This is a genomic window from Pseudomonas sp. GW822-FHT07A10 (assembly GCF_058798795.1).
On the sequence record NZ_JBXAKV010000012.1, the window covers coordinates 115,344 to 172,793 of the forward strand.

General features: G+C 60.9%; 49 protein-coding genes and 3 pseudogenes (2 of these 52 running past the window's edge). 31 read left to right on the top strand and 21 right to left on the bottom strand.

The window, feature by feature from the left end; translation table 11 throughout:
- Positions 1–1,143 carry the 3' portion of a trifunctional transcriptional regulator/proline dehydrogenase/L-glutamate gamma-semialdehyde dehydrogenase gene (gene putA / locus AC1RL4_RS20475; protein ID WP_028939631.1) on the top strand. Its footprint begins 2,811 nt before the window's first position, so the window shows 1,143 of its 3,954 coding nt (coding positions 2,812–3,954); its start codon lies off the left edge, out of view; its stop codon occupies positions 1,141–1,143.
- A gap of 143 nt (positions 1,144–1,286) precedes the next feature.
- On the top strand, positions 1,287–3,089 hold the full coding sequence (locus AC1RL4_RS20480; RefSeq protein ID WP_204123925.1) for an acyl-CoA dehydrogenase: 1,803 nt from the start codon (positions 1,287–1,289) through the stop codon (positions 3,087–3,089).
- A gap of 119 nt (positions 3,090–3,208) precedes the next feature.
- Here AC1RL4_RS20480 and AC1RL4_RS20485 read toward each other — a convergent pair whose 3' ends face one another.
- The 4 genes and pseudogenes from AC1RL4_RS20485 to AC1RL4_RS20500 form a co-directional block, all read right to left on the bottom strand.
- On the bottom strand, positions 3,209–4,054 hold the full coding sequence (locus AC1RL4_RS20485; RefSeq protein ID WP_409258632.1) for a methyl-accepting chemotaxis protein: 846 nt from the start codon (positions 4,052–4,054) through the stop codon (positions 3,209–3,211).
- An 18-nt stretch (positions 4,055–4,072) separates the two neighbouring features.
- A pseudogene (locus AC1RL4_RS20490) lies at positions 4,073–5,191 on the bottom strand (HAMP domain-containing protein); the annotation flags it as partial.
- Positions 5,192–5,246: 55 nt separating this feature from the next.
- Positions 5,247–5,549, bottom strand: a complete 303-nt coding sequence (locus AC1RL4_RS20495; RefSeq protein ID WP_019581893.1) for a cell division protein ZapA — start codon at positions 5,547–5,549, stop codon at positions 5,247–5,249.
- A complete protein-coding gene (locus tag AC1RL4_RS20500) occupies positions 5,546–5,776 on the bottom strand; it encodes a hypothetical protein (RefSeq protein ID WP_019581892.1) in 231 nt (76 codons plus the stop codon). The genes AC1RL4_RS20495 and AC1RL4_RS20500 overlap by 4 nt, the downstream gene beginning before the upstream one ends.
- Positions 5,777–6,066: 290 nt before the next feature.
- On the opposite strand from AC1RL4_RS20500, the pseudogene AC1RL4_RS20505 reads away from it, so the two are divergent.
- The 5 genes and pseudogenes from AC1RL4_RS20505 to selO all read left to right on the top strand — a co-directional run.
- Positions 6,067–6,822, top strand: a pseudogene (locus AC1RL4_RS20505) (MCP four helix bundle domain-containing protein); the annotation flags it as partial.
- Positions 6,814–7,677, top strand: coding sequence for a methyl-accepting chemotaxis protein (locus AC1RL4_RS20510; protein WP_370741086.1), 864 nt, complete (start codon positions 6,814–6,816; stop codon positions 7,675–7,677). The pseudogene AC1RL4_RS20505 and the gene AC1RL4_RS20510, both read left to right, overlap by 9 nt.
- 257 nt (positions 7,678–7,934) lie before the next feature.
- Positions 7,935–9,677: a potassium/proton antiporter gene (locus tag AC1RL4_RS20515; RefSeq protein WP_019581890.1), complete on the top strand. Its 1,743-nt coding sequence runs from the start codon at positions 7,935–7,937 to the stop codon at positions 9,675–9,677.
- A 34-nt stretch (positions 9,678–9,711) separates the two neighbouring features.
- Positions 9,712–13,062, top strand: coding sequence for a mechanosensitive channel MscK (gene mscK, locus AC1RL4_RS20520; protein WP_019581889.1), 3,351 nt, complete (start codon positions 9,712–9,714; stop codon positions 13,060–13,062).
- A 48-nt stretch (positions 13,063–13,110) separates the two neighbouring features.
- Positions 13,111–14,574, top strand: coding sequence for a protein adenylyltransferase SelO (selO, locus tag AC1RL4_RS20525; RefSeq protein WP_028939627.1), 1,464 nt, complete (start codon positions 13,111–13,113; stop codon positions 14,572–14,574).
- Positions 14,575–14,580: 6 nt separating this feature from the next.
- On the opposite strand, the gene mazF is transcribed toward selO, so the two are convergent.
- Positions 14,581–14,943, bottom strand: coding sequence for a type II toxin-antitoxin system toxin MazF (gene mazF / locus AC1RL4_RS20530; RefSeq protein WP_019581887.1), 363 nt, complete (start codon positions 14,941–14,943; stop codon positions 14,581–14,583).
- Complete coding sequence (mazE, locus tag AC1RL4_RS20535; protein WP_019581886.1) at positions 14,943–15,212, bottom strand: type II toxin-antitoxin system antitoxin MazE; 270 nt, start codon at positions 15,210–15,212, stop codon at positions 14,943–14,945. Before mazE ends, mazF begins: the two co-directional genes overlap by 1 nt.
- 269 nt (positions 15,213–15,481) lie before the next feature.
- Between mazE and trxC the strand changes: the two genes are divergently transcribed.
- Complete coding sequence (trxC, locus tag AC1RL4_RS20540) at positions 15,482–15,916, top strand: thioredoxin TrxC (protein ID WP_019581885.1); 435 nt, start codon at positions 15,482–15,484, stop codon at positions 15,914–15,916.
- Positions 15,917–15,923: 7 nt separating this feature from the next.
- Here the strand turns inward: trxC and AC1RL4_RS20545 are convergent, their stop codons facing one another.
- A complete protein-coding gene (locus AC1RL4_RS20545; protein WP_019581884.1) occupies positions 15,924–16,694 on the bottom strand; it encodes a ParA family protein in 771 nt (256 codons plus the stop codon).
- Positions 16,695–17,050: 356 nt separating this feature from the next.
- Here AC1RL4_RS20545 and AC1RL4_RS20550 point away from each other — a divergent pair, with 356 nt between their 5' ends.
- From AC1RL4_RS20550 to AC1RL4_RS20650, 21 genes and pseudogenes are all read left to right on the top strand, one after another.
- A complete protein-coding gene (locus tag AC1RL4_RS20550) occupies positions 17,051–17,776 on the top strand; it encodes a beta-ketoacyl synthase chain length factor (protein ID WP_019581883.1) in 726 nt (241 codons plus the stop codon).
- Positions 17,752–18,564, top strand: a complete 813-nt coding sequence (locus AC1RL4_RS20555; RefSeq protein WP_018928587.1) for a lysophospholipid acyltransferase family protein — start codon at positions 17,752–17,754, stop codon at positions 18,562–18,564. The genes AC1RL4_RS20550 and AC1RL4_RS20555 overlap by 25 nt, the downstream gene beginning before the upstream one ends.
- On the top strand, positions 18,542–18,817 hold the full coding sequence (locus AC1RL4_RS20560; protein WP_018928588.1) for a phosphopantetheine-binding protein: 276 nt from the start codon (positions 18,542–18,544) through the stop codon (positions 18,815–18,817). Before AC1RL4_RS20555 ends, AC1RL4_RS20560 begins: the two co-directional genes overlap by 23 nt.
- 9 nt (positions 18,818–18,826) lie before the next feature.
- Positions 18,827–19,081 (top strand): acyl carrier protein, encoded by a 255-nt coding sequence (locus AC1RL4_RS20565; RefSeq protein ID WP_007936741.1) that lies wholly within the window; start codon positions 18,827–18,829, stop codon positions 19,079–19,081.
- On the top strand, positions 19,078–19,623 hold the full coding sequence (locus tag AC1RL4_RS20570) for a COG4648 family protein (protein WP_204123931.1): 546 nt from the start codon (positions 19,078–19,080) through the stop codon (positions 19,621–19,623). Before AC1RL4_RS20565 ends, AC1RL4_RS20570 begins: the two co-directional genes overlap by 4 nt.
- Entirely contained in the window at positions 19,620–21,302 is a 1,683-nt protein-coding gene (locus AC1RL4_RS20575) for an acyl-CoA synthetase family protein (protein ID WP_230175607.1), read from the top strand. Before AC1RL4_RS20570 ends, AC1RL4_RS20575 begins: the two co-directional genes overlap by 4 nt.
- Complete coding sequence (locus tag AC1RL4_RS20580) at positions 21,295–22,029, top strand: glycosyltransferase family 2 protein (protein ID WP_019581880.1); 735 nt, start codon at positions 21,295–21,297, stop codon at positions 22,027–22,029. Before AC1RL4_RS20575 ends, AC1RL4_RS20580 begins: the two co-directional genes overlap by 8 nt.
- Positions 22,026–22,973: a lysophospholipid acyltransferase family protein gene (locus tag AC1RL4_RS20585; RefSeq protein ID WP_019581879.1), complete on the top strand. Its 948-nt coding sequence runs from the start codon at positions 22,026–22,028 to the stop codon at positions 22,971–22,973. The genes AC1RL4_RS20580 and AC1RL4_RS20585 overlap by 4 nt, the downstream gene beginning before the upstream one ends.
- Positions 22,954–24,498, top strand: a complete 1,545-nt coding sequence (locus AC1RL4_RS20590; protein WP_019581878.1) for an HAL/PAL/TAL family ammonia-lyase — start codon at positions 22,954–22,956, stop codon at positions 24,496–24,498. The genes AC1RL4_RS20585 and AC1RL4_RS20590 overlap by 20 nt, the downstream gene beginning before the upstream one ends.
- On the top strand, positions 24,491–24,916 hold the full coding sequence (locus tag AC1RL4_RS20595; protein ID WP_018928594.1) for an acyl-CoA thioesterase: 426 nt from the start codon (positions 24,491–24,493) through the stop codon (positions 24,914–24,916). The genes AC1RL4_RS20590 and AC1RL4_RS20595 overlap by 8 nt, the downstream gene beginning before the upstream one ends.
- Positions 24,913–25,515 (top strand): outer membrane lipoprotein carrier protein LolA, encoded by a 603-nt coding sequence (locus AC1RL4_RS20600; RefSeq protein ID WP_019581877.1) that lies wholly within the window; start codon positions 24,913–24,915, stop codon positions 25,513–25,515. Before AC1RL4_RS20595 ends, AC1RL4_RS20600 begins: the two co-directional genes overlap by 4 nt.
- Complete coding sequence (locus AC1RL4_RS20605) at positions 25,499–27,838, top strand: MMPL family transporter (protein ID WP_230175606.1); 2,340 nt, start codon at positions 25,499–25,501, stop codon at positions 27,836–27,838. The genes AC1RL4_RS20600 and AC1RL4_RS20605 overlap by 17 nt, the downstream gene beginning before the upstream one ends.
- The gene (locus AC1RL4_RS20610) at positions 27,838–28,995 is read left to right on the top strand and encodes a sodium:proton antiporter (protein WP_230175610.1); all 1,158 of its coding nucleotides are present in this window, start codon (positions 27,838–27,840) and stop codon (positions 28,993–28,995) included. The genes AC1RL4_RS20605 and AC1RL4_RS20610 overlap by 1 nt, the downstream gene beginning before the upstream one ends.
- Entirely contained in the window at positions 28,982–30,229 is a 1,248-nt protein-coding gene (locus tag AC1RL4_RS20615) for an NAD(P)/FAD-dependent oxidoreductase (protein ID WP_019581874.1), read from the top strand. Before AC1RL4_RS20610 ends, AC1RL4_RS20615 begins: the two co-directional genes overlap by 14 nt.
- Entirely contained in the window at positions 30,226–30,951 is a 726-nt protein-coding gene (locus AC1RL4_RS20620; protein WP_096481357.1) for a class I SAM-dependent methyltransferase, read from the top strand. The genes AC1RL4_RS20615 and AC1RL4_RS20620 overlap by 4 nt, the downstream gene beginning before the upstream one ends.
- Positions 30,951–31,448: a DUF3261 domain-containing protein gene (locus AC1RL4_RS20625; protein ID WP_019581872.1), complete on the top strand. Its 498-nt coding sequence runs from the start codon at positions 30,951–30,953 to the stop codon at positions 31,446–31,448. The genes AC1RL4_RS20620 and AC1RL4_RS20625 overlap by 1 nt, the downstream gene beginning before the upstream one ends.
- Entirely contained in the window at positions 31,445–32,641 is a 1,197-nt protein-coding gene (locus tag AC1RL4_RS20630; protein WP_230175605.1) for a beta-ketoacyl-[acyl-carrier-protein] synthase family protein, read from the top strand. Before AC1RL4_RS20625 ends, AC1RL4_RS20630 begins: the two co-directional genes overlap by 4 nt.
- On the top strand, positions 32,638–33,096 hold the full coding sequence (locus tag AC1RL4_RS20635) for a hotdog family protein (protein WP_018928602.1): 459 nt from the start codon (positions 32,638–32,640) through the stop codon (positions 33,094–33,096). Before AC1RL4_RS20630 ends, AC1RL4_RS20635 begins: the two co-directional genes overlap by 4 nt.
- Positions 33,096–33,824, top strand: a complete 729-nt coding sequence (gene fabG / locus AC1RL4_RS20640; RefSeq protein WP_028939623.1) for a 3-oxoacyl-ACP reductase FabG — start codon at positions 33,096–33,098, stop codon at positions 33,822–33,824. Before AC1RL4_RS20635 ends, fabG begins: the two co-directional genes overlap by 1 nt.
- A complete protein-coding gene (locus AC1RL4_RS20645) occupies positions 33,824–35,050 on the top strand; it encodes a beta-ketoacyl-ACP synthase (protein ID WP_019581869.1) in 1,227 nt (408 codons plus the stop codon). Before fabG ends, AC1RL4_RS20645 begins: the two co-directional genes overlap by 1 nt.
- Before the next feature lie 15 nt (positions 35,051–35,065).
- Positions 35,066–35,216, top strand: a pseudogene (locus AC1RL4_RS20650) (excinuclease); the annotation flags it as partial.
- Between the two features lie 342 nt (positions 35,217–35,558).
- Here AC1RL4_RS20650 and AC1RL4_RS20655 read toward each other — a convergent pair.
- Both AC1RL4_RS20655 and AC1RL4_RS20660 read right to left on the bottom strand, forming a co-directional pair.
- Positions 35,559–35,942 carry a type II toxin-antitoxin system PemK/MazF family toxin gene (locus AC1RL4_RS20655; RefSeq protein ID WP_290371318.1) on the bottom strand — a complete coding sequence of 128 codons (384 nt, stop codon included), beginning with the start codon at positions 35,940–35,942 and terminating at the stop codon, positions 35,559–35,561.
- Between the two features lie 104 nt (positions 35,943–36,046).
- Complete coding sequence (locus AC1RL4_RS20660; RefSeq protein WP_019650776.1) at positions 36,047–36,943, bottom strand: LysR family transcriptional regulator; 897 nt, start codon at positions 36,941–36,943, stop codon at positions 36,047–36,049.
- Between the two features lie 118 nt (positions 36,944–37,061).
- Between AC1RL4_RS20660 and AC1RL4_RS20665 the strand changes: the two genes are divergently transcribed.
- Positions 37,062–38,336, top strand: coding sequence for an MFS transporter (locus tag AC1RL4_RS20665; protein WP_230175604.1), 1,275 nt, complete (start codon positions 37,062–37,064; stop codon positions 38,334–38,336).
- Positions 38,337–38,404: 68 nt separating this feature from the next.
- Here the strand turns inward: AC1RL4_RS20665 and hemE are convergent, their stop codons facing one another.
- The 11 genes from hemE to AC1RL4_RS20720 form a co-directional block, all read right to left on the bottom strand.
- On the bottom strand, positions 38,405–39,472 hold the full coding sequence (gene hemE / locus AC1RL4_RS20670; RefSeq protein WP_018928609.1) for a uroporphyrinogen decarboxylase: 1,068 nt from the start codon (positions 39,470–39,472) through the stop codon (positions 38,405–38,407).
- Positions 39,473–39,705: 233 nt separating this feature from the next.
- Complete coding sequence (locus AC1RL4_RS20675) at positions 39,706–41,124, bottom strand: FAD-dependent oxidoreductase (RefSeq protein WP_019581864.1); 1,419 nt, start codon at positions 41,122–41,124, stop codon at positions 39,706–39,708.
- Positions 41,125–41,157: 33 nt separating this feature from the next.
- On the bottom strand, positions 41,158–45,603 hold the full coding sequence (gltB, locus tag AC1RL4_RS20680) for a glutamate synthase large subunit (RefSeq protein ID WP_230175603.1): 4,446 nt from the start codon (positions 45,601–45,603) through the stop codon (positions 41,158–41,160).
- A 356-nt stretch (positions 45,604–45,959) separates the two neighbouring features.
- The gene (locus AC1RL4_RS20685) at positions 45,960–47,573 is read right to left on the bottom strand and encodes an AAA family ATPase (protein ID WP_230175602.1); all 1,614 of its coding nucleotides are present in this window, start codon (positions 47,571–47,573) and stop codon (positions 45,960–45,962) included.
- Between the two features lie 10 nt (positions 47,574–47,583).
- Positions 47,584–48,684, bottom strand: a complete 1,101-nt coding sequence (gene aroB / locus AC1RL4_RS20690) for a 3-dehydroquinate synthase (RefSeq protein WP_019581861.1) — start codon at positions 48,682–48,684, stop codon at positions 47,584–47,586.
- Positions 48,685–48,834: 150 nt separating this feature from the next.
- Positions 48,835–49,353, bottom strand: coding sequence for a shikimate kinase AroK (aroK, locus tag AC1RL4_RS20695; protein ID WP_019581860.1), 519 nt, complete (start codon positions 49,351–49,353; stop codon positions 48,835–48,837).
- Positions 49,354–49,357: 4 nt separating this feature from the next.
- A complete protein-coding gene (locus AC1RL4_RS20700) occupies positions 49,358–51,433 on the bottom strand; it encodes a type IV pilus secretin PilQ (protein ID WP_019581859.1) in 2,076 nt (691 codons plus the stop codon).
- A gap of 13 nt (positions 51,434–51,446) precedes the next feature.
- A complete protein-coding gene (locus AC1RL4_RS20705; RefSeq protein ID WP_019581858.1) occupies positions 51,447–51,974 on the bottom strand; it encodes a pilus assembly protein PilP in 528 nt (175 codons plus the stop codon).
- Positions 51,971–52,594 carry a type 4a pilus biogenesis protein PilO gene (gene pilO, locus AC1RL4_RS20710; RefSeq protein ID WP_019581857.1) on the bottom strand — a complete coding sequence of 208 codons (624 nt, stop codon included), beginning with the start codon at positions 52,592–52,594 and terminating at the stop codon, positions 51,971–51,973. Before pilO ends, AC1RL4_RS20705 begins: the two co-directional genes overlap by 4 nt.
- Positions 52,591–53,157: a PilN domain-containing protein gene (locus AC1RL4_RS20715; RefSeq protein ID WP_230175601.1), complete on the bottom strand. Its 567-nt coding sequence runs from the start codon at positions 53,155–53,157 to the stop codon at positions 52,591–52,593. Before AC1RL4_RS20715 ends, pilO begins: the two co-directional genes overlap by 4 nt.
- Complete coding sequence (locus AC1RL4_RS20720) at positions 53,157–54,221, bottom strand: pilus assembly protein PilM (RefSeq protein ID WP_019581855.1); 1,065 nt, start codon at positions 54,219–54,221, stop codon at positions 53,157–53,159. Before AC1RL4_RS20720 ends, AC1RL4_RS20715 begins: the two co-directional genes overlap by 1 nt.
- Before the next feature lie 217 nt (positions 54,222–54,438).
- Here AC1RL4_RS20720 and AC1RL4_RS20725 point away from each other — a divergent pair, with 217 nt between their 5' ends.
- On the top strand, positions 54,439–56,877 hold the full coding sequence (locus tag AC1RL4_RS20725; RefSeq protein WP_371929199.1) for a penicillin-binding protein 1A: 2,439 nt from the start codon (positions 54,439–54,441) through the stop codon (positions 56,875–56,877).
- A 133-nt stretch (positions 56,878–57,010) separates the two neighbouring features.
- Here the strand turns inward: AC1RL4_RS20725 and AC1RL4_RS20730 are convergent, their stop codons facing one another.
- Positions 57,011–57,450: the 3' end of a malic enzyme-like NAD(P)-binding protein gene (locus AC1RL4_RS20730; protein WP_019581853.1), read on the bottom strand. 829 nt of this gene lie beyond the right edge of the window; the window shows 440 of its 1,269 coding nt (coding positions 830–1,269); the start codon falls outside the window, past its right edge — the gene reads right to left on this strand; its stop codon occupies positions 57,011–57,013.

Consider the following 57,450-nt stretch of genomic DNA (forward strand, 5'->3'; position numbering starts at 1 on the left):
GCCATGGCGGAATGCCGTCTTGGCAATCCAGAGCGCCTGTCCGTGGACATCGGCCCGGTGATCGACGCCGAAGCCAAGGCCGGCATCGAGAAGCACATCCAGGCCATGCGCGACAAAGGTCGCAACGTGTACCAGGTGGCGATCGCCAACAGCGAAGAAGTCAAACGCGGCACCTTCGTCATGCCGACCCTGATCGAGCTGGAAAGCTTCGACGAGCTGCAACGGGAGATCTTTGGCCCGGTGCTGCACGTGGTGCGCTACAAGCGCAAAGACATCGACCAACTGATCGGCCAGATCAATGCATCCGGCTACGGCCTGACTCTCGGCGTGCACACTCGCATCGACGAAACCATCGCCAAGGTGATCGACAACGTCAACGCCGGTAACGTCTACGTCAACCGCAACATCGTTGGTGCCGTGGTCGGCGTGCAACCGTTCGGCGGCGAAGGCCTGTCGGGCACCGGTCCGAAGGCTGGCGGTCCGCTGTACCTGTACCGCCTGCTGTCGACGCGTCCTACCGACGCGATCGAACAATCCTTCGCTCGCGGCGATGCTATCGCTGCACCGGATGTGCGTCTGCGTGACGCCATGAGCAAACCGCTGACCGCGCTGCAAGCCTGGGCCGACAGCAACAAACTCACGGATTTGAGCGCCCTGTGCGTGCAGTTCGCGGCGCAATCGCAAAGCGGGATCACCCGCGTGCTGGCCGGCCCGACCGGCGAGCGCAACAGCTACGCCATCCTGCCGCGCGAACACGTGCTGTGTCTGGCGGATGTAGAAGGCGATCTGCTGACTCAACTGGCCGCGGTATTGGCCGTCGGCGGCTCGGCGGTGTGGCCGGACGCGGAACCGGGCAAGGCCTTGTTCGCACGTCTGCCGAAAGAAGTGCAGGCACGGATCAAGCGGGTAGCCGACTGGACCAAGGACGAAGTGGTGATTGATGCCGTTCTGCATCATGGCCATTCCGATCAGCTGCGTGCGGTGTGCCAGCAAGTGGCCAAGCGGGCGGGGGCGATTGTCGGGGTTCATGGTTTGTCCCAGGGTGAAACCAACATTGCGCTGGAGCGTCTGGTAATCGAGCGGGCGTTGAGCGTAAACACCGCTGCGGCGGGTGGTAATGCCAGCTTGATGACTATCGGTTAAACCGTAATAAAGCCGGGCGCCTGCAATGGGCGTCCGGTTTTTCAAGCAAGATCTTTTGCTTCTCCATCACCAAGATCAATCATCCTGTTCAGCCTCTATTCCCACGCCTAGACTCGGACCATCCCAAATAAAGGTAGGCCGCCATGTCCGAGACGTTGCTCAGTTCCCGCAATCTGGCTTTCGAGCTGTATGAAGTCCTTGATGCCGAGGGCCTGACCCAACGTGAGCGTTTCGCCGAGCACAATCGCGAGACCTTCGATGCCGCCATCGGCACCGCCCGCAACATCGCCGAGAAGTTCTTCGCCCCGCACAACCGCAAGGGCGATGAGAACGAGCCGCGCTATGAGGACGGTCAGGCGATTCTGATTCCAGAAGTGAAACCGGCAGTGGATGCCTTCCTCGAAGCCGGTTTCCTCAACGCCGCGCGCAGTTTCGATGCCGGCGGCATGCAACTTCCTACGCTGCTGTCCCAGGCTTGCTTCGCGCACTTTCAATCGGCCAACGCGGCGTCGACCTCCTACCCGTTCTTGACTATGGGCGCGGCCAACCTGATTGAAAGCTTCGGCACCGATGAGCAGAAGCAGCGTTTTCTGCAACCGATGATCGACGGTCGCTTCTTCGGCACCATGGCACTGACCGAGCCCCACGCTGGCTCATCACTGTCGGATATTCGTACCCGCGCCGAGCCGGCGTCCGACGGCACCTATCGACTCAAGGGCAACAAGATCTTCATCTCCGGCGGTGACCACCCGCTGTCGGAAAACATCGTGCACATGGTGTTGGCCAAGTTGCCGGACGCGCCGGCCGGGGTGAAGGGGATCTCGCTGTTTATCGTGCCCAAGTTTTTGGTCAACGATGACGGCAGTCTCGGCAAGCGCAACGATGTGCTGCTGGCCGGGCTGTTCCACAAGATGGGCTGGCGTGGCACCACCTCCACTGCGCTGAACTTTGGCGATAACGGCGAGTGTGTCGGCTATCTGGTGGGCAAGCCACACCATGGCTTGAGCTACATGTTCCAGATGATGAACGAGGCGCGGATCGGTGTCGGCATGGGCGCGGTGATGCTGGGTTACGCCGGGTATCTGTATTCCCTGGAATACGCCCGCGAGCGTCCGCAAGGTCGGGTGCCGGACAGCAAGGATCCGACCACCGCACCGGTGGCAATCATTCAGCACGCCGACGTCAAACGCATGTTGCTGACCCAGAAAGCCTACGTCGAAGGCGCGTTCGACCTCGGGTTGTACGCCGCGCGGCTGTTCGACGACACCACGACGCTTGAAGGCGAAGCCGAGCGCAAACAGGCCCACGAGCTATTGGATCTGCTGACGCCGATCGTCAAATCCTGGCCGTCGGAGTTTTGCCTGAAGGCCAACGAACTGGCGATCCAGATTCTCGGCGGTCACGGCTACACCCGCGAGTATCCGGTGGAGCAGTATTACCGCGACAACCGCCTGAACCCGATCCATGAAGGCACCCACGGCATTCAGTCGCTGGACTTGCTGGGGCGCAAACTGGCGCAAAACGGTGGCGCGGGGCTCAAGCAATTGATCCGTCTGATCGCCGACACCGCCGAGCGGGCACAAGCCCATGAATCGTTGACCGCGTTGCGTGAGCCTCTGGAGAAACTGGTGGCACGCCTGCAAACCGTGACCATCGGTCTGTTGACCGATCTGGCTCAGGGCAAGGTCAACAGCAGCCTGGCGAACTCGGCGCTGTACCTGAAAGTGTTCGGTCATACGGTGATCGGCTGGCGCTGGCTGGAACAGGCGATTCGTGCCGAGGAAGGGTTGGCCAAGGCTAATGCGGCGGATGTGAGCTTCTATAAAGGCAAGTTACAGGCGGCGCGGTATTTCCTGACGTGGGAAGTGCCGGGTTGCCACCATGAACTGGCGATTCTTGAGGCGCGGGATGATGTGTGCCTGAGCATGCAGGATGAGTGGTTCTGACCCCCTCACACTGATCGTTCCCACGCTCCGCGTGGGAATGCCTCAGGGGACGCTCCGCGTTCCAATGGGACGCGGAGCGTCCCGGGCTGCATTCCCACGCGGAGCGTGGGAACGATCGGTTAGGTGAGTTTGAAACTGCCCATCTGCCGTGCCAAATCATCGGCCAGGCGCTGCAACGTCTGACAGTCTTCACGACAAGCCCTGACCTCCCCCGCCGTCGCCCGCGCCAAATCGGAAATCCCCTGCACGTTGCGGTTGATCTCTTCCGTCACCGCCGATTGCTCTTCCGTCGCTGTGGCCACCTGATGGTTCATGTCGCTGATGTGCTCGACCTGCCCGGTAATCGCCGTCAACGACGCCCCGGTGCGCTGGCTTGACTCAACCCCCGTGCCGGTCGCCGCTTGCCCGGCGTGCATTGAAGACACTGCATGCTCCGCGCCCTGCTTGAGGCTGCCGATCATCTGCTGGATCTCGTCGGTGGACGACTGCGTCCGTCGCGCCAGGGTCCGCACTTCATCGGCCACCACCGCAAAGCCGCGCCCCATATCCCCGGCCCGCGCCGCTTCGATGGCGGCGTTGAGCGCGAGCAAATTGGTCTGCTCGGAAATCCCGCGAATCACCGCCAGCACTTGATCGATGGACGCCACCTGCAGGGCCAACTCACCCACCGCTCCGGCGGCGACGCCAATTTCGTCAGACATACTTTCTATATGCCGAATCGACCCACCCACCACTTCCCGCGCCTGCAGCGCTTCATCCCGCGCGGTTTGCGAAGCGACCGCCGCGTTGCCAGCGTTCTGGGCGATTTCCTGCACGGTCAGCCCCATCTCATGGACGGCGGTGGCAACCATGTCGGTCATTTCCTGCTGACGTCCAGAACGCTCAGCAGTGTTGTCCACCACCCGCGCCACCTGGCCGACCGCCGTGCGTAAACGCTCACTGGTGGCCAGCACTTCGCCGATCATCTCGCGCTGACTTTCCAGGAACCGATTAAAGCCGCGAGCCAGGTCACCCAACTCATCGGCGCGGCTGGAATCTAACCTGTGGGTCAAATCTCCACCACCGCTACCGATGGCAACCAACGCCGCTGTTACCTGACGAATCGGTCGCACCAATCCACGAGCCAGCAACACCACCAATAAAAGACAAACCAACGCCACCGCCAGACCAATGCCGCCGCTCATCCACATCGCCCGGCGAGCTTCAGCGTAGATCTGCGACTGCGGCACTTCGGCCACCAGGGTCCAGCCCAGATCACGCAGCGGCAGGCTCAAGGCCAGAAACTCTTCGTCATCGCGGGCAAAACTGCTGCTGCCAGACGCGGTGGAGGTCATCACCGCTTGCGCCGCCGAAGCGCCGATCTGTTCGACCAGCGTACGTTTGCCGCTGAACTGCGCCTCGGGATGAACCTGGATCAAACCGTCGGAGCGCACGAGATAGACCTTGCCGCGCTCACCGAAGTTGAAGTTGTGGATCAGCTCCGACAGCTCTTTCATGCTCAGGCCCAGCCCGGCCACGCCCACGACTTTACCGGCCTGCTCGACCTTGAGGTCGATGAACAGCGCCAACTCGCCGGTGGCGGTGTCATTGTCGATATTGAGGGTGCGCGGTTGATTGCTGTCGAGGAACGAATAGAACCAGGCGTCATTGGGATTGGAGCGGCTGAGTGTGCGGTCCAGGCCCTTTTCGGTGAAGTAATGGTTTGAAGCGGCACCGATGATCAGCGCGGTAAAGGCTTTGTGCTCAGCGCGGATGCCTTCCAGGTAACTGACGAAGGTCGCGGTCTGGGCAGTGTTTTCGCCTCCGGCCAACCAGTCGCGCACCATGCTGTTACTGGCGATGTCCTTGGCGGCGGTGAGGGGTTGAACGAGGATGCGCTCGATGTCGTTGCGCATCGCTTCGATGCTCGACGGCAACGCCTGCTCGACCAGATAGCGCTGGGCGAGGCGGTTGACCACGAGGGTATAAATGCCAACCACGATCAGAATACTGACCAGCAGGGCGGTGCCCATGCTCAGGATCAACTGCCATTGAATACTGCGTCGCCAGAACTGCATGGAGCACCCCCAAAGAATAAGAGGCTGAAACACTGCAACAGCCATGCCGATTGTATACAACACAAACGACAATTTATTCTTTGGTTGTGCGCAAAGCCGCTCAGGCCTGTTTGATCGTCTTGGCGATCACTTCAACCGTGGCGCTGACTTGCTCTTGGTAACGGTCGAGTTCCTGCTGGTGACGCTTTTGCATTTCGATCTGCTGCGAGCACAGATTCATCGCCGCCAGCACCAGCAAGCGGTCACCGATCAGCGCCGGGTATTTCTTTTTGGTCTCGGCCAGAGCGGCCTTCAACATTAAGGCGGCGTCCAGCAGGGTCTGCTCTTCCCCGGCCGGCGCCTTGATTGAATAGTCTTCACCCAGAATCGAGACGACTTTTACCCCTGCGGCGCCGTAACTCATGCGCTGACAGGGCCGGCGCTGACGCGCTCAACCAAGGCCTGAATGCGTGCAACGGTGGCGCCTTGTTTCTCTTCCTGCTCCATCAGGCTCAGTTGCAAGCTTTCGTTTTCATCCTTGACCTGGGCCAGCTCCGCACTCAGGGATTGATTGGTGCCGAGCAGAACCTGGTTCTGTTGCACCAGGTCGCTGACCAGTTGTTCCAATTGGCTTAGGGATGCTTCTAACATTTTGATTTTCCGGGCATTTTCAAAGGGCGCGTACGATAAAGAAAAGTCACTGTGGAAGCCAGGGTTATGCAGGCGCAAGGCCTTGATTTTCCTGGCAGTCGACCTTCCTCGCGAACTTTAAAGACTGTGATTGGCGGTTCTGGTTCCTGCACTTCGTCGTCGCGGCCCTTCTGCGACAAATGCGCGCAGCGACTCAAGACTTTAGTCGTATGACCGATAAGTCATCCATACAACAGTCTCAGCCTCGCACGGAGGCGCTTTTTTCGGTGAACACCATGTCCCTAAGAAATATGAATATCGCACCGCGGGCGTTCCTCGGTTTCACCCTGATTGGCGCCATGATGCTGATCCTGGGTGTGTTCGCCCTGAACCAGATGAGCAAGATTCGCGGCGCCGCCGAGGAGATCACCTCAAACAGCGTACCGAGCATTAAAAGCCTCGACGAATTCACTCAGCTGACACTGCGCCTGCGTGTGCTGGCCTATCGTCTGCTCGTGAATCGTGAGCCGGACGTCCAGCAGAAAACCATCGAGCTGCTGGAAACCCGAAACCAGCAGATCCGAGCGGCTCAGGCATCCTACGAAAAGTTGATCGCCAGCCCACAGGAACGTGCAGCCTATGATCAGTATGTGCAGTTACTGGGGCAGTACCGCCAGATCGAAGACCGGATGAAGAGCCTGTCGCGCAACAATCAGATCGACGAACAGCGCACACTGGTCAATACCGATTTGCTGAACAACTCTGAAGCCATGAACACCGTGCTCAATCGCTTGCTAGAGATCAACACCCAGCAGACCATCGACACCAACCAGCAAGCCGCCGACCAGTATTCTTCGGCCTTCAACCTGGTGGTGACCCTGCTGGTCATCGCCACCGGCCTGACCCTGCTGTTCGCCTGGCTGCTGACCAACAGCATCACCAAACCGATCGCCAACGCCCTGAGCGCCGCCGAAGAAATCGCCGAAGGCAACCTGACGCGCCCGATCACGGTCGATGGCGAAGATGAAGCCGGTCGTCTATTGGCCGCCATGGCGAAGATGCAGGACAAACTGCGCGACACCCTGCAACGGATTTCCGGTTCGGCCACCCAACTGGCGTCTGCTGCGGAAGAACTGAACAGTGTCACCGACGAAAGCGCCCGTGGCCTGACCCAGCAGAACAACGAAATCGAACAGGCCGCCACCGCCGTCAACGAAATGACCAGCGCGGTGGAAGAAGTCGCGCGCAATGCCGTGAGCACTTCCGAAGCCTCGAAAAACGCCACCACTTCGGCGGGCGACGGTCGTGACCTGGTACAGGAGACCGTCAGCGCCATCGAACGCATGAGCGCCGACGTGCAGAGCACCGCCACTCTGATCGGCGATCTGGCCAACGAGTCGCGAGACATCGGCAAAGTGCTGGACGTGATTCGCGGCCTGGCTGACCAGACCAACCTGTTGGCGTTGAACGCCGCCATCGAAGCGGCCCGTGCCGGTGAAGCCGGTCGTGGCTTTGCGGTGGTTGCCGACGAAGTGCGCGCCCTGGCTCATCGCACCCAGCAGTCGACCAGCGAAATCGAACGCATGATCGGCAGCATTCAGAGTGGCACCGAACACGCCGTGGACTCGATGCGCAACAGCACCGAGCGCGCCGAGTCGACCTTGAACATCGCGCGCGGTGCCGGCCTGTCGCTGGACACCATCAACAGCGCCATCGTCGAAATCAACGAGCGCAACCTGGTGATCGCCAGCGCGGCCGAAGAGCAGGCGCAAGTGGCCCGTGAAGTGGACCGCAATCTGGTGAACATTCGTGACCTGTCGGTGCAATCGGCCACCGGTGCCAACCAGACGAGTGCGGCCAGCAACGAACTGTCGCGCCTGGCGCTGGACCTGAACAACATGGTTGGGCGGTTTAGCCTGTAACGGCTGCGCCCTGTGGCGAGGGAGCTTGCTCCCGCTCGGCTGCGAAGCAGTCGCATTGACCCACGCGTTGAACCTGGCGCACCGCAGCGCCGGTTTGGGGGTCGCTACGCGGCCCAGCGGGAGCAAGCCCCCTCGCCACAGGGGATGATCGCCGTCAAAAGCTTTTTGACAGCATCACATTTCAACAGGTTAGAATCGCTGGCACGCGGACTGCATGGTCAGTTTGCGCCCGCCTTTATGCTTCCGGAGTACTGCCTTTGAATGCGACGACCATCAACAGCCTGTTCTTGATCGGCGCGTTGCTGGTAGGTGCGAGCATTCTGGTGAGCTCACTTTCATCGCGCCTCGGGATCCCGATTCTGGTGATCATCCTTGCGGTGGGCATGTCGGCCGGTGTCGACGGCGCCGGCATTATTTTCGATAACTACCCCACGGCTTATCTGGTCGGCAACCTCGCCCTGGCAGTGATCTTGCTCGACGGCGGCTTACGCACCCGGGTGGCGAGTTTTCGCGTGGCGTTATGGCCGGCGCTGTCGCTGGCCACGGTCGGGGTGTTGATCACCACCGGGCTGACCGGGATGGCGGCGGCGTGGTTGTTCGACCTGAACCTGATTCAGGGCCTGCTGATCGGCGCCATCGTCGGTTCCACCGATGCCGCGGCCGTGTTCTCGCTGCTCGGCGGCAAAGGCCTGAACGAGCGGGTGACCGCCAGCCTGGAGATCGAATCCGGCAGCAACGACCCGATGGCAGTGTTTCTCACCGTCACCCTGATCGACATGCTCGCCAGCGGCCAGACCGGCCTGCACTGGAGCCTGCTCGGGCACTTGCTGCGTGAGTTCGGTATTGGCGGCGTCATCGGCCTCGCCGGTGGCTGGCTGATGCTGCAACTGGTCAACCGCATCCACCTGGCCACTGGCCTTTATCCAATTCTGGTAATTGCCGGCGGCCTGGTGGTGTTCGCCCTGACCAACGCCCTGCACGGCAGCGGCTTTTTGGCGGTGTACCTGTGCGGCCTGGTGATCGGCAACCGCCCGGTACGCAGCCGTCACGGCATTTTGCATATGCTCGACGGCATGGCCTGGCTGGCCCAGATCGGCATGTTCCTGGTGCTGGGGCTGCTGGTCACGCCCCATGACCTGCTGCCGATCGCTTTGCCGGCGCTGGGCCTGGCGCTGTGGATGATTCTGTTTGCCCGCCCGCTGTCGGTGCTGGCTGGACTGCTGCCGTTCAAGGCGTTCCATGGACGCGAGAAGGCATTCATTTCCTGGGTTGGCCTGCGCGGTGCCGTACCGATCATTCTGGCGGTGTTCCCACTGATGGCGGGACTGCCCAATGCTCAACTGTATTTCAATCTGGCGTTCTTTATCGTGCTGGTGTCGCTGTTGGTGCAGGGCACAAGCCTGCCGTGGGTCGCCAAGCTTTTGAAAGTGACCGTCCCGCCGGAGCCCCTGCCGATCTCCCGATCGGCGCTGGAAGTGCATGTCACCAGCGAGTGGGAACTGTTCGTGTATCGCCTCGGTGCCGAGAAATGGTGCATCGGTTCACCCCTTCGCGAGCTGAAAATGCCCGAAGGCACACGTATCGCGGCCCTGTTTCGTGGCCAGCAACTGCTCCATCCGTCGGGTAGTACGGTGCTCGAAGTCGATGATTTGCTCTGCGTGATCGGCCATGAACACAACCTTCCGGCCCTCGGAAAACTCTTCAGCCAGGCACCGCAACGGGGGCTGGATTTGCGCTTCTTCGGCGACTTCGTACTCGAAGGAGACGCCCAGCTGGGCGCGGTTGCTGCCCTGTATGGATTGAAAGTCGAGGGCATCGATCCGAACATGTCCCTGGGCCACTTCATTGCCCAGAAAGTGGGCGGCGCTCCAGTCGTCGGTGACCAGGTGGAGTGGAACAACACCCTCTGGACCGTCGCGGTCATGGAAGGGAACAAGATTGGGAAAGTGGGCGTCAGATTTCCCGAAGGAAGTCGCCCCGGCCCCGGCCTGTTCCTCTAAACTCCTTACTTCGTCTCGTTTTCGATCGGTCTCTATGTCAACTCTGCGTACCTTTTTCATCATGGCCCTGCTGGGCTTGAGTCTTTCCATCAACACGCTGCAAGCCGCCGAGCCGCCGTCCAGCGAAGCCGTGCAAGCGAGTCTGGACAAGATCGCTGACCGCAAACTGCCGGAGGCCGATCAGAAAGCCCTGCAAGCGGTCCTGCAGAGCACGCTCACCCAGCTCAACAACCGGCGTGATTACGACCAGAAGCTGATCGATCTCAAGCAGCAGTTGACCAACGCTCCAAGGCAGAACATCGAGAACCAGCGCGAGCTGACCCGCCTCAAGGCCACCAAAGTGGTGCCGGTGGGGCAGCGCTATACCAAAGAGACGATTCAGCAGCTTGAGCAACTGCTGACCGAACGTTCCACTCAACAAAGCGACCTGCAGAAAGCCCTGGCCGAAGCGAACAGCCTGATCATTACCGCCCAGACCCGCCCCGAGCGCGCCCAGGCCGAGATCTCTGCCAGCCAGACGCGCATCCAGCAGATCAACAACATCCTCAAACTTGGCAAGGACAGCGGCAAGACCCTGACCGCCGAGCAACGCGATCAGCTCAACGCCGAGCTTGCGGCACTGAACGCCTTGATTCCGTTGCGTCGCCAGGAACTGGCCGGCAACAGCCTGTTGCAGGACCTGGGCAACAGCCAGCACGACTTGCTGTCGGAAAAATCCGATCGCCTGGATCAGGAGATCCAGGACCTGCAAACCCTGATCAACCAGAAACGCCTGGCCCAGTCGCAAGAGACCGTGACCCAGCAGTCCATCGAGGCGCAGAAGGCCGGTGGCAGTAGCCTGCTGGCCACCGAAAGCGCGGCCAACCTGAAGCTCTCCGACTACCTGCTCAAAAGCACCGACCGCCTCAACGAAGTCACTCAACAGAACCTGCAGACCAAGCAGCAACTGGACAGCGTGACCCAGAGCGACTCGGCGCTGGACGAACAGATCAACGTGCTCAAGGGCAGCCTGCTGCTCTCCAAGATTCTCTACAAACAGAAACAGGCCCTGCCGCGTCTAAGGCTCGACCGCGACTTGGCCGACCAGATTGCCGACATTCGCCTGTATCAGTTCGAAGTCAGCCAGCAACGGGAACTGCTCAGCAACCCGATCACCTACGTCGATAACCTGCTGGCGACTCAACCACCCGAGCAAGTCACCCCGCAACTGCGCAAGAGCCTGCTGGACCTGGCCAACACCCGCGCAGACCTGTTGGAGCGCTTGAATCGCGAACTGAGCGCGGTGCTCAACGAATCCATCACGCTGCAACTCAATCAGAAACAACTGCTCAGCACCGCGCAAAGTCTGCGGGCTACGCTGGACGAGCAGATGTTCTGGATTCCCAGCAACAAGCCGCTGGATCTTGAGTGGATACATAACGTACCGGAACGCCTGCAACGCCAGGTCACGACCCTGCCATGGGCCTCGAGCCTGAGCGAATTGACCGATGGCCTGACGCAACGACCGCTGCTGTTCCTGCCGCTGGCCTTGCTGATCGGCGCGCTGCTGTGGCGCCGCAAAAATCTCTATGCCCGCCTGAACAAAGTTCACCAGGACATCGGCCATTTCAAACGCGACAGTCAGTGGCATACCCCGCAAGCGATTCTGATCAACATCCTGCTGGCGATGCCGGTTTCACTGGGCCTGGCGTTGTGCGGCCTGGCCTTGCAGATCGACGCCCGCGGGCAGAACGCCAATATGGGCGCGGCGCTGTTGCAGATGGCCCAAGCCTGGTTGGTGTTCTACACCGCCTACCGCATCCTCGCACCGGGCGGCGTGGCCGAACTGCATTTCCGCTGGGAAAAACCCCAGGTCGAATTCCTTCAAGGCTGGATTCGCCGGCTCGGGCTGGTGGTGATGGCTCTGGTGACCGTGGTGGCGGTCGCCGAACTGCAACCGGCGACGCTGGCTGATGACGTGCTCGGCATGCCGGTGGTGCTGACCTGCTACGCCTTGATGGCCTGGCTGCTCAGCCGGCTATTGGTCAGCAGCCCGACCCACGAAAACGCCTCGCTGTTCCGCAAGGCCGTGGGAGTCATGTTCACCGTCCTGCCGATCGCGTTGTTCGTCGCGGTGTGCTTCGGCTACTACTACACCGCGCTGAAACTCAGCGACCGGTTGATCAACACCCTGTACCTCTTGATGTTCTGGCTGGTGATCGAAGCCACCTTCGTGCGCGGCCTCAGCGTTGCGGCACGCCGCCTGGCCTATCAGCGCGCCCTGGCCAAACGCCAGGCCGCGAAAGAGGCTGGCGACGGCGAAGCGGTGATCGAAGAGCCGACCCTGGACATCGAGAAGGTCAACGAGCAGTCCCTGCGACTGATCCGCCTGGCCCTGCTCGGCGGTTTCATCGCGGCGCTGTACTGGGTCTGGTCAGACCTGATTTCGGTGTTCTCGTACCTGGACAACATCACCCTCTACGAATACACCAGCGGCACCGGCGCCAACATGAGCATGGTGCCGATCAGCATCGGCGACATGCTTGGCGCGCTGATCATCATCGGCATCACCTTCGCGCTGGCGCGCAACTTGCCGGGTCTGCTGGAAGTGTTTGTGCTGTCCAAGCTCAACCTGGCCCAGGGCAGTTCCTACGCCACGACCACGTTGCTGTCCTATGTGATCGCCGGTGTCGGTTTCGTCTCGACCCTGTCCACGCTCGGCGTGAGCTGGGACAAGTTGCAATGGCTGGTGGCGGCGCTGTCGGTGGGTCTCGGTTTCGGGATGCAGGAAATCTTCGCCAACTTCATCTCCGGCATCATGATCCTGTTCGAACGCCCGGTGCGGATCGGCGACACCATCACCATCGGCAACCTGTCGGGCACCGTGAGCAAGATCCGCATCCGTGCCACGACCATCACCGACTTCGATCGCAAGGACATCATCGTCCCGAACAAGACGTTCATCACCGGGCAACTGATCAACTGGTCGTTGACCGACACCATCACCCGGGTGACCCTCAAGCTCGGCGTCGACTACGGCTCGGATCTGGACCTGGTGAAAGAACTGTTGCTCAAGGCCGCCCGCGATAACCCGCGTGTGCTGAAGGACCCGGAACCCCACGTGTACTTCCTGAACTTCGGCGAAAGCACCCTCGACCACGAGTTGCGCATGCATGTGCGTGACCTCGGTGACCGCAACCCGGTGCTCGATGAGGTCAACCGCTTCATCAATCGCGAGTTCAAGAAGCAGCACATCAACATCTCGTTCCGGCAGATGGAGGTCTATCTCAAGAACCTTCAGGGCCAGGAGTACAAGATGGTGCCGATCGAACCGGAAGCCAAAACCGTTGTTCCGGCACCCACCAGCAAACCGCGGCAAGAGCCGCCGCCTGTCGAACTCGACTAAGCGCGCTATCCCTAGCAGAATGCTCGGACATTCTGCTGGAGATGGCCGTTGAAAGCCCTCGACGAACTGACCTTCGACAATCGCTTCGCCCGCCTGGGCGATGCGTTCTCAACCCACGTCCTGCCCGAGCCCATTGCGGCTCCGCGACTGGTGGTCGCCAGCCCCGCCGCCATGGCGCTGCTGGACCTGGACCCGGCCGAGGCCGAAACGCCAGTGTTCGCCGAGCTGTTCGGCGGCCACAAGCTGTGGGCTGAAGCCGAGCCGCGGGCGATGGTCTATTCCGGGCATCAATTCGGCTCCTACAACCCGCAGTTGGGCGACGGGCGCGGCCTGTTGCTGGGCGAGGTCTATAACGAAGCCGGCGAGCATTGGGACCTGCACCTCAAGGGTGCCGGTCAGACGCCTTACTCACGCATGGGCGATGGACGGGCGGTGCTGCGCTCCTCGATCCGCGAGTTCCTTGCCTCCGAAGCCCTGCATGCCCTGAACATTCCCACCACGCGCGCACTGTGCGTGATCGGCTCTGACACGCCGGTCTGGCGCGAGAAACAGGAACGCGCGGCCATGGTCCTGCGCCTGTCGCCGAGCCATGTACGCTTCGGGCACTTCGAATTTTTCTACTACACCAAGCGCCCCGAGCAGCAGAAAGAACTCGGCGAGCACGTGCTGGCCATGCACTTCCCACACTGCCTGGAACAGCCGGAACCGTATCTGGCGATGTTCCGCGAAATCGTCGAGCGTAATGCCGAACTGATCGCCAAATGGCAGGCCTATGGGTTCTGCCACGGCGTGATGAACACCGACAACATGTCGATCCTCGGCATCACCTTCGACTTCGGCCCGTTCGCCTTCCTCGACGACTTCGACGCCCACTTCATCTGCAACCACTCCGATGACCAGGGCCGCTACTCCTTCAGCAACCAGGTACCGATTGGCCAGTGGAACCTCAGCGCCCTCGCCCAGGCCCTGACACCGTTCATCAGCGTCGAAGCCCTGCGCGAGACCCTCGGCCTGTACCTGCCACTGTTCCAGGCTCACTACCTGGACCTGATGCGCCGCCGCCTCGGCCTTACTACCGCTGAAGACGACGACCAGAAACTGCTGGAGCAGCTGCTGCAACTGATGCAGAACAGCGGTGTCGATTACAGCCTGTTCTTCCGCCGCCTGGGCGATGAATCACCCGAACTGGCCGTCGCCCGCCTGCGTGATGATTTCGTCGACATCAAGGGCTTCGATGCCTGGGGTGAGCGCTACATCGCCCGGGTTGCCCGTGAAGGTGAAGCTGATCAGGCGCTGCGCCGCGAACGGATGCATGCGGTGAATCCGCTGTACATCCTGCGCAATTACCTGGCGCAGAAAGCCATCGATGCGGCGGAAAGCGGCGACTATTCAGAAGTTCGTCGACTGCACGCGGTACTGAGCAATCCGTTCGAGGAGCAGCCGGGGATGGAGAGCTACGCCGAGCGGCCACCGGAATGGGGCAAGCATCTGGAGATCAGTTGTTCGTCGTAAAGCCGGCTAATCCAGAGGATCTATGGCGCTGACGACTCGAGCGACGATGTCTGCCATCGTGACGTCATCAAGTCGTTCGATAAACTTGGCCGAACCATCGCGAACACGTTGCTCAATGTCAAAACTGCGTACCTGATTACACACTGCAACGCCGTTTGTTTCGTGGCCGGACACGATAACCGCCAGACCTGAATTTCGACTGAAACTCCCGCCACTGGTCACGGGTACAGTCATGCTGACACCCAGTGCGTTGATTTCCCTTGGCGTTATCACGACGAAGCGATGACGATTCATCATCTCTCGTCCTGCGACCGGATTCGGATCAATCCAATAGACATCGCCCCGCTGCGGGGCTTGTCGACGCACCATTAACCGAGCTCCCGGCCGACTGGATCGCCTTCACGCGCAAAGGCTGTCTGTGCGTTCAATTCGGCCATTGCTTCGGAGCCCTCAAGCAACTCTTCAAGGCTGTAACGCTTGCGAGGCGGCTGGATAACCGGACGAGCTATCAACTCGCCATCCACCACATTCAATTCCAATTGTGCCCCCACCTCCAGGTGCAGGAGCTTCAATAAGGTAGGCGGAAGAGTAATCACCGCTGCGCCGCCTTGTCGGCGGATTTTGGAGGTCACGGACATGGGATAACTCCGATCCGAAAATTGAAAGGTATCGATTTCTCGATAAGTGCAACAAAAGTAGCACGCAGATAACGGCAAAGCGAACTCTCCATAGACGATTCGGGATTCTGAAGCCTTCTTCCAGCGTAGCTACCGATCACAGACCGAATGCCCGATTAAATGTGAGCATTTGCGACACTCACTCCACAAACATCTCCCTTCAAAGACTTGATATATCCCGCTCCCGACTCCAAATCAGCTTCATACGCTCACCCGCTCGGAGGCCGCCCATGCCCGCCCCACTCCTCATCCCCTGCCCCCACTGCAACGGCCTGAACCGCATCCCCGCCGAGCGCCTCAACGATCATCCAAAGTGCGGCCGCTGCAAGGCTGATGTCCTGCTGAACAAGCCGTTCGAATTGAAGCAAGGCGATTACGCCAGTCAGATCAAGGGTGACCTGCCGTTGCTGGTGGATGTGTGGGCGGATTGGTGCGGGCCGTGCAAGTCGTTTGCGCCGGTGTTCGAGCAGGCGGCGGGGCAATTGGCGGGCAAGTGTCGGCTGGCCAAGCTGGACAGCGAAGCGAATCAACAGTTGTCGGCGCAGCTGGGGATTCGCTCGATCCCGAGCCTGATTCTGTTCAAGAACGGCCGGGAAGTGGCTCGCCAAAGCGGGGCCTTCCCGTTACCGCAGTTGATGAGCTGGTTGCGCAGTCAGGGGATCTGATTGCCTTTCAGGGATTTTCCAACAGGTTGTGCAGTTCGACGAATTGCTGGGTCAGCTTGTGCCGCGGGTCGAGGTGGATCAGCGGCGTGTTGGCCTGATGGGATTCGCGCATGCGCACCGAACTCGCCAGGTACACCGGCAGTACCGGCAGCCCTTCGGCGATCAGCTCGTCGAGGATTTGCTGGGGCAGGCTGGCGCGAGCCTGGAACTGGTTGACGACAATGCCTTCGACTTCCAGCCCTTCATTGTGGTCGTCCTTCAACTCTTCGATTTCCGCCAACAGCCCATACAGCGCCTGGCGCGAGAAGCTGTCGCAGTCGAAGGGGATCAGCACACGATCAGCGGCGATCAAGGCCGAGACGGCATAGAAATTCAGCGCTGGCGGGGTGTCGAGATAGATCCGGTCGTAATCACCGTCCAGCTCCTCGAGCAATTTACGCAGCTTGTTGATCTTGTGTTTGGCCTCAAGCTTGGGCTGCAAGTCTGCCAGCTCGGCGGTGGCAGTGATGACGTGAAGGTTGTCGAACGGAGTTTCGTAGATGTCGACCTGACCTTTCTTCGAGAACGGCCCGGAGGACAGGGTCTGCTTGAAGAAGTCGGCGATACCCATCGGGATATCCTCACCGGTGAGCCCCGTCAGGTATTGAGTGGAGTTGGCCTGGGCATCGAGATCCACCAATAACGTGCGATAGCCTTCGCTGGCGCTGACCGCCGCCAGATTGCAGGCAATGCTTGATTTGCCCACGCCACCTTTCTGATTGAACACCACGCGCCGCATGTCTAAACCTCCGTGTATCAAAGAATGACCGAGTGTAGTAGTCCACATCGCTGCTTAGCTACCTCGCCAGCATCTAGACTACACAGTCATAGGCAAATCTCTGGCCGGAAAAGCTGCCAACTCGTCCATTGATAGCCGACAGTGCCGACAGACATGTCCGCCGCATTGTGGGTAATGGCAAAACGACAGCTTTTCGCGAACCAGACGGTACATTTCGTTGCGCAAAATGTAACCAGCATTTGCTACACGCCCGCAGCACCGGGATAATGCGCGCCACTCGGCGTTAAGCGCCACGTCAGGTCAGCCGCGGTTCTTGCGACTCACCGCGTTAAAGGAAGCCCGCAGGGGCGGGATGAATGTCTGTGATCAACTTCAACATCGCCCAATGGCGCGCTTGGGCCCCTGGGCTTGAAAGCGTGGATGATTGGCAGGCCTGGAGCCGACAACCGGTCGTGCTCGAGCCCAGCGATGCCGCCCCGGATGTGTCGTTTCTGCCGGCCATGCAGCGTCGGCGACTCAGCCGTCTGGCGCGGATGGCGTTCAGTGTCGGCTGGCCCTTGGCCGATGGTCATCCGGATTTACCATTGGTCTTTATTTCTCGCCACGGCGAAACCCCGCGCACCTTCGAAATTCTCAGCGATCTGGCGACCGACCAACCGTTGTCGCCCACCCAGTTCAGCCTGTCGGTGCACAACGCGGTCATCGGTCTGTGGTCGATCATGCGTGGCGAAACCAGCGAAATGACCGCCCTCGCCGCCGCCGGCGATGGCCTTGAACACGGCATGCTAGAGGCCGCGGCGCTGCTTGAGGAAGGTGCGCCCGCGGTACTGCTGATCGTCACCGAAGAGCAACCGCCCGCCGCCTACTCGGCCTGGATCGATGATGTGCCTTTCCCTTATGCGGTCGGTCTGTTGATCACCCCCGGCAATCAGTGGCAACTGTCGCTGAACAGCGCCCCGCACACGTTGTCCAAAGCCCGCTGGCCCCATGCCCTGAATCTGTTGCGTACGCTGCTCGGCCAGCAAACAACCTGCCAACATGCCTGGAAAAATCGTGTATGGACCTGGCAACGCAACCCGTAACCGATAAGAACCGCGACGCCTACTACTGGCGCCTGCTGGCCACCGCCGCAAGCTTCACCCTGTTCGGGTTGAGCAGCCTGTGCCTGCGACTGGTGGTGTTCCCGTTGTTGAACTGCCTGCCGGGAGACGCTCAGGTCCATCGTCAGCGCGCGCGACATACGGTCAGTCGGTGTTTCTGGTTTTTCATTCGGTTCATGGCGCGCAGTGGCGTGCTGACCTATGACATACAGGGGGCGGAAAAGCTCGGGCGTCCAGGCCAAATGATCGTCGCCAACCACCCCTCGTTGATCGATGTGGTGTTTTTGATCGGCCTGGTGCGCCACGCCAACTGCGTGGTCAAGAAAAGCCTCTGGGAAAACCCGTTCACTCGCGGTCCGCTACGCTGTACCGAATACATCAGCAACGATGGCAGCATGGACATGCTCGACGCCGCTGCCGACGCGCTGAAAAGCGGTCAGACCCTGATCATTTTTCCCGAGGGCACCCGGACCCGACCCGGCCAACCGCCGGCCTTTCATCGGGGGGGCGCGGCAATCGCGCTGCGCGGTGCGAGAATCCTCACCCCGGTGATTATCAAGGTCAACCCGACCACATTGACCAAGGCCGAACCCTGGTATCGGATCCCCAAACGCCGCGTGCACTTCAGTTTTCGCGTCGGGGCCGATATAGACCCACAGGCCTTCGCTACGCAAGGCCCTGCACCCCAGGCCTCGCGCAAGCTCAACGACTATTTGCACTCTTACTTTATCAAGGAGCTCGCCGAAGATGAGCGATCAGAACACCGTTAGCCTGATGCAGGAAATCAAAGAGCTGATCATCGAAGCCCTGGGCCTCGAAGACATCAGCGTCGACGACATCGGCGACAACCAGACGCTGTTCGGCGAAGGCCTGGGCCTGGACTCGGTAGACGCGCTGGAACTCGGCCTGGCGATCCAGAAAAAGTACGGTATCAAAATCGATGCCGACGCCAAGGACACCCGTAATCACTTCAGCAACGTGGCGAGCCTTGCGGCGTTCGTCACTGCAAAACAGGCAGCTTGAGACCGGACCATGCAAACTCGTGACGATATTTTCAACACCCTGCGCGATGCTCTGGTCGAACTCTTCGAGCTGGACCCCGAGCGCATCAGCCTGGAATCCAACCTGTACCAGGATCTGGAAATCGACAGCATCGATGCGGTCGACCTGATCGATCACATCAAACGCCAGACCGGCAAGAAAATCGCCGCCGAAGAATTCAAATCGGTGCGTACCGTCAGCGACGTGGTCGAGGCGGTCTACCGTCTGGTTCAGCCCGCCGCATGAGCCGACTGATCGGCCTTGGCCTGCTGCTCGCAGGCCTGCTGTACCCCTTTGCGGTGTATTTCGGCATGGAGCATTTTGCCCCGTGGCAGTTCGGTCTGCTGCTGGGCAGCCTGTGGCTGGCGCGAGCACTGACCGGCGAACGGCGCCCCGGCAGCCTGTGGATGTCCACGGCCGCCATCGCGTTCTGCTTGCTGCTGGCAGCGTTCGACAGCCCGGTGCTGCTGCGTTGGTACCCGGTGCTGATCAGCGCGTTCATGCTGGCGCTGTTCGGTCTTAGCCTGAAATACGGCCCGCCGATGGTCGAACGCCTGGCCCGCCTGCGAGAACCTGAATTACCGCCCAGGGCCATTCGCTACACCCGCCAGGTGACCATTGCCTGGAGCGTGTTTTTTCTCTGCAACGGTTTGTGCGCCGCCGCCCTGACCCTTTGGGCGCCGCTGAGCTGGTGGATGTTGTACACCGGCCTGATCTCCTATGGATTGATCGGCCTGATGTTTGCCATTGAATGGCTGATACGACAACGGGTACGAGGCCACCCATGAATTGGATAAAACTTGAGCAACTGCTGCTCAAGGCTCAGCCGGAGCGTGCCGTGACGGCCGAGCCGGCGTTGAATCACGCGCAATTGTGCGACCGGGCCCTGAGCCTGGCTGCCGGCCTGCAAACCCAGGGTGTGCAGCGCATCGCCGTGCACCTTGAAGACGCCGCCGACCTGGCCATTGCCCTGCTCGGCGCCTGGCGTGCCGGGGTCAGCGTACTGCTGCCCGCCGACCTGCAAGCGCAGACGCGCCAGCGCTGGTCGACCGAGGTCGATCTGTGGCTGACCGATCAGGCCGACGATGCACACCTGAGCGATTATCGGCATCCGCCGCTGCCGGCCCACCCGCTGGACCTGGATCGTTGTCAGCTGAGCCTGTGCACCTCCGGCTCCAGTGGCGAACCCAAGCGCATCGACAAAACCCTGCGCCAACTGGCCAATGAAGTCGAAGCGCTGGAGCACTTGTGGGGCGCAGATCTGGGCGAAGCCTGCATCATCGGCAGCGTCGCCACCCAGCACATCTACGGGCTGCTGTTTCGGGTGTTGTGGCCGCTGTGTGCCGGGCGTTCGTTCGTGCGCAAGCAACTGGCTTTCCCCGAAGACTTGCAACGCGCCAGCCGCGAACACCCGGCCTTCGCCTGGGTTGCCAGCCCGGCGCTGCTCAAGCGCATGGGCGACAACCTCGACTGGCCAGCGCTGAGTGCAGTGCGCCGAGTGTTCTCCTCCGGTGGTGCGTTGCCCGCCGAAGCGGCGCAGAGCCTGCACGAACGCCTGCAACAATGGCCGACCGAGATCCTCGGCAGCTCGGAAACCGGCGGCATCGCCTGGCGTCAGGGTCAGAACCTCTGGCAGCCCTTCGCCGGCGTGGAGCTGAGCCAGGACAGCGATGGCGCCCTGCTTATCGCATCGCCATACCTGCCGGAAGGTCATATCGAACACACCGCCGATGCCGCGCGCATCACCGCCGACGGCCGTTTCGAGCTGTTGGGGCGGCTGGACCGGATCGTCAAACTGGAAGAAAAACGTATCTCGCTACCAATGCTCGAACACGCGCTGATGGCGCACGCCTGGGTCGCCGAAGCGCGCCTGGGAGTGGTTCAGGAAAACCGCGCCTCATTGGGGGCGCTGCTGGTGCTCAGCGAGCGAGGTATGCACGCGTTACGCAATCAGGGACGACGCAGCCTCACGCAGGCGTTGCGTCAGCATCTGAGCCAGCACTGTGAAACGCTGGCCCTGCCACGACGCTGGCGCCTGTTGCGGCAGTTGCCGCTGAACGCGCAGGGCAAACTGCCCCAGGCTGAGGTTGAAGCCTTGCTGCTGGCGCCCCGCCCAAAGGCGCCGCAAGTGCTGGAGCAGGTCGAAGCCGATGGTGAGTGGAGCCTGCAACTGGCCGTCCCGCCGGACCTGGCGTATTTCAGCGGACACTTTCCCCGGGCCCCGGTATTGCCCGGCGTGGTGCAAGTGGAGTGGGCAATGAGCCTGGGCCAACAATTGATGGACCTGCCGGCAAAGTTCGCCGGCATGGAAGTGCTGAAATTCCAGCAACTGGTGCGCCCTGGCGATGAAATCCAGTTGCACCTGCGCTTCGACCCGGTGCGCGGCAAATTGTATTTCGCCTATCGCAACGAAACCGCCACCTGCTCCAGCGGGCGGATTTTGCTGGAGGCTGCCAGCGATGCATAACCCCTGCGCCGTAATCCCGGTCTACAACCACGAAACCGCAATCACTGCCGTGGTCGATGCGCTGCTTGCCTGTGACCTGCCCTGCATTCTGGTGGACGATGCCAGCAGCCCCGCCTGCGCCAAGGTACTCGACCAACTGGCGCAGCGCGACAGGGTTTATCTGATCCGGCTCACCATCAATCAGGGCAAGGGCGGCGCAGTGATGACCGGCCTGCGGGAGGCTTCGCGCCTGGGCTTCAGCCATGCCTTGCAGGTGGACGCCGACGGCCAGCACGACCTGCAAGACGTCAAAGTCTTCATCGAATACTCACGCAACCATCCCGAGGCGGTGATCTGTGGCTATCCGCAATACGACGCCAGCGTGCCGAAGGGTCGTTTGTACGCGCGCTACCTGACTCACGTCATGGTCTGGATCAACACCCTGTCACTGCAGATTCGCGACTCGATGTGCGGCTTCCGTGTCTATCCATTACCGCCAACCCTGGCACTGATCGACTCGGCCAGGATCGGCAAGCGCATGGACTTCGACTCCGACATTCTGGTGCGCCTGGCCTGGCGCAATCAACCGATGCAATGGCTGAAAACCAGAGTTCATTACCCGCTGGACGGCGTTTCGCATTTCCGGCTGTTCTACGACAACGTACTGATTACGAGCATGCATACCCGGCTGTTCTTCGGCATGTTGCTGCGAGCACCGGTGATCCTCTGGCAACGGTGGCGGGCATGAACGGCAATGTAGACAAACAGCACTGGGCCGACCGCCAGGAGCGTGGCAGTTTCTGGCTGATGAAGTTCACCGCATTCTGCGCAAAGGTCTTGGGCCGACGCCTGCTGAGCCCGCTGCTCTACGGCATCGTGCTGTATTTTTTCCTGTTCGGACGCAGCGCCCGCCAAAGCGCCTGGCAATACCAGCAGCGGCTCGCCGACTGGAGCGGGCGCAGCGAATTGCGTCCGACTCATTGGCGGGTGTTCGGCCAGTTCATGGCCTTCGCCGACTCCATGCTCGACAAACTCGACGTGTGGAACGGCAAGCTGAGCATCGAACAGATCGAAATCATCGACCCGGCGCTGCTGCGCAACAAACTGCGTGGCACCCGCGGGCAGATGCTGGTGGGCGCGCACCTGGGCAATCTCGAGGTCTGCCGGGCACTGGCCGAGATCGGCGAGAAAGTCACCATGAACGTGCTGGTGCACACCAAGCACGCCGAGCAATTCAACCGCCTGCTGGGCGAAGCCGGGGCAACCAATCTGCGGCTGATCCAGGTCAGCGAACTCGACCCGGTGATCATGCTGCAACTGCATGAACGCCTGGAGCGCGGCGAGTGGCTGGCAATTGCCGGCGACCGTGTGCCGCTGCATGGCGGGCGCAGCGTGACGGTGGACTTTCTCGGTCATCAGGCAGCCTTCCCTCAGGGCCCTTGGCTATTGGCCGGTCTGCTGAAATGCCCGGTCAATCTGCTGCTGTGCCTGAAGAAACCCACGGGCGACTATCGACTGACCCTCGAACCGTTCACCGAGGCGGTGGTGTGGAAACGTAGCGAGCGCGAACAGGTCATTCATCAGTGGGCTTCGCGCTATGCCGAACGCCTGGGTCACTATTGCCTCGAAGCGCCCCAACAATGGTTCAACTTTTACCCTTTCTGGAAGACCGATGACGACGCCAACGCTTGAGCCGGTAACCTTCGGCGAACTCCCTTTGTGCATCGAAGACGTGCTGGCCCTGGCCAACCGTCAGGTGCCGACGCAGTTGCAGGGCGACCCCGAGTTTCGCCAGCGCATTGCCAAGGGTCCGCAGTTCCTTGACTCCCTGCTGGACAAGGAAGGCGTGATCTATGGCGTGACCACTGGTTATGGCGATTCCTGTGTGGTGGCGGTGCCGCTGCACCACGTCGAAGCCCTGCCTCGTCATCTGTACACATTCCACGGCTGCGGCCTGGGCAAACTGCTTGATGCCCAGGCCACCCGTGCGGTGCTGGCGGCACGTTTGCAGTCGCTGTGCCAGGGCGTGTCCGGGGTGCGCGTGGAGTTGCTGGAGCGCCTGCAAGCGTTCCTCGAACACGACATCCTGCCGCTGATTCCGGAAGAAGGTTCCGTGGGCGCCAGCGGTGATCTGACGCCGCTGTCCTACGTCGCCGCGACCTTGTCCGGCGAGCGCGAAGTGATGTTCCGCGGCGAACGCCGGCAAGCGGCTGATGTGCACAAGGAACTGGGTTGGCAACCGCTGGTATTGCGCCCCAAGGAAGCCCTGGCGCTGATGAACGGCACCGCCGTGATGACCGGCCTTGCGTGCCTGGCTTACGCCCGTGCCGATTACCTGCTGCAACTGGCCACGCGCATCACCGCGCTGAACGTGGTCGCTTTGCAGGGCAACCCGGAGCACTTCGACGAGCGCCTGTTCGCCGCCAAACCCCATCCAGGGCAGATGCAAGTCGCCGCGTGGTTGCGCAAGGATCTGGCGATCGACGCGCCGACCGCGCCGCTGCATCGCCTGCAAGACCGTTACTCCCTGCGTTGCGCGCCACACGTGCTCGGTGTACTGGCCGACAGCCTGAACTGGCTGCGCTCGTTCATCGAGATCGAACTCAACAGCGCCAACGACAACCCGATCATCGACGCCGAAGCCGAACGCGTGCTGCACGGCGGGCACTTCTACGGCGGCCACATTGCGTTCGCCATGGACAGCCTGAAAAACCTGGTGGCCAACGTCGCCGACTTGCTCGACCGTCAACTCGCGCTGCTGGTGGACGAACGCTACAACCATGGCTTGCCGAGCAACCTGTCCGGCGCCACCGCCGACCGTGCGATGCTCAACCACGGCTTCAAGGCCGTGCAGATCGGCACCAGCGCCTGGACCGCCGAAGCCCTGAAAAACACCATGCCGGCCAGCGTCTTCTCGCGCTCCACCGAGTGCCACAACCAGGACAAAGTCAGCATGGGCACCATCGCCGCTCGCGACGCCATCCGCGTGCTGGAGCTGACCGAACAGGTCGCCGCTGCCACCCTGCTGGCGGCCAATCAAGGCGTGTGGCTGCGTGGCCAGGCTGAAGACGCGCGCCCACTGCCACCGGCCCTGGCCGCGATGCACGAAGAATTGGCCAAGGACTTCCCGCCGGTCATCGAAGACCGCGCCCTGGAAGGCGAATTGCGCCTGTGCCTGCAACGCATCGCCGAGCAACACTGGAGGCTGCATGCGTAGCAAGGGAGTGCTTCACACCGATACGGAAATCCTCGTCCCGTTCTTTGACGTCGACACCATGAACGTGGTCTGGCACGGCCATTACGTCAAATACCTGGAAGTCGCCCGCTGTGCGCTGCTGGACAGGATCGGCCACAACTACGACGCCATGGTTGCGTCGGGTTACGCATGGCCGGTGATCGACTTGCAGTTGCGCTATGTGCGCGGCGCCGTGTTCGGCCAGAAGCTGAATGTGCGCGCCAGCCTGGTGGAATGGGAGAACCGACTGAAGATCAATTACCTGATCAGCGATCTCGCAACCGGCGAACGTCTGACCCGCGCTGTTTCAGTGCAGGTTGCCGTCGACATGAGCAGCCGCGAAATGCAGTTGGCTTCGCCCAAGGTGTTTACCGACGCGGTTGAAAGGGTGCTGCCATGAATTCGCTTTTCAAATGCCTTGGCGCTTTAGCGTTGCTCGGGCTTTCATCGTTGGCCCAGGCCTTCGATCTGCAGCAACTGAGCGATCAACTGGCCAAACCCGATGTGATCCACGGCAACTTCATCCAGGAAAAACACCTGCGTGCCCTGCCCCAGCCGCTGACCAGCAAGGGCACCTTCGTTCTGGCGAAGAGTCACGGCTTGCTCTGGCTGCTGAAAACACCGCTGCAACAGGACTACCGCATCAGCGACAAGGGCATTGCCCGGCGGGATGCCAGCGGCTGGCAAATGCTGCCGAACAAGAGTGCCGGCGCCGAACAGAACCGTTTGTTCCTCGCCGTGCTGCAAGGCGACAGCAGTGGCCTGCAACGGGATTTCGAGCTGTCGCTGAGCGGCGATGCGCAGAACTGGAAACTGACCCTGACCCCGCGTTCGATGCTGCTCAAGCAGGTGTTCAATCAGATCAACATTGACGGCGGCGAACTGGTGCACAACATCGAGCTGCTCGAAACCCAGGGTGACCGAACCCTGTTGCGCATGCAGGACAGCACCAGCGCCCAACCTTTGAGCGATGCGGAGCAACATGACTTTGCCGAGTGAACGGACGCTGCCACGGCTGTTTCTGATCCTGCTGCTGGCGGTGCTCGCGCTTGCCGGTTGGCAGTGGCGCGATGGCGCTCCACTGTCCGCCAACCTGATGGAACTGGTGCCAGGTACCGCGCCGGACGCGCTGGAACTGCGCGCCGAACAACGCATGCAAGAACCGCTGAACCGGGAAATGCTGGTGCTGGTCGGCCATAAAAACCGTCAGCAAGCCATCGCCATGGCGCAAAAAATCGGTGAGCAGTGGCAGGCCAGCGGCGTGTTCGAAAAGGTCCAGTGGAACCTGCAAGCCGACTTGCCGGCGCTGCGCACGCAATTGCTGCAAGGCCGACTGGCGATGCTGTCCGCGGCCGACCGCCAGCAACTCATCGAGCACCCCGACGCCTTTATCCAGCAACGGGTGCAAGCCCTGTTCGATCCCTTCACCGGGTTCAGCCTGGTGCCGAGCCAGGATGACTGGCTCGGCCTGACCGGGCGCATCCAGAACAGCCAGCCACAGCGCGGCTCGGTGCAGTTGGACATCGGCAGCGGCGTGCTGGCCGCCGATGCCGACGGCAAGAGCTGGGTGATGCTGCGGGCGCGAACCGTCGGCAACGCATTCGACATGAACCTGCCGCTGCAAGTGGCCGACCTGCTCCAGCACAGTCGCGAAGAAGCCGCCCAGGCGGATGTACAACTGCTCGCCGCCAGCGGCCTGCTGTATGCCGCCAGCGGTCAACGGCAAGCCGCGCGCGAGATCACCTGGGTCGGTGGCGGCGCCACCGTGGGGATTCTGTTGCTGCTGTTGCTGGCCTTCCGGCGTTGGCGGGTGGTGCTGGCGTTCGTCCCGGTGCTGGTGGGCATGCTGTTCGGCGCGGTGGCCTGCGTGGCGCTGTTTGGTCAGATGCATGTGATGACGCTGGTGCTGGGCTCAAGCCTGATCGGCGTGGCGGTGGATTACCCACTGCATTACCTGTCGAAAAGCTGGAGCCTGAAACCCTGGCACAGTTGGCCGGCGTTGCGCCTGACTCTGCCAGGGCTGACGCTGAGCCTGATCACCAGTTGCATCGGCTACCTGGCCCTGGCCTGGACGCCGTTCCCCGCCCTGACCCAGATTGCCGTGTTCTCCGCCGCTGGCCTGCTCGGCGCTTATCTGTCGGCGGTGTGCCTGCTGCCGGCGCTGCTCAAGGGCGCGCAACTGCGTCCGGCGCAATGGCCGATGCGCATTGCCGAGTCTTTGCTGGCACTGCGTGAATCGCTGCTCAAATACGTACGCACGCCGGTGTTGCTGGCGCTGTTGATCGCCTTCTGTGTTGGCGGTCTGTTGCAGTTGCAAACAAAAAACGACATTCGCCAATGGGTCGGCGCACCGCAGCAACTGACGGACGAAGCCCAGACCATTGCGCGCATCACCGGCTATCAACCCACCAGCCAGTTTTTCCTGGTGCGCGCGGCCAATCAGCAGGAGTTGCTCGAACGCCAAACGGCACTGAGCGAGCGCCTGGATCAGTTGGTCAACCTGGAGAAACTCCAGGGCTACCTGTCACTCAACCAACTGGTCAGCCCGCCGAGCGAACAACGCAAAGTGCGTGATGCACTGGGCAAGCTGCCGCAGTTCTGGCAACCGTTGCTCGAGCTTGGCGTGCCTGCTGACGCGCTGCAAGCCGAGTTGGCGAAGCTACAGGCGCTGCCCACCGAAGATATCGATGCGGCGCTGGCCGGCCCATTGGCCGAGCCCTACCGCACCCTGTGGCTGGGGCCGACCGATAACGGCGTGGCCGCGATGGTCAGCCTGCAAGGCTTGAACAATCCCGCGTTGTTGCGGGTCCAGGCGCTGGACTTGCCGGGTGTGCAACTGGTCGACCGCCTCGGCGACCTGAACAAGGTGTTCGCCGCAACTCAAATCAGCGCCGCTGAATTGAAACTCGCCTCCTGCGTGTTGATCGTGCTGGTGCTGATCCTGCCATTCGGTCTCGGTGGCGCACTGCGAATTGTCTCCCTGCCACTACTGGCGGCCCTGTGCAGCCTGGCAAGCCTCGGCTGGCTCGGGCAGCCGCTGACGCTGTTCAGCCTGTTCGGCCTGCTGCTGGTGACAGCCATCAGCGTCGACTACGCGATCCTCATGCGCGAACAGATCGGTGGCGCCGCCGCGAGCCTGTTGGGCACCATGCTGGCAGCCGCAACCACATGGCTATCGTTTGGCCTGCTGGCGGTGTCCAGCACACCGGCGGTGAGCAACTTCGGCCTGTCGGTGAGCCTCGGCCTGGCGTACAGCTTCATCCTGGCGCCGTGGGCCGGACGCCAAGTCCACACCGCCCCGGTTGCGGAGCCAGCAGCGTGATGGTCGCGGCGTTCTGGGTCATGGCCCTGGTGTTGTTCGCCGTGGCCACCCATGTCGGTCGACGTTTCGGTCTGATTCCAATCGTCAGCCAGTTGTTGCTGGCAACCTTCGGCCTGCCGCTGCTGATGTATTTCTGGATCGAACCGGGCTGGCATCTCAGTGGTGCCGACCTGATCTCGCCGGGTTGGCTGAAGAACCTCTACAGCCTGAGCTTTGCCTTGCTGCTGGGGCACATCCTCAGCGACGTGATCGACCTGCGACTGGATCGCCAGAGCCTGAAAATCGCCCTGCCGAGTTTCTGCATTCCGTTTGCCTGCGGGCTGGCGACAGCGGTCTGGCTACTGCCGCCACAGCCGTGGATCAGCTCGCTGGCGGTCGGTCTGTTGTTCGCCATCACAGCGATTCCGGTGTTGTACCTGTACCTGCGACACATCAACTACCCGCCCGCCGCCACCCGACGCCTGGTGCAGACCGCGATATTGATCGACCTGACTTGCTGGACCCTGTTCGCGTTCGCCCAGGGCAGCCTGCACCTGAGCAGCCTGTTGCTGCCGCTGGCCGGCGCCTGCCTGCCGTTGTTGCTGCGACTGCTCGGCTTGCGCCAACCGTTGCTGTACAGCGGCTGCTTCTTTGCACTGCTGGTGGTTGCCGAACACTTCAAGCTCAATGCGCTGATTTTCGGCATTGGTTACCTACTGTGCATGGCCGCGCTCAAGGTGCCGTTGGTGCTGCCATTGCCGACGGCGTGGATGAGTCGTTTGCAGACCTGGATCGCCATCCCGTTGATCCTCACGTTCGGCATCGTGCAGATCAACGTGCACAACGCCCTCGACAGTCTCGGTGGGGTGCAATTGGCCGCGCTTCTTCTGTTGCCGATCGCCAGCAAACTGTTGGGCAACTGGCTGGGCCTCGGCTGGGCCGGCGTCTCGTTTGAAGGTGCCAGCCGCTGGCGGGAAAGCCTTTTGCTGAATATCCGCGGCTTGAGCGAAATCGTTTTTCTCAACCTGCTGCTGCAACAACAACTCATCAGCCCCGAGCTGTATTTCGCGCTGATGTTGATGGGCCTGATCGCAACCCTGCTGCCGGCACTCGCCGGCATGCACCGAATCCCTTTGAACATCGCCGCCCCGGCAAGGAGCACCCGTGCCAACAGTTGAAATGGAACGTCGTCAGGTGGTGGTGATCGGTGCCGGCCCCTCGGGCGCCATCGCCGCCGCGCTGCTCAAGCGCAAAGGCCATGATGTGCTGATGATCGAACGCCAGCATTTCCCACGGTTTTCCATCGGTGAAAGCCTGCTGTCCCACTGCCTGGATTTCGTCGAAGAAGCCGGCATGCTCGACGCGGTCAATGCGGCCGGTTTCCAGTTGAAGAACGGTGCGGCATTCGCCTGGGGCGATCAGTACAGCACCTTCGATTTCGGCGAGACGTTCAGCAACGGCAAGCCGACGACCTTCCAGGTCCAGCGCGCCGACTTTGACAAGCTGCTGGCCGACCAGGCTGAATTGCAGGGAGTCGACGTCCGTTACGGCGAAGCCATCGTCAGCGTTGATTTCAGCTTGGCGAAACCGCAGCTCGATGTGCTTCGCGAAGATGGCAGCCAATACCGCGTCGAGGCCGATTTCGTGCTCGATGCCAGCGGCTACGGTCGCGTACTGCCTCGCTTGCTGGACCTTGAGGCACCGTCGAACTTTCCGGTGCGCCAGGCGGTGTTCACCCACGTCGAAGACTGTATCGACAGCCCGGCTTTCGAACGGGAAAAAATCCTCATTACCACCCATCCGACCCAGCGCGACATCTGGTTCTGGACCATCCCGTTCAGCAACGGTCGCTGCTCGGTGGGCGTCGTGGCAGCCGCCGAACACTTCGCAGGCCGCACCGAGAATCTGGACGATTGCCTGCGCGGTTTCATCGCCGAAACGCCAAGCCTGGCCGGGGTGCTGAACAACTCCGTATGGGATACCCCTGCGCGGACCATCGGCGGCTACTCGGCCAACGTCAAAACCCTGCATGGCCCTGGCTTCGCCTTGTTGGGCAATGCCGCAGAATTTCTCGACCCGGTGTTCTCCTCCGGCGTGACCATCGCCATGCGTTCGGCGAGCATGGCCGCCGGGGTGCTGCACCGCCAACTGCAAGGTGAAAGCGTCGACTGGCAGACCGAATTCGCCGAACCGCTCAAGCGCGGCGTCGACACCTTCCGTTGCTACGTCGAAGGCTGGTACGCCGGGACCTTTCAGGACGTGATTTTTTATCAGGGCGGTACAGAGGATATTCGCCGCATGATCAGCTCGATCCTCGCGGGTTACGCCTGGGATGAACGCAACCCGTTCGTCAGCGAACCTAAACGTCGACTGCGGATGATCTCGGACCTGTGCGCAAAGGATGCGACATGAGTTATTGGAGCGACAACTACGTCGAAGAAACCCGTTTCGGCTTCTGGTTCCTGCGCAGCCACACCTGGCAGCACCATGTATTGCGAGTGGCGATCAACGATTTGCGCAGCCTGTTCAGCGAGCCATTGCCCGACAGCCCAGTCTTGCTCGATGCCGGTTGCGGCCAGGGCAAGTCATTCCAGTACCTGCGCCAGACCTTCGCGCCCAAACGCCTGATCGGGCTGGATGCCGACCCTCACAGCCTGAACCTGAGCGGCGAAGAAGCGGCCCGTCAGGGCATGGAGGTAGAGCTGATCGGCAGTGACTGCGCCAGCATCAACGTGCCGGACGCCAGCGTCGATCTGCTGTTCTGTCACCAGACCTTCCATCATCTTGTCGAGCAGGATCAGGCCCTGGCCGAGTTCTATCGGGTGCTCAAGCCGGGCGGTTATCTGCTGTTCGCCGAGTCCACCGAGGCTTACATTGATACGTGGGTGATTCGCTGGCTGTTCCGCCACCCGATGCACGTGCAAAAGAGCGCCGCCGGCTACCTGGAGATGATTCGTCGGCAGGGTTTTGAATTCGGCCCGAAAAACGTGTCTTACCCTTACTTGTGGTGGAGTCGCGCCAAGGATTTCGGCCTGCTCGAACGCTTCGGCTTGCGTCAGCCAAAACCCTTTGGCCAACGGGAAGAAACCCTGGTCAATGTGGTCGCGCGCAAGCCCCTTGAAGAGAGTGTCTGATGATCCGTTTGCTGCTTCTGGGTTGTGTCCTGCTGCTGAGCGCCTGTGCTAGCCAGACGCCGCTGCCCGAGCGAACCCCGAACCTGGCGTTGCCGCTGCAATTGCACATCGAACGGCAGATGGCCGAGCAACGTCAGGACTGGCTGCTGGTGATCCAGCGTGAAGGCCCGGGCATTCGCTGGTCGATGATGGACCCGTTGGGGATTCCCGTGGCACGACAGAAACTGATCGATGGCCAATGGCAAGCCGACGGCTTGCTACCACCCAATCCGGAAGCCCGGGAGCTGTTCGCCGCCCTGTTGTTTGCATTGACTCCCGAAGGCGAGTTGCACGGCAACTATCCCGCTGCCCGGCAGCATGACGGGCAACGATCATTGTCAGCGCGCTGGAACATCCGCTATTCACAACCAAGTCTTTCGCAACCACCGAGCTTTGAATTGAACGTATCCCAAGGCCCGCACTATCGCGTCACCCCGTTAGGCGAAAACACGCCATGACCGCTTACCTGAATGCCCTCGGGGTAATCTGCGCCCTCGGCCGCGACAAGCAGGAAGTCGCCCGCAACCTGTTTGCCGGCGATTGCTCGGGCATACGCAACGAGGCCGGCTGGGTCGCGGAGCGCTCGTTGCCCGTGGCGGCGGTGCGTGGTGAGCTGGCACCGATTCCGGTTGAGCTGGCTCATCAAAGCAGTCGCAACAATCAATTGCTGCTGGAGGCCGCGCTGCAAATTCGCCAAGACATCGAGCAGGCGATCCAGACCTACGGCCGCGACCGTATCGGCGTCATTCTGGGCACTAGCACCTCAGGCATCGACGAGGCCAGCCGCGGCCTGGCCCATTACATCCGTGAACATCACTTCCCGGCCGATTATGACTATCAGCAGCAAGAGCTCGGCGCTCCGGCGACGTTTCTCGCCGACTGGCTGCAATTGAGCGGCCCGGCCTATGTGATCTCCACCGCCTGCACCTCCAGCGCCCGCGCGCTGATGAGTGCCCAACGGCTGCTCGACCTGGGCATGTGCGATGCTGTGTTGTGCGGTGGTGTCGACAGTTTGTGCAAGCTGACCCTCAATGGCTTCTCAGCCCTGGAAGCGGTGTCCGAGCAGCGCTGCAACCCGTTCTCGGCGAACCGCAACGGCATCAATATCGGCGAAGCCGCGGTGCTGTTCCTGATGAGCAAAACCGCCGGCAGCAGCCAACCGATTGCTTTGCTCGGCAGTGGCGCCAGCTCCGATGCACACCATATTTCCGCGCCGGAACCCACCGGCCGTGGCGCCCGGCAAGCCATGCACAAAGCCTTGAGCCGCGCAGGCCTGCAACCCCAACAGATCAGCTATCTGAACCTGCACGGCACCGCCACCCAACACAATGACGCCATGGAAAGCCTGGCTGTGACGGCGCTGTTTCCACAAGGCGTGCCCTGCTCGTCGACCAAGCCGATGACCGGCCATACCCTCGGCGCCGCTGGAGCCCTGGAAGCGGCGTTCTGCTGGTTGAGCCTGAGCGCGGATAACCACGAGCATGTCCTGCCGCCCCATGTCTGGGACGGGCAGCCCGACCCCAAGTTGCCGGCATTGCATTGGGTGACCCCGACCGACCACCTGACGTCCATTGCACCCCGCTACCTGATGAGTAATTCCTTTGCCTTTGGTGGCAATAACGTCAGCCTGATTATCGGAGACGCCTCATGATTACCTGGCCGCTCGCCGAATTGCTGCCCCATGCCGGCGACATGATCCTCATCGATCAGATCCTGTCGTTCGACGACGAGCAGATCTATACCCGACTCACCGTCAAGCCCGGCGGCCTGTTCAATCGCCCCGACGGCAGCCTGCCGGCCTGGGTCGGCATCGAGTTGATGGCCCAGAGCGTCGCCGCTTATGCCGGCTGCCATGCGCGCCAGAAAGGCAATGCGGTGGAACTGGGCTTCCTGCTTGGCAGCCGCAAATTCGAATGCAACGTGGAACACTTCCCCGCCGGCACCGAACTGACCATCCACGGGATACGCTCGCTGGAAGACGACAACGGCATGGGCGTATTCGAATGCCACATCACCGCCCCCGGCATCCACGCGACCGCCCGGTTGAACGTGTTCCGCCCGCCTCAAGCCGCTCAATATCTGCATGAATCCCAAGGAGTCGAGTGATGACTGAATCCGTACTGGTCACCGGCTCCAGCCGTGGTATTGGCCGCGCCATCGCATTGCGTCTGGCCCGGGCCGGGCATGACATCGTGCTGCACTGCCGCAGCGGCTTGGCGGACGCCGAAGCCGTCAAAGCCGAAGTGGAAGCCTTGGGCCGCAACGCGCGCATCCTGCAATTCGACGTCAGCAGCCGCGCCAGCTGCAAAGCCATTCTTGAAGCCGACGTGGAAGCTCACGGCGCCTATTACGGCGTGGTGCTCAACGCTGGCCTGACCCGCGACGGTGCTTTTCCGGCCCTGAGCGAGGAGGATTGGGATGTGGTGATGCGCACCAACCTCGACGGTTTCTACAACGTGCTGCACCCGGTGATGATGCCGATGATCCGTCGTCGCGCCGCCGGGCGGATTGTTTGCATTACTTCGGTGTCCGGGCTGATCGGCAATCGCGGGCAGGTCAATTACAGCGCCTCCAAGGCCGGGCTGATCGGCGCGGCCAAGGCGTTGGCGATTGAACTGGGCAAGCGCAAAATCACGGTTAACTGTGTCGCACCCGGCCTGATCGACACGGCGATGCTCGATGAAAACGTGCCGGTGGAAGAACTGATGAAAATGATCCCCGCACAACGCATGGGCACCCCGGAAGAGGTGGCCAGTGCAGTGAATTTCCTGATGTCGGCGGAAGCCTCGTACATCACCCGGCAGGTTCTGGCCGTCAACGGAGGCCTGTGCTGATGAAGCGCGTCGTCGTCACCGGCATGGCCGGCATCACCTCACTGGGCAGCGACTGGGACACCATCGCCGCCAACTTCGCCGCCAACCGCAGCGGCATTCGTCGCATGCACGAGTGGGATCGCTTTACCGAACTCAATACCCGCCTGGCCGGGCCGATCGACGACTTCCAGGTGCCCGGCCACTGGACGCGCAAGCAGTTGCGCAGCATGGGCCGGGTATCGCGGCTGGCAGTCGGCGCTGCAGAACAGGCCCTGGCGGACGCCGGGCTGCTGGGTGACGAGTCGATCAAGGACGGGCGCATGGGCGTGTCCTGCGGCTCGTCCACCGGCAGCACCGACGAGATCAAGGCGTTCGGCAAAATGTTGCTCAATTCGGTGGCCGAAGGCCTGAACGCCAACTCCTACGTGCGGATGATGCCGCACACCACGGCAGCGAATATCAGCATCTTCTTCGGCCTCACCGGCCGACTGATCCCGACCTCCAGTGCCTGCACCAGCGGCAGCCAGGGCATCGGTTACGCCTACGAGTCGATCAAGTTCGGCCGCCTGCCGCTGATGCTCGCCGGCGGTGCCGAAGAGCTGTGCCCGACCGAGGCCATGGTGTTCGATGCGCTCTACGCCACCAGCCTGAAAAACGATGCCCCGCAAACCAGCCCGCGCCCTTACGACAGCGGCCGCGATGGCCTGGTCATCGGTGAGGGCGGCGGCATGCTGGTACTCGAAGAACTCGAACACGCCCTGGCGCGTGGCGCCCGCATCCACGCCGAGATCGTCGGTTTCGGCAGCAACGCCGACGGCCAGCATGCCACCCGCCCCGAGCTGATCACCATGCGCCGGGCCATGGAGCTGGCTTTGGAAGACGCCGGGCTCGACCCAAGCGCCATCGGTTATGTAAATGGTCACGGTACGGCGACAGAACAGGGCGACATTGCCGAAACACTGGCGACCAACAGTTTGTTCGGCGAACACATGCCGATCAGCTCGCAGAAGAGCTTCCTCGGCCATACCCTGGGAGCCTGCGGCGCGCTGGAATCCTGGTTCAGCATCGAAATGATGAACCGCGACCTTTACGTGCACACCTTCAACCTCGATGAGGTCGATCCACAGTGCGGCAAGCTCGATTACCTGCGCGGTGAATTCCGGCAGATGAGCAACCAGTACGTGATGAACAACAACTTCGCTTTTGGTGGGGTCAACACCTCGTTGATCTTCCGCCGCTGGTCGTAAACGAAATACCAGGGTCAAGGAGACCAGCATGCCGGCGCCAATGCCGTGACCAACATCGTCAGCTTCTACAAGAGCAATGAGCGCGGATGCCAAGACCTATGAGTGCCACGCTGGGGCGATCATGGCCGGGGTTGCGCTGAAGGGGGATTTGGCGAAGGTTCAGTAAAAGCAGTGATGAGTTGAACGCAATCCTGTGGCGAGCGAGCTTGCTCGCGCCGGTCTGCGCAGCAGCCCCCAAAAACTCTGGAATTCATTGCTGATTTTTGTGAGCGCTGCGCACTCAAGCGGGAGCAAGCTCCCTCGCTACAACGACAAAGGGCGCCTTTCGGCGCCCTTTCACAAACAGGTCGGCTTGTCATCGCCCAGTACCTGCCTGGCTCTGCGATGGCTGGTTACCCAGGATCCTCAGAGTCTCACAAGCCCCTTTCGGGAACGCGGTCAGTATTGCTTGAAACTGAATGGGAGACAACGGGTGGCGACTTGCCCAACTGCGCCATATCTGATGACATCACAGACCAAGAGCGCTACGTACCGCGGCTTTGATTGCGTAAAACTCATCTGTTGCAAGTTGTGAAATGAGGTACACACGCTTTCCATGACGGTCTCGACTTTTTATCCGGTCAAGTCTGGACAGACTCACTGTCGCAACCATATCGCATTTTGCCCAGCAGGTTGGGCTGGCTCCCTGCAGATGACTCTGAAGCTCCAGGTGATGTTGAAGCACACAATTCGGCGCAGTGGTACTCAACGGGACAACAGTCACTAATAGGCTGTTGGTTCTGTGCTTGCGTATGACAACAACGGGTCTGACCTTGATCATTTCAGGAGCTTCGTAACCCCTGAAATCACAAATCAGCACGCTGCCTTCCTTGGGCTGGTATCGAAGTGGCATCCATGGCACTCGTTTTAAAGAAATCAATTCTGCGCAAGAATTGGCTAAATCACTAAGACGGATCCATTACTTGAAGTGTCCTGAGTGCGGTGATTTGCTCGCTTTCACTTCCCTTCAACCTTACGCGTCAACAACTCCACAAACGCCTTGGCCATCGGCGACTTCTGATCCTTGCGCTGCACCAGCCACACCGCCGAAATCGCCTCTGGATCGAGCAATGGCCGATAGACCACGCCATCAATGCGCATCCGCTGATAAGACGCCGGCAACACCGATACCCCCAAACCCGCCGCCACCAACCCGATGATGGTCATCGCCTCGCCAGCCTCCTGGGCAAAGTGCGGGCTGAAGCCGGCGTCTCGCGCCAGGCTGAGCAGTTGTGCGTACAGACCGCTGCCATAGCTGCGCGGAAAAAATACGAACGGCTCGAGGGCCAGGGCGGACAGGAACAGACCTTCTTCGCTGCCATCCACCAGCGGATGCTTGGAGCTGAGCACCGCCACCAATGGCTCACGCATCAGCTCCACCACGCTGAGGGAGTCCGGCAAGCCCAACGGTCGCATGATGCCGACTTCGATCGACTCGTCCACCAGCGCATCGGCCACTTGGGTGCTGCTCATTTCCCGCAGGTTCAGGTGCACCGCCGGGAAGCGCTGGCGAAATGAGAAAATCGCCTGGGGAATGGTCGAGTTGAACGGCGCCGACGAGGTGAAGCCGATCTTCAGTTCACCCAATTCACCAAGTTGTGCCCGCCGAGCCACATCCGCCGCTTTGTCGACCTGCGCCAGCGCCAGCCGCGCCTCTTCCAGAAACAGCCGACCGGCCTCACTCAGCTCGACCCGACGATTGGTCCGTTCGAACAGACGCGCCCCCACTTCCTGCTCCAGCGCCTGAATCTGCTGGCTCAGCGGCGGCTGCGAGATGCCCAGCACTTGGGCGGCGCGGCCGAAATGCAGTTCTTCGGCAACGGCAATGAAGTAGCGCAGGTGACGCAATTCCATGAAAACTCCATTAGGTCGCTAAACCTATCAAACAGGTCGAACAATATATTGGATAGAAACATTAGCCAGCTATATGATTTTTTCATTGCCTGACCGGCTGCGTCCTCCGAGGTCCGAAGTGAAAACTGCTGTCGCCCCACTCGCCCATGAAATCCCGCCCGCCGCGCTGAATGATGTCGTCGCTGAACGCAACGAGATCTACATCGAGAAAGGCACACCGATGTTTATGCGCACGGTGCTGGCGCTGTTCTCCGGCGGCTTCGCGACCTTTGCCCTGCTCTACTGCGTGCAGCCGATGATGCCGCTGCTGTCCCGCGAGTTTTCCATCAATGCGGCCCAGAGCAGCCTGATCCTGTCGGTCGCCACCGGCCTTCTCGCCATCGGCTTGCTGATCACCGGCCCCATCTCCGATCGCATCGGGCGTAAACCGGTGATGGTCGCCGCACTGTTCGCCGCCGCTCTCTGCACCATGGCCAGCGCGATGATGCCGAGCTGGCAAGGCGTGCTGGTGATGCGGGCGCTGGTTGGGCTGTCGCTGAGCGGTCTGGCGGCGGTGGCAATGACTTACCTGAGTGAAGAAATTCACCCGCAGCACATCGGCCTGGCCATGGGCTTGTACATCGCTGGCAACGCCATCGGCGGCATGTGCGGACGATTGATTGTCGGGGTGCTGATCGACTTCGTCAGCTGGCACACGGCAATGCTGGTCATCGGCGGCCTGGCGCTGATTGCCGCCGCGGTGTTCTGGAAAATCCTTCCCGAGTCGCGCAATTTCCACGCCCGCTCGCTGCACCCGCGTAGCCTGCTCGACGGCTTCACCATGCACTTTCGCGACGCCGGCCTGCCGCTGCTGTTTGTCGAAGCGTTCGTGCTGATGGGCGCGTTCGTTACCCTGTTCAACTACATCGGCTATCGCCTGCTGGCCGAGCCGTATCACATGGACCAGGCCTTCGTCGGGCTACTCTCGGTGGTGTACCTGTCGGGCATCTACAGCTCGGCGAAAATCGGCGCCCTGGCCGACCAACTCGGCCGGCGCAAAGTGCTCTGGGCAACCATTGTGGTGATGCTCGCGGGCCTTGCGTTGACGATGTTTACACCCCTGCCAGTAGTGATCTTCGGCATGCTGGTCTTCACCTTCGGCTTCTTCGGCGCGCATTCGGTGGCCAGTAGCTGGATCGGTCGTCGCGCGACCAAGGCCAAGGGGCAGGCGACGTCGTTGTACCTGTTCAGCTATTACGCCGGGTCGAGTATCGCGGGGACGGCGGGCGGCATGGCCTGGCATCTGGGTGGCTGGAACGGGATCGGGCTGTTCATCAGCGGATTGCTGGTGATTGCGCTGTTGGTGGCGTTGAAATTGGCGAAGTTGCCGCCGTTGGAGAATTTGAAAGCTTAAGGCTGCGATCTTTTGATTTTGATACAAAAACGCCCGGCAAATACCGGGCGTTTTTTATCGGGCGACGATCACTCGTGATACTGCGCCGACAGTTCATGCACCGCGCGCAAGAAAGCGCCTGCGTGCTCCGGATCGACTTCCGGCGTAATGCCATGGCCGAGGTTGAACACGTGGCCGCTGCCCTTGCCGTAGCTGGCGAGGATCCGGCCGACTTCGGCGCGGATGGCTTCTGGCTTGGCGTAAAGCACGGTCGGGTCCATGTTGCCTTGCAGGGCGACTTTGTTGCCGACGCGCTGGCGGGCCTCACCGATGTCGCAAGTCCAGTCCAGGCCTAGCGCATCAGCGCCGGCGTCGGCGATGCTTTCCAGCCACAGGCCGCCATTCTTGGTGAACAGGATGACCGGCACTTTGCGGCCTTCATGTTCGCGGATCAGGCCGCTGACGATTTTGCGCATGTAGGCCAGGGAGAATTCCTGGTACGCCGCCGCCGAGAGATTGCCGCCCCAAGTGTCGAAGATCTGCACTGCTTGTGCGCCGGCCAGGATCTGGCCATTGAGGTACGAGGTGACCGACTGCGCAAGCTTGTCCAGCAGCAGGTGCATGGCTTGCGGGTTGTCGTAGAGCATGGCCTTGGTCTTGCGGAAGTCTTTCGACGAACCGCCTTCAACCATGTAGGTGGCCAGGGTCCATGGGCTGCCGGAAAAACCGATCAGCGGCACACGGCCGTTCAGTTCGCGGCGGATGGTGCTGACTGCGTCCATGACGTAGCCGAGGTCTTTCTGTGGATCAGGAATCGGCAAGGCTTCGATGTCGGCCAAGGTGCTGACGACCTTCTTGAAGCGCGGACCTTCACCGGTCTCGAAGTACAGGCCTTGGCCCATGGCATCGGGGATGGTCAGGATATCGGAGAACAGGATCGCCGCATCCAGTTGCGGATAGCGGTCGAGCGGTTGCATCGTGACTTCGCACGCGAACGCCGGGTTCATGCACAGGCTCATGAAGTCACCGGCCTTGGCACGGCTGGCGCGGTATTCAGGCAGGTAGCGACCGGCCTGACGCATCATCCACACAGGGGTGACGTCTACGGGTTGCTTGAGCAGGGCGCGAAGGAAACGGTCGTTCTTCAGGGCAGTCATGTCGGCATCCGGAAAAAAAGTGCGGGCATTTTCTCAGAGCGCGACGCAAAAGGCACGGCAAGAGCCGATCCTTTTGTCTATCGGGTCAATTTGTCGCGGTGAAATGCAGACTTTGCAGCACCACAAAACACTGTAGGAGCCGGCTTGCTGGCGATTCAGACGACGCGGTGTATCAGGTACACCGCGTTATCGTTCATCGCCAGCAAGCCGGCTCCCACAGGGTCAGGCGTCGATCAGACGCCCAGGTAATCCAGGATTCCTTCGGCGGCATTGCGGCCTTCGAAGATCGCCGTCACCACCAGGTCGGAACCGCGCACCATGTCGCCACCGGCGAAGATTTTCGGGTTGCTGGTCTGATGCTTGTACTGGCCTTGCTCCGGCGCCACGACGCGGCCCTGGCTGTCGGTGTGGATGCTGAACTGCTCGAACCACGACGCCGGGCTTGGACGGAAACCAAACGCGATGACCACGGCGTCGGCCGGGATGATCTCTTCGGAACCCGGGATCGGCTCGGGGCTGCGACGGCCACGGGCGTCCGGTTCGCCGAGACGGGTCTCGACCACCTTCACGCCTTCGACACGGTCTTCACCGACGATTGCGATCGGCTGGCGGTTGTAGAGGAATTTCACGCCTTCTTCCTTGGCGTTCTTCACCTCTTTGCGCGAGCCCGGCATGTTCGCTTCGTCACGACGATAGGCACAGGTCACCGCCTTGGCGCCCTGACGAATCGAGGTACGGTTGCAGTCCATCGCCGTGTCGCCGCCGCCCAGCACCACCACCTTCTTGCCTTTCATGTCGACGAAATCTTCCGGCGACTTTTCAAAGCCCAGGTTGCGGTTGACGTTGGCGATCAGGAAGTCCAGCGCATCGTGCACGCCCGGCAGGTCCTCGCCGGCGAAGCCGCCCTTCATGTAGGTGTAGGTGCCCATGCCCATGAAGACCGCATCGAATTCTTCGAGCAGTTGTTCCATGGTCACGTCCTTGCCCACTTCGGTGTTCAGGCGGAACTCGATGCCCATGCCGGTGAAGACTTCGCGGCGATTGCTCAGCACGGTCTTTTCCAGCTTGAACTCAGGAATGCCGAAGGTCAGCAGACCGCCGATTTCCGGGTTCTTGTCGAACACCACCGGCGTCACGCCACCACGCACCAGTACGTCGGCACAGCCCAGGCCCGCAGGGCCCGCACCGATTACCGCAACACGCTTGCCAGTCGGCTTGACCTTGGACATGTCCGGACGCCAGCCCATGGCGAACGCGGTGTCGGTGATGTACTTCTCGACCGAACCGATGGTCACCGCACCGAAACCGTCGTTGAGGGTGCAGGCACCCTCGCACAGACGATCCTGTGGACACACCCGACCGCAGACTTCCGGCAGGGTGTTGGTCTGGTGCGACAGTTCGGCGGCCTGGAGGATGTTGCCCTCGGCCACCAATTTGAGCCAGTTGGGAATGAAGTTGTGCACCGGGCACTTCCATTCGCAATACGGGTTACCGCAACCCAGGCAGCGGTGGGCCTGGTCGGCCGACTGCTGGGGTTTGAACGGCTCGTAGATTTCCACGAACTCTTTCTTGCGTTGACGCAACAGTTTCTTCTTCGGATCCTTGCGCCCGACATCGATGAACTGGAAGTCGTTATTCAGACGTTCAGCCATTGTTAAAACCTCATCAAACTCTTCAGGCGCATATCACTGCGGGTTGGCACGGGTGCTGGAAAGCAACGATTTCAGGTTGGCAGCCTTGGGCTTGACCAGCCAGAAACGACGCAGATAGTCATCGAGGTTTTCAGCGAGGTTACGACCCCACTCGCTGTCGGTTTCCTCGACGTATTCGTTCAGCACGCGTTGCAAGTGGCTGCGATAGGCTTCCATCGCCTCACCGCTGATCCGCTGGATTTCCACCAGTTCGTGGTTGACCCGGTCAACGAAGGTGTTGTCCTGGTCGAGCACGTAGGCGAAACCGCCGGTCATGCCTGAGCCGAAGTTGTAACCGGTCTTGCCCAGAACGCAGACGAAACCACCGGTCATGTACTCGCAGCAGTGATCGCCTGTGCCTTCCACCACAGTGTGAGCACCGGAGTTACGCACCGCGAAACGCTCGCCCGCGGTGCCGGCGGCGAACAGCTTGCCGCCAGTGGCGCCATACAGGCAGGTGTTGCCGATGATGGCACTGTCCTGCGTCTTGTAGAGGCTGCCTTTCGGCGGAACGATGACCAGTTTGCCGCCGGTCATGCCTTTGCCGACGTAGTCGTTGGCGTCGCCTTCCAGGTACATGTTCAGGCCACCGGCGTTCCACACGCCGAAGCTCTGACCCGCCGTGCCTTTGAAGCGGAAGGTGATCGGCGCGTTGGCCATGCCCTGGTTGCCGTGCTTGCGGGCGATTTCACCGGAGATCCGCGCGCCGATGGAACGGTCGCAGTTGCAGATATCCAGGGCGAAATCGGCACCGCTCAGGTCGTTGATCGCCGAGGTGGCCATGTCGACCATTTTCTCGGCCAGCAGGCCTTTGTCGAACGGCGGGTTGCGGTCGACCTGGCAGAATTGAGGCTTGTCTGCCGGGATGTGATCGCTGCCGAGCAACGGAGTCAGGTCCAGGTGGTTCTGCTTGGCGGTCTGGCCTTCGAGGACTTCCAGCAGATCGGTACGGCCGATCAGCTCTTCGAGGGAGCGCACGCCCAGCTTGGCCAGCCACTCACGGGTTTCTTCGGCGACGTAGGTGAAGAAATTCACCACCATGTCGACGGTCCCGATGTAGTGATCCTTGCGCAGCTTCTCGTTCTGAGTCGCGACGCCGGTGGCGCAGTTGTTCAGGTGGCAGATGCGCAGGTATTTGCAGCCCAGGGCGATCATTGGCGCGGTGCCGAAGCCGAAGCTTTCAGCGCCGAGGATCGCGGCCTTGATCACGTCGAGGCCGGTTTTCAGGCCACCATCGGTTTGTACCCGGACTTTGCCGCGCAGGTCGTTGCCACGCAGGGTCTGGTGGGTTTCGGCCAGGCCGAGTTCCCACGGTGCGCCCGCGTATTTGATCGAGGTCAGTGGCGATGCACCGGTGCCGCCGTCGTAGCCGGAGATGGTGATCAAGTCCGCGTAGGCCTTGGCCACACCGGCCGCGATGGTGCCGACGCCCGCTTCTGCCACCAGTTTCACCGAAACCAGCGCATTCGGGTTGACTTGTTTCAGGTCGAAAATCAGCTGCGACAAGTCTTCGATCGAATAGATGTCGTGGTGCGGTGGAGGCGAAATCAGGGTCACGCCCGGCACTGCGTAACGCAGCTTGGCGATCAGACCGTTGACCTTGCCGCCTGGCAACTGACCACCTTCGCCGGGCTTGGCACCCTGGGCGACTTTGATCTGCAGCACTTCGGCGTTGACCAGGTATTCCGGGGTCACACCGAAGCGGCCAGTGGCGACTTGCTTGATTTTCGAGCTCTTGATGGTGCCGTAGCGCGCCGGGTCTTCGCCGCCTTCGCCGGAGTTCGAACGCGCACCGAGGCGGTTCATGGCTTCGGCCAGGGCTTCGTGGGCTTCCGGCGACAGAGCGCCCAGCGAAATACCAGCGGAGTCGAAGCGCTTGAGCACCGACTCCAGAGGCTCGACTTCGCTGATGTCCAGCGGCGTGTCGAGGGTCTTGACCTTGAGCAGGTCGCGGATCATCGACACCGGGCGGTTATCCACCAGTGACGTGTATTCCTTGAACTTGCTGTAGTCGCCCTGCTGCACTGCGGCTTGCAAGGTGTTGACCACGTCCGGGTTGTAGGCGTGATATTCGCCACCGTGGACGAACTTCAACAGACCGCCCTGCTGGATCGGCTTGCGCGGGCTCCAGGCTTCGGCCGCCAGGGCTTTCTGCTCGGCTTCGATGTCGACGAAGCGCGCACCCTTGATGCGGCTTGGCACGCCACGGAAGCTCAGTTCGCAGACTTCTTCGGACAGGCCGATGGCTTCGAACAGCTGCGCACCGCGATACGACGTGATGGTCGAGATGCCCATCTTCGACAGGATCTTGAGCAGGCCCTTGGTGATGCCTTTGCGGTAGTTCTTGAACACCTCATAGAGGTCGCCCAGCACTTCACCGGTGCGGATCAGGTCGCCCAGCACTTCATAGGCCAGGAACGGGTAGACCGCCGAGGCGCCGAAACCGATCAGCACCGCGAAGTGGTGCGGATCACGAGCGGTCGCGGTTTCCACCAGAATGTTGGAGTCGCAACGCAGGCCTTTTTCGGTCAGGCGGTGGTGCACGGCACCGGTCGCCAGCGAAGCGTGGATCGGCAGCTTGCCCGGAGCAATGTGACGGTCACTCAGTACGACCTGGGTGCGACCGGCGCGAACGGCTTCTTCGGCCTGATCGGCGACGTTACGCACCGCGGCTTCGAGGCCGACGCTCTCGTCATAGTTGAGGTCGATGATCTGACGCTCGAAACCTGGGCGATCGAGGTTCATCAACGAGCGCCACTTGGCCGGAGAAATGACCGGCGAGCTGAGGATCACGCGCGAGGCGTGTTCCGGCGACTCCTGGAAGATGTTGCGCTCGGCACCGAGGCAGACTTCCAGCGACATGACGATGGCTTCGCGCAGCGGGTCGATCGGCGGGTTGGTGACCTGCGCGAACTGCTGACGGAAATAGTCGTACGGCGTACGCACGCGCTGGGACAGCACAGCCATCGGCGTATCGTCGCCCATAGAGCCGACGGCTTCGTAGCCTTGCTCGCCGAGCGGACGCAGCACCTGGTCGCGCTCTTCGAACGTAACCTGGTACATCTTCATGTACTGCTTGAGTTGATCGACGTCGTAGAACGCCGAACCGTGGTCGTTGTCTTCCATGGTCGCCTGGATGCGCAGGGCATTCTTGCGCAGCCATTGCTTGTACGGATGACGGGACTTCAAGCGGTTGTCGATGGCGTCTGTGTCGAGGATCTGACCGGTTTCGGTGTCCACGGCAAAGATCTGGCCCGGGCCGACACGCCCCTTGGCGATCACGTCCTCAGGCTGGTAGTTCCAGACACCGATTTCCGAAGCCAGGGTGATGAAGCCGTTCTTGGTGGTCACCCAACGCGCCGGCCGCAGGCCGTTACGGTCGAGCAGGCACACCGCGTAACGACCGTCGGTCATTACTACGCCAGCCGGGCCGTCCCACGGCTCCATGTGCATCGAGTTGTATTCGTAGAACGCACGCAGATCCGGGTCCATGGTTTCGACGTTCTGCCACGCAGGCGGAATGATCATCCGCACGCCACGGAACAGGTCGATGCCACCGGTGACCATCAGCTCGAGCATGTTGTCCATGCTGGATGAGTCGGAACCGACACGGTTCACCAGCGGGCCGAGTTCATCCAGATCCATCAGATCATTGGTGAACTTGGTGCGACGGGCCTGCGCCCAGTTGCGGTTGCCGGTGATGGTGTTGATTTCGCCGTTGTGGGCAAGGAAGCGGAACGGCTGCGCCAGCGGCCATTTCGGCAGCGTGTTGGTCGAAAAGCGCTGGTGGAACACGCAGATCGAAGTTTGCAGGCGCTGGTCGCTGAGGTCTGGATAGAAGGCGGTCAAATCCGCCGGCATCATCAGGCCTTTGTAAATAATGGTCTTGTGGGAAAAGCTGCAGATGTAGTGATCGACATCCGCGGCGTTGGCCACGGACGAACGACGACGGGCGCTGAACAGCTTGATCGCCATGTCCTGATCGCTCAGGCCTTCACCACCGATGAACACTTGTTCGATCTGTGGCAGGCGCTCAAGGGCCAGGCGGCCGAGGACGCTGGTGTCGATCGGCACTTTGCGCCAGCCGACCAGGGTCAGGCCTTCGGCCAGGATCTCGCGGTTCATGTTCTCGCGAGCGGCTTCGGCTTTCACCGGATCCTGGTTGAAGAAGATCATGCCCACGGCATATTGCTTGGGCAGTTCGACGCCGAAGGTTTCCTGGGCGATGGCACGCAGGAACACATCCGGCTTTTGAATCAGCAGACCGCAACCGTCACCGGTCTTGCCGTCGGCGTTGATCCCACCGCGGTGGGTCATGCAGGTCAGGGCCTCAATGGCCGTTTGCAAAAGGGTATGACTGGGCTCGCCCTGCATATGGGCTATCAGGCCAAAACCGCAGTTATCCTTGAATTCATCTGGTTGGTACAGACCTGCTTTCATAGACACTTTCTCACCAGGCTGCCTCTTATCGAGGCAAATTTCTTTTCAATTCAACCAGTTACCATCCGCGCCGAACGTACGCCAGCTTTGCGGGGGCAAAAGGGAGGTCATTGTACACACCGACACAGAGGCTCACAAATTTGACGACGAAATGTCGCAAATCTATGTCGCATTTGTGAAAGGTTTAAAGCGATATGCTGTGCTAGTCAAAACTTTTTTAATTTTGACCGCAGCGACTCAAAGACTACTGTGACGCAGACACCACAAGGCACGCGGCCGTAGGGACTGTTGGCGGCATGCGCTTGTAGAAATTTTGAGGTGCTTGGAGAGGCGGCCTGGGTAAGGCCGCCGAATCTTCAGCGAGTTGTTGCCAGTTCCTGTTGGACGCTGGCGACAGTGCGAGGCCAAGGTTTACCAGCCTGAACCTTCGCTGGCAAGGCCTTGATGGCAGTAACGGCTGCATCGCGGTTGGCGAAGCTACCGTAGGTGATGACGTAAAGCGGCTTGCCGTTGAGCACTTTCTTGAAATAACGGTACTCGCCGCCCTGCTCCTTGACGAAGTTTTGCGCGGTCGATTCGGAGCTGGTGCCAAGGATCTGCACTACGTAGCTGCCCGGTGCCTGGCCTGCGTACCAGCTGCCACCAGCGGCTTTGGCCACGGCAGCTGGCTTCTCGGCGGGTTTGGCCACGACGGCCGGTTTGGCGGGCGCTGGAGCCGGTTTGGCAGCCGGTGCAGGCGCTGGCGCTGGCTTGGCCGCAGGCGCGACAGGCTTGGCGGTCGCGACTTGAGTCGGCGCAGGCGTCGGCTTGGCGGCCGGTGTCGGCGCGGGCCCCGCTGGAACGCCTGCCGGTGGCGCAGTGGTGGTCACGGTCGGCGGTGTGGCGCTGGAACCTTCGACCGGTACGCCATCATCGCCTTCGGTAATGCCTCCAGCCGCTTCGGCCAACGGACCACGCATCACTGGCTGCGAGTTACCGACCAACGGCAATGGCATCGGTTGCGTATTACCGGCGAACTCCACGGAGGGAGCGCCTGCGCTGTTAGGTTTTGGCGTGCCCTGGCCCAGCGGCAGTTGTGCCTGTTCGTTGGCAGGCGCGCCGGTGGTCGGTGCTTTGTTGCGACCTGGCATCAACCAGGCGGCAGCTACCGCGACCACGACGACGGCGGAAATTGCCAATACGTGTTTCTTCGGCATGTTGAACCCCATACTTGGACGCTTGACCGCTGAGCGGCTGGCAATCATGACTTCGATCATTGCATCGCGGGCGACCTGGTTGATGTTGCCAGGCCAACCGTCGGAGCTTTCGTGAATATCAGAGATCTGATCCGCGGTGAAAAGTTCGATTCCCCGGCCAGCACCTTCGAGACGCTGATCCAGATATTCGCGGGTTTCTTCTTCGGTGTAGGGCTGCAATTCGATGACGTGAAAACGCTCTTCCTCGAGACTCAGCGCATCAAGTTGAGCAATCAACGAGGACTCACCGAACAGGAATACATGCGGACGACCTTCCGGTGCGCCGGCAGCCAGGGCCAACAAGGCTTCCAGTGCAGACTCGTCGAGTTGCTCGGCGTCATCCACCAGCAAATAGACTTCCTGCCCCGTGAGCGCAAGCTGCACCACTTGAGCCAGGATCGCACCGATCTCGGCCTGAGCAACGTCCAGCGCCTGAGCCACTTGATTCAGCACGCCAGCGGCATCGCCGGCGCCACGGGCGGAAACCACCACGCTCTGCACTGACTGTTTGTTGGTGCTGGCCACCAGGGCCTGACGCAACAGGGTTTTACCGCTGCCTTGCGGGCCGGTGACCACCAGCAGCAACTGGCTGTAGCGAGCCAGGTGATGCAACTGGCCCAGCACCGGCTTGCGCTGGGCCGGGAAGAATTTGAAGCCAGGCACCCGTGGAGCGAAAGGGTCATGACTTAACTGGTAATGGCCGAGGAAAGCCTCGTCGGCATGCAAACTAGTCATCGGGATCTTATTAACCTTTAAGCTGAGCCAGGGCGCGGTAATCCGCTCCCAGCGTGGCCTGTAAAACCTCTTTCGGATAATCGTCGGTCACCACTGCTTCGCCCATATGGCGCAGCAGCACCAGGCGCAAACGACCGTCGATCACTTTCTTGTCAATTGCCATGTGTTCGAGAAAATCGGCTTCGGTCATCTCTTCCGGCGGAATGACCGGCAGGCCGGCGCGCTGGAACAGGCGAATACCGCGATCACGCTCCTCTTCGCTGATCCAGCCCAAGCGCGCGGACATTTCCAAAGCCATCACGGTGCCAGCAGCGACTGCTTCACCATGCAACCAGACACCATAGCCCATATGGGTTTCGATCGCGTGGCCGAAGGTATGCCCCAGGTTCAACGTGGCACGCACGCCGGTCTCTTTCTCGTCGGCACCCACCACCGCAGCCTTGGCCGCACAGGAACGTTCGATGGCGTAAGTCAGGGCGGCCTGGTCCAGGGCGCGCAGGCGATCGACGTTTTCTTCAAGCCAGGTCAGGAACGGCTCGTCGCAGATCAGCCCGTACTTGATGACTTCCGCCAGCCCGGCAGACAGTTCGCGGGCCGGCAGTGTATTGAGGGTGGCGGTATCGATCAGCACCACATTGGGCTGATAGAAGGCGCCGACCATGTTCTTGCCCAGCGGATGATTGATCCCGGTCTTGCCGCCCACCGAAGAATCGACTTGCGACAGCAACGTGGTCGGCACCTGGATGAAATCGACGCCCCGCTGGTAGCAGGCCGCGGCAAAACCGGCCATGTCACCGATCACGCCACCACCGAGGGCAATCACTGTGGTGCGACGGTCGTGCCGAGCGGTCAGCAGGCCATCGAAAATCAGTTGCAGGGTTTCCCAGGTCTTGAAGGCTTCGCCATCGGGCAGCACCACGGAAATGACCGAGAACTGCGCCAGACTGCGGGTCAGACGCTCGAGGTAGAGCGGCGCGACGGTCTCGTTGGAGATGATCGCCACCTGCCGCCCGCGAATATGCGGGGCCAGCAGCTCAGGCTTATCCAACAAACCTTCGCCAATATGAATCGGGTAGCTGCGCTCGCCTAGATCGACCTTGAGTGTCTGCATGTGTCCCCACAGTGAAGATGGAATCAGGCGTCCTGCCTTGAGTTTACGAATTCCATGGCGTCTGCTGGTGTGACGCCGTCCGGTAGCCATCCGCCACAACCTTGAGCGGCTGCGACAGGACGCCGAGGATAGCGCATTTCGCCCCGTGCATTAACGGGGCGGCAGCTGCTGCAAGCGTTCGAGAATATCGAGCACCACCATCCGCGGCGGCCGCTCATCGGTTTCCACCACCAGGTCGGCGATTTCCCGATACAGCGGGTCACGGATCGCCAGCAAGTCCCGCAGGGTCTTGGCCGGATCGGCGGTACGCAGCAGTGGCCGATTGCGATCGCGAGCCGTTCGGCCCACTTGCTGCTCGACAGACGCGTGCAGATAGACCACCCGACCACCGGCGTGCAGCGCCCGACGATTGGCCTCGCGCATTACCGCTCCGCCACCGGTCGCCAACACCACGCCGTCGGACGCGCACAGCTCGGCAATCATCGCCTGCTCGCGGTCACGAAAACCCGGTTCGCCTTCTTTATCGAAAATCCACGGGATATTGGCGCCCGTGCGCAATTCAATTTCCTTATCGGAATCTTTGAACGGCAGGCGCAGCTCTTTGGCCAGCAACCGGCCGATGGTGCTTTTTCCAGCCCCCATCGGTCCAACAAGAATCAAATTTCGCACAGAATCAATGACTCACAGCAATCGCCTGATTGTTCATGATACGCGGAGTGAGAAATACCAGCAGCTCGGATTTTTTCTCCGAAACCACGTCACGCCGGAAAAGGCGGCCAAGATACGGCACATCACCGAGAAATGGCACCTTATCTACAACCTTGCTCTGAGTATTTGAGAAAACCCCACCAATCACGATGGTCTCGCCGTCGTTGACCAATACCTTGGCGTTGACCTCGTTTTTCTTGATCGGCGGTACATCCTGCACTTTGTTCAGGTAGTCCGGTTCGTCCTTGGTGACCTTGACCTCCATGATGATGCGGTTGTCCGGGGTGATCTGCGGCGTCACTTCCAGGGACAGCGAGGCTTCCTTGAACGACACTGAAGTGGCACCGCTGGAGCTGGCTTCCTGATAGGGGATTTCGGTGCCCTTGAGGATTTTCGCGGTTTCCTTGTCAGACGTGACCACCTTGGGCTGCGAGACGATTTCCCCGTTGCCGGTTTTTTCCATGGCCGTCAGCTCAAGGTCCAGCAGCACATTGTCGGTAATGAAGGCGATGCCGATCCCCGAGGTGTTGGAGGAAGTCCCTAGGTCGACGAACGGCGAGTTGGTGCTGGTGCTGCCCGGCGTGCCAACGGTGGTCGAGGAGCCGTTGACCCCGGAGCCATTCCAATTACCCTTCTGCACCGAACCGCCCCAGCGCACGCCGAGGCTTTTGTCGTAATCAACGTTGGCTTCAACGATGCGCGCCTCGATCATCACCTGACGCACCGGAATATCCAGCTGTGCAACGATGCGACGCAATTCGTCGAGGCGGTCCTGGGTCTGGTAGGCAATGATGTTGTTGGTCCGCTCATCGACAGTGATTGAACCGCGCTCGTCGACTTTCGCCTCGGCGCTGGTCACCGACTGGAACAGCTTGGCGATATCGGCTGCCTTGGCGTAATTGACCTGCAACAGTTCGCGACGCAGAGGCGCCAGTTCGGCGATTTGCTTCTGCGACTCCAGCTCCTGACGCTCCCGGGCGGCGATTTCATCGGCCGGCGCCACCAGCAACACATTGCCAATCTTGCGTTTATCCAGGCCTTTGGTTTTCAACACCAGGTCCAGCGCCTGATCCCACGGCACATTCTGCAGGCGCAACGTGATGCCGCCCTGCACCGTGTCACTGGCCACCAGATTGAGGTTGGTGAAATCGGCGATCAGTTGCAGCACCGAGCGCACATCGATGTCCTGGAAGTTCAACGAGAGCTTTTCGCCGCTGTAGGCAAAACGTTCGGCGTTGCGTTTTTGCAAGTCATCGACAGTCATCGGCCGGATGCTGACGGTCAGTTTGTTATCGGTCTGGTAGGTCGAATAATCGAAGGCGCCGCTGGGCTCGATGCTGATGATGGCCCGGTCGCCCGTGGCGCTGGCGTTGACGAACTGCACCGGGGTAGCGAAATCCTTGACGTCGAGACGGACGCGCAACCGCTCAGGCAATTGGGTTTTGGTGAAGCCGACGATGATCTTGCCATCGCGTTCCTGGATGTCCGGGGCGATGGACGGATCCGACAAATCGATAACCACGTTGCCTTCACCCTGGGTACCGCGCTGGAAATCCACGCCACGAATAGCCTTGCCCACGGGAGCACTGGCTCTGGCGGGCGCGGGTACCGCCGTGGCCGCGCGTGGTGCGCTGGCAATCGGCTTGGACGCCTTGTTACCGGCCGCCTGCCCGACAACCACAAACAGGTTGTTGCCTTCGACACGTGCGTTATACGGAGTCAGTTGAGTCAGACCGATGATCAGCCGCGTGCGGTCCTTGGCTTCCACCACCGTGGCGCTGCGGGCATTGCCGCCGCCCAGGTCACGACTTTTGTTCGCCAGCTGGCTGGTAACCCCCGGCAGGTCCAGCGCAATCCGCGCAGGCTGCTCCGTCGTATAGCCATGCGGCTGCGGTGGTGGCCCGTCGAACGACAACTTCAGCTCGACACGGTCACCAGGCAGCGCGGCGACATCCAGCGCTTTGAGGTTGGCCGCCTGTACCAACGGCGACAGAAACGCTATCCATAGCGAAATACCGAAGGTTGAGAAAATCCTGTTCATTGTTCGAGTTCCACTATGAGTGCTCTTTCAAAGGGATGGTCCGCGGCCGCTCCAGCCAGGCGCCTTCGCCATCGGGAACGATTTCGACCACATCGACTTGCGAAGCGCTGATGGCGACGATCCGCCCATCATTACGTCCCAGGTAATCGCCGACTTTCAGCCGATGCACACCGCCCGCCCCGCGCAGCAGCGCAAAGGAGCCGGAGGCATTGGAGATTGTGCCGACCATTTCAAATTGCTCGATGTTGAAGCCTTCGAGGTACTGCTTGACCCGATTGAGGTCGGGTTTGACGTTGCGCGAGCCGTGCTTCTGGCCAGCCAGATCGACTCTGACCTGCCGGGAGAACGGGCTGCGCAGGTTGGCAGCGCTGTAGGTGAATGTCGGATAAGACTGGAATGTCGGCGTTGGTTCAATCTTGCCGGGCGCTCGCAGGCGCACTTCGTTCAGGTAGGCGTCGATGTCGCTGAAACCATTGTCACCGCCACAACCGGCCAGGGCGACCAGGCACATAACCATCGACAGGCAACGAATCGGGTTCATTTCTGCAACCCCTTGTCGTTGTAGCGGTAGGTCTTGGCAAGGATGCTCATGCGCAGCTTCGGACCGCCTTCGGGATTGGCCGGCACCAGGTCGAAATCATGCAGGGTGACGATCCGCGGCAACCCCGCCACGCCGCTGACGAAAGTGGCCAGGTCGTGATAAGCGCCGGTGACGGTGATCTGGATAGGGAGTTCGATGTAGAACTGCTGGGTGACCTCCGGCAGCAGCTTGATCTCTTCGAATTCCAGGCCGCTGCCCAGGCCGGTGCGGGTGATGTCCTCCAGCAGGCCGGGCACTTCGGTGTCGCTGGGCAATTGCCGTAATAGCATGCCGAAGGAATTCTCCATTTCCTTCATCTGCTGGGTATACAGCTCAAGATTGGCCGCCATGTGGGCTTTGGTCGCGAACTGCTCCTTGAGCGTCGACTCCTCCTCACGCTTGAGTTCCAGGTGGCTTTGCAGGTCGCTGATCAGGAAGCTATAGCCCAGGGCCAGCACCAGCACCATCAGCAGAACACTCGCAAGGACCTTGATCGCCCTTGGCCAGGAACCCATGTTGTTGGTGTCCAGATCGCTGATGTCGATCTGGCGCAACCCTTCGAGCCATTCGGACGGCCTCATTTAGCCCCCCCCACAATTGCCGGCTGAGTCTGACGGACGGTCAACTGAAAAACATTGGCCTGATCCAGCTGACCGGCGGTGTTCGCTTTGACTTCCGTGAGATTGGGCGCATCGAACCAGTCGGATGCATCTAGATTGCGCATCAAATCCGAAACACGATTGTTGGACTCCGCCGCGCCGGTGATGGACAAGGTCTTGCCGACCATTTTCACTTCGGTGAAATACACGCCGTCCGGCAAGGTGCGCGCCAACTGATCGAAGATCCTCCCGCTGATCGGCCGGTTGCCTTGCAGGTCCTGGATGATGCGCATGCGCTCGACGAGCTGCTGGCGACGAGCCTTCAGATCGCTGATCTGTTTGATCCGCTCATCGACCACGGCAATCTGCTTGGCGATGTAATCGTTGCGCGCGACTTGTCGATCAATGGCGCTGTTAATGACCTGGTCCGTGATCAGCAGCGCCCCCACCGACCCTGCCAGCACACCGACCAACGCCAGCAAAAAGCGTTTGCGCCGCGCTTCGCGCAACTCTTCACGCCAGGGTAAAAGATTGATCCGCGCCATCAGTCGAAACTCCTGAGGGCCAGCCCGCAGGCGATCATCAGTGCCGGCGCATCGCTCGCCAGGGCACTGGCATTGACCCTGCTGCTCAGGGTCATGTCGGAGAATGGGTTAGCGACCTGGGTCGGCGTACCCAGGCGCTGCTCGATCAACCGATCCAGCCCTGGGACCGAGGCAGTGCCGCCGGCCAGGAGAATGTGATCGACCGAGCTGTATTGGCCGGAGGCAAAGAAAAACTGCAATGAGCGCGATACTTGTTGCACCAACGCATCCCGAAACGGCTGCAAGACCTCACTGACGTAATCGTCCGGCAAACCGCCCTGTTTCTTCGCCAACCCTGCCTGCTCGACCGTCAGGCCATAACGGCGCTGGATTTCTTCCGTCAGTTGTCGGCCGCCGAACAATTGTTCGCGGGTGTAGATGATCCGCCCATTGTTCAACACGCTCAGGGTGGTCATGGTGGCGCCGATATCGACCACCGCCACGGTCAGATGCTCCTGAGAGGCGGCCAACTGGGTTGCCAGCAAGCCGAAGGATCGCTCCAGGGCATAGGCTTCGACATCGACTACTCGCGCGGTCAGCCCGGCCAGGGCCAGGGCCGCTTCACGAACCTCGACGTTTTCCTTGCGACAGGCGGCCAGCAGCACATTGACCCGCTCGGGATTGCGCACTGACGCGCCTTGCACTTCGAAGTCGATCGCCACTTCATCCAGCGGATACGGGATGTACTGATCGGCCTCGATCTTCAGCTGGTTTTCCATCTCGTCGTCGGAAAGACCGGCGTCCATCTCGATGGTCTTGGTGATCACCGCCGAGCCGGCGACCGCCACGGCGACGTTCCTCTGGCTGGTTTTGGCCTTGAGCAGCACGCGCGCAAGGGCCTGCCCCACGCCTTCGAGCTCGGCAATATTTTTTTCGACCACGGCACTGGCGGGCAGCGGCTCGACCGCATAGGCCTCGACCCGATAACGGTCGCCTTGGCGGCTTAACTCCAACAGCTTCACCGACGTAGAGCTGATGTCGATCCCCAGAAGCGCATTGGTTTTTTTATTGAAGAGTCCTAGCACTACCAATTCCCTATGACTATCCGTGAGTTACGGACTCTGTAATATCCATTGCGTTCAATACCCCCCGTCTTGACAGAAGCGCAAATGACGCTCCCTGCGGAAAAATGCTTATAATGCCGAGCGTTTTTCCGCTTTCACTGCAAGCGCGGGTCATTCTCTTTATAGCCTGAACCCTGATGCCTAATTCATTCTTTGCCCTGGATATCCAAAAGCCTTGATTCGTCTGCTGAAATTCTTCGGTTGGTCCATCGTCGCCGTTTTCTGCGGACTGCTCCTGGGTCTGAGCGGCGCCTTTCTTTACCTTAGCCCTGGATTGCCATCTGTGGAGGCGCTGAGAAGCATTCAGTTGCAGATTCCTTTGCGGGTGTACAGCAGCGACAACAAGTTGATCGCAGAATTTGGCGAAATGCGCCGTACGCCGATCCGTTTCGCCGACATTCCCCCCAATTTCATTAATGCGTTACTAAGTGCTGAAGACGACAATTTCGCCAACCACTATGGCGTCGATCCCAGCAGCCTGATGCGTGCCGCCACCCAGCTGGTAAAGAGCGGACACATTCAGTCCGGCGGCAGCACCATCACCATGCAGGTGGCGAAGAACTTCTTCCTGAGCAGCGAACGCAGCTTCTCGCGCAAAACCACCGAAATTCTCCTGGCCCTGCAGATCGAACGGCAGCTGACCAAGGACGAAATCCTCGAGCTGTACGTCAACAAGATTTACCTGGGCAACCGCGCCTATGGCATCGAGGCAGCGGCGCAGGTCTATTACGGCAAGTCGATTCGTGACGTCAGCCTGGCGCAGATGGCGATGATCGCCGGTCTGCCAAAAGCCCCATCGCGCTTCAACCCGCTGGCCAACCCGGCCCGCAGCAAGGAGCGTCGCGACTGGATCCTGGGGCGCATGTACAAGCTCGGCAAGATCACCGAAGCCGACTACACCGCGGCGATCAACGAACCGCTGAACGCCAGCTATCACGTGCCGACCCCGGAAGTGAACGCACCGTACGTCGCCGAAATGGCCCGCGCCGAAATGGTCGGTCGCTATGGCAGCGATGCGTACACCGAAGGTTTCCGCGTCACCACCACGGTGCCGAGCGATTTGCAGGAAATGGCCAACAGCGCGGTTCACGAAGGCTTGATGACCTACGATCAACGGCACGGTTATCGCGGCCCCGAGTCACGCCTGCCGGGTAAAACCCGAGAGGCCTGGACCCTGGAACTGACCAAGCAGCGGACCATCAGCAGCCTGGAACCGGCGATCGTGACCCAGGTCGACAAGAACGGCGTGCAGGTGCTGACCCGCACCGGCGAAGAACACGTTGCCTGGGACACCATGAAGTGGGCCCGTCCGTTCCTGAACACCAACAGCATGGGCGCCAATCCGAAACAGCCGTCGGACGTCGCGCAGGTCGGCGATCTGATTCGCGTACAACGTCAGCCGGACAATTCGCTCAAATTCAGCCAGATTCCGCAGGCCCAGGGCGCACTGGTATCCCTCGACCCGCAGAACGGTGCCATTCGCTCCCTGGTCGGCGGTTTTGCCTTCGAGCAGAGCAACTACAACCGCGCCATGCAGGCCAAGCGTCAGCCGGGTTCGAGCTTCAAGCCGTTCGTCTATAGTGCCGCCCTGGATAACGGCTACACCGCCGCCAGCCTGGTGAACGACGCACCGATCGTGTTCGTCGACGAATACCTGGACAAGGTCTGGCGCCCGAAGAACGACACCAACACCTTCCTCGGCCCTATCCGCATGCGTGAAGCGCTCTACAAGTCGCGCAACCTGGTATCGATCCGTCTGCTGCAAGCACTGGGCGTCGACCGCACCATCGACTACATCAGCAAGTTCGGCTTCAACAAGCAGGATCTGCCACGCAACCTGTCCCTGGCACTGGGCACCGCGACCCTGACGCCAATGGAAATCGCTACTGGCTGGAGCACCTTCGCCAACGGCGGCTACAAGATTTCCCCGTATATCATCGACAAGATCGAAAGCCGCAACGGCGACACACTGTTCGTTGCCAACCCGCCGAGCGTTCCGAAAGGCAACGTAGTCAGCGACGGCATCGCCGTGCCGGCCGCCAATACCTTCACCGTCAACGCCACCCCAGGCGAAGCGCCGAGCGCCCAGCCAGTGTCACAAGCGCCAGCGGTGGCCGAACGTATCATCGATGGTCGCACCACCTACATCCTCAACAGCATGCTTGAGGACGTGATCAAACTCGGCACTGGCCGTCGCGCACTGGCCTTGGGCCGCAGTGACATTGCGGGCAAGACCGGCACCACCAACGAATCCAAGGACGCCTGGTTCTCCGGCTACAACGCCGATTACGTGACCACCGTCTGGACCGGCTTCGACCAACCAGAAAGCCTGGGCAAACGCGAGTTCGGCGGCACTGTCGCCCTGCCGATCTGGATGAACTACATGGGCGCCGCCCTCAAAGGCAAGCCACCTCATACCCAGCCGGAACCTGAAGGCATCCTCAGCCTGCGGGTCGACCCGGTCAGCGGTCGTGCAGCCACCCCAAGCACGCCAGGTGCCTACTTTGAGCTGTTCAAGGCCGAAGATACGCCACCGTCGGTGAATGAGCTGGGTAACGGCAATGTGCCAGGCAGCCCGCTGCCAGCGGACGAAGCGGCGCCGATCGATTTGTTCTGATCGCCACAACACCAAAAAGCCCCGCCTTCGAAAGAAGTGCGGGGCTTTTTATTGCCTGTCTGCAAACCCCTCAGATACAAAAAAGCCCCGACTCAGAATGAGCCGGGGCCTTTGGTTGAAGCGCTACAACGGCTTAGCCGTTGAACACGTCATCCACGCTTTTCAGCGGGTAGTTCTTCGGATACGGCAGGGTCGCCACGCCGGTCTCGATCGCAGCCTTGGCCACGGCATCGGAGATCACGGTGATCAGACGGGCATCCATTGGTTTCGGGATGATGTACTCACGACCGAATTCCAGCTTGATGCCACCGTAGGCGTCGCACACTTCCTGAGGCACTGGCAGTTTGGCCAGTTCACGCAGGGCGTTGGCGGCAGCCACTTTCATTTCTTCGTTGATGCGCTTGGCGCGAACGTCCAGGGCACCACGGAAGATGAACGGGAAGCCCAGTACGTTGTTGACCTGGTTCGGGTAGTCCGAACGGCCAGTGGCCATGATCACGTCGTTGCGAGTGGCGTGCGCCAGTTCCGGGGAGATTTCCGGATCCGGGTTCGAGCATGCGAACACGATCGGGT

Excerpts from the sequence above, each read along its gene's own strand:
- AC1RL4_RS20480 (WP_204123925.1), top strand. The coding sequence starts at position 1,287 with ATGTCCGAGACGTTGCTCAGTTCCCGCAATCTGGCTTTCGAGCTGTAT.
- AC1RL4_RS20485 (WP_409258632.1), bottom strand. The coding sequence starts at position 4,054 with ATGATCGGCGAAGTGCTGGCCACCAGTGAGCGTTTACGCACGGCGGTC.
- AC1RL4_RS20495 (WP_019581893.1), bottom strand. The coding sequence starts at position 5,549 with ATGAGTTACGGCGCCGCAGGGGTAAAAGTCGTCTCGATTCTGGGTGAA.
- AC1RL4_RS20500 (WP_019581892.1), bottom strand. The coding sequence starts at position 5,776 with ATGTTAGAAGCATCCCTAAGCCAATTGGAACAACTGGTCAGCGACCTG.
- AC1RL4_RS20510 (WP_370741086.1), top strand. The coding sequence starts at position 6,814 with ATGCAGGACAAACTGCGCGACACCCTGCAACGGATTTCCGGTTCGGCC.
- mscK (WP_019581889.1), top strand. The coding sequence starts at position 9,712 with ATGTCAACTCTGCGTACCTTTTTCATCATGGCCCTGCTGGGCTTGAGT.
- mazF (WP_019581887.1), bottom strand. The coding sequence starts at position 14,943 with ATGGTGCGTCGACAAGCCCCGCAGCGGGGCGATGTCTATTGGATTGAT.
- mazE (WP_019581886.1), bottom strand. The coding sequence starts at position 15,212 with ATGTCCGTGACCTCCAAAATCCGCCGACAAGGCGGCGCAGCGGTGATT.
- trxC (WP_019581885.1), top strand. The coding sequence starts at position 15,482 with ATGCCCGCCCCACTCCTCATCCCCTGCCCCCACTGCAACGGCCTGAAC.
- AC1RL4_RS20545 (WP_019581884.1), bottom strand. The coding sequence starts at position 16,694 with ATGCGGCGCGTGGTGTTCAATCAGAAAGGTGGCGTGGGCAAATCAAGC.
- AC1RL4_RS20550 (WP_019581883.1), top strand. The coding sequence starts at position 17,051 with ATGTCTGTGATCAACTTCAACATCGCCCAATGGCGCGCTTGGGCCCCT.
- AC1RL4_RS20555 (WP_018928587.1), top strand. The coding sequence starts at position 17,752 with ATGGACCTGGCAACGCAACCCGTAACCGATAAGAACCGCGACGCCTAC.
- AC1RL4_RS20560 (WP_018928588.1), top strand. The coding sequence starts at position 18,542 with ATGAGCGATCAGAACACCGTTAGCCTGATGCAGGAAATCAAAGAGCTG.
- AC1RL4_RS20565 (WP_007936741.1), top strand. The coding sequence starts at position 18,827 with ATGCAAACTCGTGACGATATTTTCAACACCCTGCGCGATGCTCTGGTC.
- AC1RL4_RS20570 (WP_204123931.1), top strand. The coding sequence starts at position 19,078 with ATGAGCCGACTGATCGGCCTTGGCCTGCTGCTCGCAGGCCTGCTGTAC.
- AC1RL4_RS20575 (WP_230175607.1), top strand. The coding sequence starts at position 19,620 with ATGAATTGGATAAAACTTGAGCAACTGCTGCTCAAGGCTCAGCCGGAG.
- AC1RL4_RS20580 (WP_019581880.1), top strand. The coding sequence starts at position 21,295 with ATGCATAACCCCTGCGCCGTAATCCCGGTCTACAACCACGAAACCGCA.
- AC1RL4_RS20585 (WP_019581879.1), top strand. The coding sequence starts at position 22,026 with ATGAACGGCAATGTAGACAAACAGCACTGGGCCGACCGCCAGGAGCGT.
- AC1RL4_RS20590 (WP_019581878.1), top strand. The coding sequence starts at position 22,954 with ATGACGACGCCAACGCTTGAGCCGGTAACCTTCGGCGAACTCCCTTTG.
- AC1RL4_RS20595 (WP_018928594.1), top strand. The coding sequence starts at position 24,491 with ATGCGTAGCAAGGGAGTGCTTCACACCGATACGGAAATCCTCGTCCCG.
- AC1RL4_RS20600 (WP_019581877.1), top strand. The coding sequence starts at position 24,913 with ATGAATTCGCTTTTCAAATGCCTTGGCGCTTTAGCGTTGCTCGGGCTT.
- AC1RL4_RS20605 (WP_230175606.1), top strand. The coding sequence starts at position 25,499 with ATGACTTTGCCGAGTGAACGGACGCTGCCACGGCTGTTTCTGATCCTG.
- AC1RL4_RS20610 (WP_230175610.1), top strand. The coding sequence starts at position 27,838 with ATGGTCGCGGCGTTCTGGGTCATGGCCCTGGTGTTGTTCGCCGTGGCC.
- AC1RL4_RS20620 (WP_096481357.1), top strand. The coding sequence starts at position 30,226 with ATGAGTTATTGGAGCGACAACTACGTCGAAGAAACCCGTTTCGGCTTC.
- AC1RL4_RS20625 (WP_019581872.1), top strand. The coding sequence starts at position 30,951 with ATGATCCGTTTGCTGCTTCTGGGTTGTGTCCTGCTGCTGAGCGCCTGT.
- AC1RL4_RS20630 (WP_230175605.1), top strand. The coding sequence starts at position 31,445 with ATGACCGCTTACCTGAATGCCCTCGGGGTAATCTGCGCCCTCGGCCGC.
- AC1RL4_RS20635 (WP_018928602.1), top strand. The coding sequence starts at position 32,638 with ATGATTACCTGGCCGCTCGCCGAATTGCTGCCCCATGCCGGCGACATG.
- fabG (WP_028939623.1), top strand. The coding sequence starts at position 33,096 with ATGACTGAATCCGTACTGGTCACCGGCTCCAGCCGTGGTATTGGCCGC.
- AC1RL4_RS20645 (WP_019581869.1), top strand. The coding sequence starts at position 33,824 with ATGAAGCGCGTCGTCGTCACCGGCATGGCCGGCATCACCTCACTGGGC.
- AC1RL4_RS20655 (WP_290371318.1), bottom strand. The coding sequence starts at position 35,942 with ATGCCACTTCGATACCAGCCCAAGGAAGGCAGCGTGCTGATTTGTGAT.
- AC1RL4_RS20660 (WP_019650776.1), bottom strand. The coding sequence starts at position 36,943 with ATGGAATTGCGTCACCTGCGCTACTTCATTGCCGTTGCCGAAGAACTG.
- hemE (WP_018928609.1), bottom strand. The coding sequence starts at position 39,472 with ATGACTGCCCTGAAGAACGACCGTTTCCTTCGCGCCCTGCTCAAGCAA.
- AC1RL4_RS20675 (WP_019581864.1), bottom strand. The coding sequence starts at position 41,124 with ATGGCTGAACGTCTGAATAACGACTTCCAGTTCATCGATGTCGGGCGC.
- gltB (WP_230175603.1), bottom strand. The coding sequence starts at position 45,603 with ATGAAAGCAGGTCTGTACCAACCAGATGAATTCAAGGATAACTGCGGT.
- AC1RL4_RS20685 (WP_230175602.1), bottom strand. The coding sequence starts at position 47,573 with ATGACTAGTTTGCATGCCGACGAGGCTTTCCTCGGCCATTACCAGTTA.
- aroB (WP_019581861.1), bottom strand. The coding sequence starts at position 48,684 with ATGCAGACACTCAAGGTCGATCTAGGCGAGCGCAGCTACCCGATTCAT.
- AC1RL4_RS20700 (WP_019581859.1), bottom strand. The coding sequence starts at position 51,433 with ATGAACAGGATTTTCTCAACCTTCGGTATTTCGCTATGGATAGCGTTT.
- AC1RL4_RS20705 (WP_019581858.1), bottom strand. The coding sequence starts at position 51,974 with ATGAACCCGATTCGTTGCCTGTCGATGGTTATGTGCCTGGTCGCCCTG.
- pilO (WP_019581857.1), bottom strand. The coding sequence starts at position 52,594 with ATGAGGCCGTCCGAATGGCTCGAAGGGTTGCGCCAGATCGACATCAGC.
- AC1RL4_RS20715 (WP_230175601.1), bottom strand. The coding sequence starts at position 53,157 with ATGGCGCGGATCAATCTTTTACCCTGGCGTGAAGAGTTGCGCGAAGCG.